The 57671-nt window shown below is 65.3% G+C and carries 44 protein-coding genes (2 of these 44 cut by a window edge); 26 read left to right on the forward strand and 18 right to left on the reverse strand.

Annotation, left to right across the window (positions count from 1 at the left end; genetic code table 11):
- The 5 genes in view from CFB43_RS33600 to hutC are tightly spaced (at most 56 nt apart) and all read left to right on the forward strand, a layout consistent with a single transcriptional unit that may run on beyond the window.
- Positions 1 to 80, forward strand: the end of a protein-coding gene (locus CFB43_RS33600) for an ABC transporter permease (protein ID WP_089498438.1). The gene continues 643 nt to the left of window position 1, outside the view; 80 of the gene's 723 nt are visible here — the last part of the coding sequence; the start codon falls outside the window, past its left edge; it ends in the stop codon at positions 78 to 80.
- Between the two features lie 10 nt (positions 81 to 90).
- On the forward strand, positions 91 to 837 hold the full coding sequence (locus tag CFB43_RS33605; RefSeq protein ID WP_089498439.1) for an ABC transporter permease: 747 nt from the start codon (positions 91 to 93) through the stop codon (positions 835 to 837).
- Between the two features lie 27 nt (positions 838 to 864).
- The gene (locus tag CFB43_RS33610) at positions 865 to 1656 is read left to right on the forward strand and encodes an ABC transporter ATP-binding protein (RefSeq protein WP_089498440.1); all 792 of its coding nucleotides are present in this window, start codon (positions 865 to 867) and stop codon (positions 1654 to 1656) included.
- 7 nt (positions 1657 to 1663) lie between these two features.
- Positions 1664 to 3157: an HAL/PAL/TAL family ammonia-lyase gene (locus CFB43_RS33615; protein ID WP_089498441.1), complete on the forward strand. Its 1494-nt coding sequence runs from the start codon at positions 1664 to 1666 to the stop codon at positions 3155 to 3157.
- 56 nt (positions 3158 to 3213) lie between these two features.
- The gene (hutC, locus tag CFB43_RS33620; RefSeq protein WP_089498442.1) at positions 3214 to 3969 is read left to right on the forward strand and encodes a histidine utilization repressor; all 756 of its coding nucleotides are present in this window, start codon (positions 3214 to 3216) and stop codon (positions 3967 to 3969) included.
- A gap of 103 nt (positions 3970 to 4072) precedes the next feature.
- Here hutC and CFB43_RS33625 read toward each other — a convergent pair whose 3' ends face one another.
- The 7 genes from CFB43_RS33625 to CFB43_RS33655 all read right to left on the reverse strand — a co-directional run bounded on the left by CFB43_RS33625 (position 4073) and on the right by CFB43_RS33655 (position 12543).
- Positions 4073 to 5440 (reverse strand): LLM class flavin-dependent oxidoreductase, encoded by a 1368-nt coding sequence (locus CFB43_RS33625; protein WP_373452572.1) that lies wholly within the window; start codon positions 5438 to 5440, stop codon positions 4073 to 4075.
- Positions 5437 to 7125 carry a dipeptide ABC transporter ATP-binding protein gene (locus CFB43_RS33630; RefSeq protein WP_089498444.1) on the reverse strand — a complete coding sequence of 563 codons (1689 nt, stop codon included), beginning with the start codon at positions 7123 to 7125 and terminating at the stop codon, positions 5437 to 5439. The genes CFB43_RS33625 and CFB43_RS33630 overlap by 4 nt, the downstream gene beginning before the upstream one ends.
- Positions 7122 to 7991, reverse strand: a complete 870-nt coding sequence (locus CFB43_RS33635) for an ABC transporter permease (RefSeq protein ID WP_089498445.1) — start codon at positions 7989 to 7991, stop codon at positions 7122 to 7124. The genes CFB43_RS33630 and CFB43_RS33635 overlap by 4 nt, the downstream gene beginning before the upstream one ends.
- Before the next feature lie 13 nt (positions 7992 to 8004).
- Positions 8005 to 9033: an ABC transporter permease gene (locus CFB43_RS33640; RefSeq protein WP_089498446.1), complete on the reverse strand. Its 1029-nt coding sequence runs from the start codon at positions 9031 to 9033 to the stop codon at positions 8005 to 8007.
- A gap of 53 nt (positions 9034 to 9086) precedes the next feature.
- Positions 9087 to 10727 carry an ABC transporter substrate-binding protein gene (locus CFB43_RS33645; protein ID WP_089498447.1) on the reverse strand — a complete coding sequence of 547 codons (1641 nt, stop codon included), beginning with the start codon at positions 10725 to 10727 and terminating at the stop codon, positions 9087 to 9089.
- Positions 10728 to 10819: 92 nt separating this feature from the next.
- Positions 10820 to 11395: a GNAT family N-acetyltransferase gene (locus CFB43_RS33650; protein ID WP_089498448.1), complete on the reverse strand. Its 576-nt coding sequence runs from the start codon at positions 11393 to 11395 to the stop codon at positions 10820 to 10822.
- Positions 11392 to 12543: an MsnO8 family LLM class oxidoreductase gene (locus tag CFB43_RS33655; protein ID WP_089498449.1), complete on the reverse strand. Its 1152-nt coding sequence runs from the start codon at positions 12541 to 12543 to the stop codon at positions 11392 to 11394. The genes CFB43_RS33650 and CFB43_RS33655 overlap by 4 nt, the downstream gene beginning before the upstream one ends.
- Positions 12544 to 12869: 326 nt before the next feature.
- Here CFB43_RS33655 and CFB43_RS33665 point away from each other — a divergent pair, with 326 nt between their 5' ends.
- From CFB43_RS33665 to CFB43_RS33710, 10 genes are all read left to right on the forward strand, one after another.
- Complete coding sequence (locus CFB43_RS33665; protein ID WP_089498450.1) at positions 12870 to 14177, forward strand: NtaA/DmoA family FMN-dependent monooxygenase; 1308 nt, start codon at positions 12870 to 12872, stop codon at positions 14175 to 14177.
- A gap of 93 nt (positions 14178 to 14270) precedes the next feature.
- Entirely contained in the window at positions 14271 to 14885 is a 615-nt protein-coding gene (locus CFB43_RS33670; RefSeq protein ID WP_256990175.1) for a pyridoxamine 5'-phosphate oxidase family protein, read from the forward strand.
- Positions 14886 to 15492: 607 nt separating this feature from the next.
- Complete coding sequence (locus CFB43_RS33675) at positions 15493 to 16986, forward strand: NAD-dependent succinate-semialdehyde dehydrogenase (protein WP_089499044.1); 1494 nt, start codon at positions 15493 to 15495, stop codon at positions 16984 to 16986.
- A gap of 29 nt (positions 16987 to 17015) precedes the next feature.
- Complete coding sequence (locus tag CFB43_RS33680; protein WP_089498452.1) at positions 17016 to 18182, forward strand: iron-containing alcohol dehydrogenase; 1167 nt, start codon at positions 17016 to 17018, stop codon at positions 18180 to 18182.
- A 52-nt stretch (positions 18183 to 18234) separates the two neighbouring features.
- A complete protein-coding gene (locus tag CFB43_RS33685; protein ID WP_089498453.1) occupies positions 18235 to 19698 on the forward strand; it encodes a flavin-containing monooxygenase in 1464 nt (487 codons plus the stop codon).
- Positions 19699 to 19710: 12 nt separating this feature from the next.
- Entirely contained in the window at positions 19711 to 20694 is a 984-nt protein-coding gene (locus CFB43_RS33690) for an alpha/beta hydrolase (RefSeq protein ID WP_089498454.1), read from the forward strand.
- Between the two features lie 337 nt (positions 20695 to 21031).
- Complete coding sequence (locus tag CFB43_RS33695) at positions 21032 to 22522, forward strand: flavin-containing monooxygenase (RefSeq protein WP_089498455.1); 1491 nt, start codon at positions 21032 to 21034, stop codon at positions 22520 to 22522.
- Between the two features lie 32 nt (positions 22523 to 22554).
- Positions 22555 to 23505, forward strand: coding sequence for an alpha/beta hydrolase (locus tag CFB43_RS33700; RefSeq protein ID WP_089498456.1), 951 nt, complete (start codon positions 22555 to 22557; stop codon positions 23503 to 23505).
- A gap of 222 nt (positions 23506 to 23727) precedes the next feature.
- Complete coding sequence (locus CFB43_RS33705; protein ID WP_089498457.1) at positions 23728 to 25356, forward strand: GMC family oxidoreductase; 1629 nt, start codon at positions 23728 to 23730, stop codon at positions 25354 to 25356.
- A 575-nt stretch (positions 25357 to 25931) separates the two neighbouring features.
- Positions 25932 to 26621: a response regulator transcription factor gene (locus CFB43_RS33710; RefSeq protein ID WP_089498458.1), complete on the forward strand. Its 690-nt coding sequence runs from the start codon at positions 25932 to 25934 to the stop codon at positions 26619 to 26621.
- Positions 26622 to 26815: 194 nt separating this feature from the next.
- On the opposite strand, the gene CFB43_RS33715 is transcribed toward CFB43_RS33710, so the two are convergent.
- The 5 genes from CFB43_RS33715 to CFB43_RS33735 all read right to left on the reverse strand — a co-directional run bounded on the left by CFB43_RS33715 (position 26816) and on the right by CFB43_RS33735 (position 34642).
- Positions 26816 to 27790, reverse strand: a complete 975-nt coding sequence (locus CFB43_RS33715) for a WD40/YVTN/BNR-like repeat-containing protein (protein ID WP_089498459.1) — start codon at positions 27788 to 27790, stop codon at positions 26816 to 26818.
- A gap of 16 nt (positions 27791 to 27806) precedes the next feature.
- Positions 27807 to 30206, reverse strand: a complete 2400-nt coding sequence (locus tag CFB43_RS33720) for an efflux RND transporter permease subunit (RefSeq protein WP_089498460.1) — start codon at positions 30204 to 30206, stop codon at positions 27807 to 27809.
- 7 nt (positions 30207 to 30213) lie between these two features.
- A complete protein-coding gene (locus CFB43_RS33725) occupies positions 30214 to 31920 on the reverse strand; it encodes a DUF1302 domain-containing protein (protein WP_089498461.1) in 1707 nt (568 codons plus the stop codon).
- A 16-nt stretch (positions 31921 to 31936) separates the two neighbouring features.
- Positions 31937 to 33256 (reverse strand): DUF1329 domain-containing protein, encoded by a 1320-nt coding sequence (locus tag CFB43_RS33730; RefSeq protein ID WP_089499045.1) that lies wholly within the window; start codon positions 33254 to 33256, stop codon positions 31937 to 31939.
- A 405-nt stretch (positions 33257 to 33661) separates the two neighbouring features.
- Positions 33662 to 34642, reverse strand: a complete 981-nt coding sequence (locus CFB43_RS33735) for an aminotransferase class IV (protein WP_089498462.1) — start codon at positions 34640 to 34642, stop codon at positions 33662 to 33664.
- Positions 34643 to 35209: 567 nt separating this feature from the next.
- Between CFB43_RS33735 and CFB43_RS33740 the strand changes: the two genes are divergently transcribed.
- A complete protein-coding gene (locus tag CFB43_RS33740) occupies positions 35210 to 36670 on the forward strand; it encodes an aldehyde dehydrogenase family protein (RefSeq protein ID WP_089498463.1) in 1461 nt (486 codons plus the stop codon).
- Between the two features lie 141 nt (positions 36671 to 36811).
- Here the strand turns inward: CFB43_RS33740 and CFB43_RS33745 are convergent, their stop codons facing one another.
- Both CFB43_RS33745 and CFB43_RS33750 read right to left on the reverse strand, forming a co-directional pair.
- The gene (locus CFB43_RS33745) at positions 36812 to 37411 is read right to left on the reverse strand and encodes a TetR/AcrR family transcriptional regulator (RefSeq protein ID WP_089498464.1); all 600 of its coding nucleotides are present in this window, start codon (positions 37409 to 37411) and stop codon (positions 36812 to 36814) included.
- Between the two features lie 581 nt (positions 37412 to 37992).
- A complete protein-coding gene (locus CFB43_RS33750; protein ID WP_089498465.1) occupies positions 37993 to 38622 on the reverse strand; it encodes a TetR/AcrR family transcriptional regulator in 630 nt (209 codons plus the stop codon).
- Positions 38623 to 39399: 777 nt separating this feature from the next.
- Between CFB43_RS33750 and CFB43_RS33755 the strand changes: the two genes are divergently transcribed.
- The 5 genes from CFB43_RS33755 (at position 39400) to CFB43_RS33775 (ending at position 43792) form a co-directional block, all read left to right on the forward strand.
- Positions 39400 to 40257 carry an NAD(P)-dependent oxidoreductase gene (locus tag CFB43_RS33755; RefSeq protein WP_256990176.1) on the forward strand — a complete coding sequence of 286 codons (858 nt, stop codon included), beginning with the start codon at positions 39400 to 39402 and terminating at the stop codon, positions 40255 to 40257.
- A 21-nt stretch (positions 40258 to 40278) separates the two neighbouring features.
- Positions 40279 to 41157 carry a phytanoyl-CoA dioxygenase family protein gene (locus CFB43_RS33760; protein ID WP_089429440.1) on the forward strand — a complete coding sequence of 293 codons (879 nt, stop codon included), beginning with the start codon at positions 40279 to 40281 and terminating at the stop codon, positions 41155 to 41157.
- Between the two features lie 244 nt (positions 41158 to 41401).
- Entirely contained in the window at positions 41402 to 42550 is a 1149-nt protein-coding gene (locus tag CFB43_RS33765) for an MFS transporter (RefSeq protein ID WP_256990177.1), read from the forward strand.
- A 204-nt stretch (positions 42551 to 42754) separates the two neighbouring features.
- Positions 42755 to 43444 carry a hypothetical protein gene (locus CFB43_RS33770; protein WP_089498468.1) on the forward strand — a complete coding sequence of 230 codons (690 nt, stop codon included), beginning with the start codon at positions 42755 to 42757 and terminating at the stop codon, positions 43442 to 43444.
- A 51-nt stretch (positions 43445 to 43495) separates the two neighbouring features.
- Positions 43496 to 43792: an EthD family reductase gene (locus CFB43_RS33775; protein WP_089498469.1), complete on the forward strand. Its 297-nt coding sequence runs from the start codon at positions 43496 to 43498 to the stop codon at positions 43790 to 43792.
- Positions 43793 to 44095: 303 nt separating this feature from the next.
- On the opposite strand, the gene CFB43_RS33780 is transcribed toward CFB43_RS33775, so the two are convergent.
- Positions 44096 to 45364, reverse strand: a complete 1269-nt coding sequence (locus tag CFB43_RS33780) for an aminotransferase class III-fold pyridoxal phosphate-dependent enzyme (RefSeq protein WP_089498470.1) — start codon at positions 45362 to 45364, stop codon at positions 44096 to 44098.
- A gap of 1095 nt (positions 45365 to 46459) precedes the next feature.
- A complete protein-coding gene (locus CFB43_RS33785) occupies positions 46460 to 47335 on the reverse strand; it encodes a phytanoyl-CoA dioxygenase family protein (RefSeq protein ID WP_089498471.1) in 876 nt (291 codons plus the stop codon).
- Between the two features lie 928 nt (positions 47336 to 48263).
- On the opposite strand from CFB43_RS33785, the gene CFB43_RS33790 reads away from it, so the two are divergent.
- The gene (locus CFB43_RS33790; protein ID WP_076841491.1) at positions 48264 to 48410 is read left to right on the forward strand and encodes a DUF3096 domain-containing protein; all 147 of its coding nucleotides are present in this window, start codon (positions 48264 to 48266) and stop codon (positions 48408 to 48410) included.
- Positions 48411 to 48426: 16 nt separating this feature from the next.
- Here the strand turns inward: CFB43_RS33790 and CFB43_RS33795 are convergent, their stop codons facing one another.
- Complete coding sequence (locus CFB43_RS33795; protein ID WP_089498472.1) at positions 48427 to 50232, reverse strand: alkaline phosphatase D family protein; 1806 nt, start codon at positions 50230 to 50232, stop codon at positions 48427 to 48429.
- 252 nt (positions 50233 to 50484) lie between these two features.
- Between CFB43_RS33795 and CFB43_RS33800 the strand changes: the two genes are divergently transcribed.
- Positions 50485 to 52905: an AsmA family protein gene (locus tag CFB43_RS33800; protein ID WP_089498473.1), complete on the forward strand. Its 2421-nt coding sequence runs from the start codon at positions 50485 to 50487 to the stop codon at positions 52903 to 52905.
- A gap of 102 nt (positions 52906 to 53007) precedes the next feature.
- On the opposite strand, the gene CFB43_RS33805 is transcribed toward CFB43_RS33800, so the two are convergent.
- Positions 53008 to 54408: an efflux transporter outer membrane subunit gene (locus tag CFB43_RS33805; protein ID WP_089498474.1), complete on the reverse strand. Its 1401-nt coding sequence runs from the start codon at positions 54406 to 54408 to the stop codon at positions 53008 to 53010.
- 81 nt (positions 54409 to 54489) lie between these two features.
- Between CFB43_RS33805 and CFB43_RS33810 the strand changes: the two genes are divergently transcribed.
- The 3 genes in view from CFB43_RS33810 to CFB43_RS33820 are tightly spaced (at most 29 nt apart) and all read left to right on the forward strand, a layout consistent with a single transcriptional unit that may run on beyond the window.
- On the forward strand, positions 54490 to 55077 hold the full coding sequence (locus CFB43_RS33810) for a TetR/AcrR family transcriptional regulator (protein WP_179254961.1): 588 nt from the start codon (positions 54490 to 54492) through the stop codon (positions 55075 to 55077).
- A 29-nt stretch (positions 55078 to 55106) separates the two neighbouring features.
- Entirely contained in the window at positions 55107 to 56225 is a 1119-nt protein-coding gene (locus tag CFB43_RS33815; protein WP_089498476.1) for an efflux RND transporter periplasmic adaptor subunit, read from the forward strand.
- Positions 56222 to 57671: the beginning of an efflux RND transporter permease subunit gene (locus CFB43_RS33820; protein WP_089498477.1), read on the forward strand. 1691 nt of this gene lie beyond the right edge of the window; only the first 1450 of its 3141 coding nucleotides appear in the window; its start codon is at positions 56222 to 56224; the stop codon falls past the right edge of the window. The genes CFB43_RS33815 and CFB43_RS33820 overlap by 4 nt, the downstream gene beginning before the upstream one ends.

Consider the following 57671-nt stretch of genomic DNA (forward strand, 5'->3'; position numbering starts at 1 on the left):
CGGGGCTGTCGAACCGCGTGTTCAACCGGGCGGAAGCGATCGTCGGCCGGTCGTTCCGCCGCAACTTCGCACGCAACTGACGGAGCGCCCATGTCACTCGATTTCGACTTCCTGTTCGACACGCTGCGCCAGCTGCTCGCGGCGGTACCGACCACGCTCGGCCTGTTCTTCGCGTCGCTCGTGCTCGGCGGCCTGCTGTCGCTCGTGATCGTCACGATGCGCGTGTCGCCGCGCTGGCTGCCGAACCGCTTCGCGCGTGCGTACATCCTCGTGTTTCGCGGCTCGCCGCTGCTGATCCAGATGTTTCTCGTGTACTACGGGCTCGGCCAGTTCGGCGTGATCCGCGAGAGCTTCATGTGGCCGCTGCTGCGCGAGCCGTACGTGTGCGCGGTGCTGTCGCTCGCGCTGTGTACGGCCGGCTACACGGCCGAGATCCTGCGCGGCGGGCTGATGGCCGTGCCGGTCGGGCAGATCGAGGCCGGCTATTCGATCGGCCTGTCGGGCTTCGCGCTGCTGCGCCGCGTGATCGGCCCGATCGCGCTGCGCCAGTGCCTGCCCGCGTATTCGACCGAAGCCGTGCTGCTGGTGAAGTCGACCGCGCTCGCCAGCCTCGTGACCGTGTGGGAGGTGACGGGCGTCGCGCAGCAGATCATCCAGCAAACCTACCGGACGACCGAGGTGTTCGTGTGTGCGGCCCTCATCTACCTGGGCCTGAACTTCATCGTCGTCCGCCTGCTCGGCGCGCTCGAATGGCGGCTGTCGGGCCACCTGCGCGCGCCGAAGTCGTCCGGCGCACCCGCGGCCGACGCACGCAATGCGCGACGTGTCGCATCCTGACCGCGTCCTTCCTTCCAGGAGAAATCGATGAACTCTGCTGCTCCCGTCGCCCTGTCGGTCAGGAACATCCACAAGTCGTTCGGCGATCACCACGTGCTGAAGGGCATTTCGCTCGACGCGCACGAAGGCGACGTCATCTCGATCCTCGGTGCGAGCGGTTCGGGCAAGAGCACCTTCCTGCGCTGCCTGAACCTGCTCGAAACGCCCGACGACGGCTCCGTCGCACTGGCCGGCGAGGAACTGAAGATGAAACGCGCGCGCGACGGCAAGCTGCATCCGGGCGACCGGCGCCAGGTCGACCGCATTCGCTCGCAGCTCGGGATGGTGTTCCAGAACTTCAACCTGTGGTCGCACATGACCGTGCTCGACAATCTCGTCGAAGGGCCGCTGCGCGTGCAGAAGCGCAGTCGCGCCGAGGCGGTCGAGGAGGCGGAGGCGCTGCTCGCGCGCGTCGGCCTCGCGGACAAGCGCGGCTACTATCCGGCCCATCTGTCGGGCGGCCAGCAGCAGCGGGTCGCGATCGCACGGGCGCTTGCGATGCATCCGAAGGTGATGCTGTTCGACGAACCGACTTCCGCGCTCGATCCGGAGCTGGTCGGCGAGGTGCTGCGCGTGATGCGCTCGCTCGCGGAGGAAGGGCGCACGATGCTGGTCGTCACGCACGAAATGGGCTTCGCGCGGCACGTGTCGAACCGCGTGATGTTCCTGCATCAGGGCGAGGTCGATGCGGACGGGACGCCCGGCGACCTGTTCGGCGGCCAGTGCTCCGAACGCTTCCGCCAGTTCGTGTCGAGCCATCATGACCGCGCCGCGAACTGAGGCCGCCATGACCGTATTCCGTTCGGCCCGGCCGCTCGACTGGCGGCAGATCGCGGCGGTCGCGGCCGGCGCGCCGCTCGCGTTGACCGACGACGCGCGCGGGCGAGTCGTCGCGGCGCGCGAACTCGTCGACGCCATCGTCGCGCGCGGCATTCGCGCGTACGGCGTCAACACGGGCGTCGGTGCGCTGTGCGACGTGATCGTGTCGCCCGAGCAGCAGGGCACGCTGTCGCGCAACATCCTGATGAGCCACGCGGTCGGCGTGGGCGCGCCGCTCGGTGCGGCGGAAACGCGCGCGATCATCGCGGCCGCGATCAACAACTACGCGCACGGGCATTCCGGCGTGCGGGCCGACATCGTCGACCAGCTGGTCGCGCTGCTCGAGCACGATTGCCTGCCGGAAGTGCCGGCGCACGGGTCGGTCGGCTACCTGACCCACATGGCGCACGTCGCGCTCGTCTGTATCGGGCACGGCCACGCGCGTCATCGCGGCGAACGCGTGCGTGGCGACGAAGCGTTGCGCCGCATCGGCCGCGAGCCGCTGGCGCTCGGCGCCAAGGAGGGGCTGAGCCTGGTCAACGGCACGCCGTGCGTGACGGGGCTCGCCGCGCTCGCGCTCGCCCGCGCGGAGCGGCTGCTCGACTGGGCCGACTGGATCGCGGCGACGAGCTTCGAGAATCTCGGCGGCCAGCTCGCCGCGTTCGATCCGGCCTCGCTGGCGCTGCGCATTTCGCCCGGCATCGGGCACGTCGGCGCGCGCCTGCGCGCGATGCTCGCCGACAGCGCGATGCTCGCCGCGGCGAACGGGCGGCATACGCAGGATCCGCTCAGCCTGCGCACGATTCCGCACGTGCACGGCGCGGCGCGCGACGTGCTGGCGGTCACGGCGGAAGTCGTCGACCGCGAGCTCGCGTCCGTGACCGACAATCCGATCGTCGCGGGCACGCGCGACGCGCCGGCCGTCCATTCGCAGGCGCATGCGGTCGGCGCGGGCATCGCGCTCGCGATGGACAGCCTCGCGGCCGCGATGGCGCAGGTCGCGGCGATTGCCGAGCGGCGGCTCGACCGGCTCGTCAATCCGCTCGTGAGCGGGCTGCCGGCGTTTCTCGCGGCACCGGGCGGCACGTGTTCCGGGTTCATGATCGCGCAGTACACCGCGGTCGCGCTGGTGGCGCAGAACCAGCGGCTTGCCGCGCCCGCGAGCCTCGACGGCGGCATCACGTCGGGCCTGCAGGAAGATCACCTGTGCCATGCGACACCGGCCGCGCTGAAGGCGCTCGACATCATCGAGAACACCACGCGTGTGCTCGCGATCGAGTTGCTGGCCGCCGCGCAGGCGTACGACTTGCAGGAAAACGAAGCATCGCGGGCGGCGCCGACCGACGCGCTGCGGCGATACGTGCGCGAACGCGTGCCGGCGTATCACGACGACCGGCCGCTCGCGGACGACATCGCGAGCGCGGCCGCCATCGTCGCGGGCGTACCGCCGTCGTTGGCGTGACGCAGCGGCGGGGCGGCGGTCGGCAGGTCATCCCATCTTCATTCGATCGAGGGCGCATGAACGAAGCGGAACGATACACGGCGGCCCGGCCGGGGGCGGTACCGGGCGACGACGTGCCGGCGCGCGCGCTGCCGGCCTACCAGCAGATCAAGCGCTACGTGGTGGAGCGGATCGCGAACGGGGACTGGAAGCCCGGCGGCGCGATTCCGACCGAGGCCGAACTGGTCAAGGAGTTCGGCGTGGCGCGGATGACGGTGTCGCGTGCGCTGCGCGAGCTGACCGCCGAGCGTGTGCTGACCCGCATCCAGGGCGCGGGCACCTTCGTCGAGCGCCGTCATTACGAATCGACGGTGCTCGAGATCCGCAACATCGCGGACGAGATCGCCGAGCGCGGCCATCGGCACAGTGCGCGCGTGATGACGCTCGAAAGCAGTGAGGATCCCGAGGCGATCGAAGCGCTCGGGCTGCGCACGGGTCCGGTGTTTCATTCGCGCATCGTGCATTGCGAGGAGGGCGAGCCGATCCAGTTCGAGGATCGCTACGTCAATCCGGCGCTGTTTCCCGCGTATCTCGAGCAGGATTTCACGGTCGAGACGCCGAACCACTACATGGTGCGGCTCGCGCCGATCCAGCGTGCCGAATTCCGCATCTACGCGCAGAAGCCCGATGCGCAGGTGCGCCGGCACCTCGTGATGGAAATCGGCGAACCGTGCCTGCTGCTGCGGCGGCGTACGTGGGTCGGCGGGCAGGTCGCGACGTCGGTGCAGCTGTGGCATCCGGCGTCACGGTTTCATCTGGCGGGGCGGGTGTAGCCAAGGGGCGGGCCGCTGCTGCCGTTCGACGTCTTCGCCCGAACGCGTTCGTCGGGGCGGGGCGCGCACCGGCTGCCCGATGCCCGCTCCGTGCGGCCGGCATTCAGGCCGCTTGCGCGTGCCGGTTGACCGGGTACGCGAGCCCGAGATGCTCGCGCAGCGTCGCGCCTTCGTAATCGCGCCGGTAGACGCCGCGTTCCTGCAGGATCGGCACGACCTTCGTCGCGAATTCCGTGAACGCCGTCGGCGTGCCGCCGCGCACGATGAAGCCGTCGGTAGCGCGCGCATCGACCCACGCCTGCAACCCGTCCGCCACCTGCTCGGGCGTGCCGGCGAACGCGGGGCGCGGCGTGGCCGCCTCGAGCGCGACCTCGCGCAGCGTCAGGCCGCGCTCGGCCGCGTCGCGCTTGATCGTGTCGGTGGTGCTGCGGAACTGGTTGCCGCCGAGTTCGCCGAGATCCGGGAACGGCGCGTCGAGCGCGTATTGCGTGAAGTCGTGGTGATCGAAGTAGCGGCCGAGATAGTCGAGCGCGTTGTCGATCGTCACGAGCCGCGCCGTGTCCTGATACTGCGCTTCCGCGTCGGCGGCCGATGCCGCGACGATCACGCTCGTGCCCTGGAACACCTTCAGGCTGTCGGGTGCCCGGCCGCGCGCCGCGAGCCGCTTCTGCACGTCCGCATAGAACGCCTGCGCGAGCGGGATCGTCTCCTGGCGCGTGTAGATCGCATCGGCATGCTCGACCGCGACCCCTTTGCCGTCGTCGGACGCGCCGGCCTGGAACAGGATCGGGCGCCCCTGTCGCGAGCGGCCGATGTTCAGCGGCCCGGCGACCGAGAAGAATTCGCCGGCGTGGTTCAGCGTGTGCAGCTTGTCCGGATCGAAGAATACGCCGCTCGCCTTGTCGCGCACGAACGCGTCGTCTTCCCACGAGTCCCACAGCCCCTTCGTCACGGTCAGGAATTCCGATGCGATCCGGTAGCGCAGCGCATGCTCCGGGTGCCTGTCGCGCGAGAAATTCTTCGCCGAGCCTTCGAGCGGCGACGTGACGACGTTCCAGCCGGCCCGGCCGTCGCTCAGGTGGTCGAGGCTCGAGAACTGCCGCGCGACGGTGAACGGATCGCTGTACGACGTCGACAGCGTGCCGACCAGCCCGATCCGCTCGGTGACGAGCGCGAGCGCCGACAGCAGCGTGAGCGGCTCGAAGCGGTTCAGGAAGTGCGGGATCGATTTCGCGTTGATGTGTAGGCCGTCGGCGACGAACAGCAGGTCGAACTTCGCGGCCTCGGCCTGTCGCGCGAGCTCGCGCACGAAGCTCACGTTGATGCTTGCGTCGGCGACCGCGTCCGGATGACGCCACGCGGACAGGTTGCCGGACGCGCCCTGGATGATGGCGCCGAGATGGATCGGGCGGGAGGTAGCGGAAGTCGGTTGGCTCATGACGGGCAGGAACGAGAGAGGGGTGGGTGTCATGCGAACGCGGCGCGCGCGGGCGACGGGCGCGCGTCGGGCAGCGTGGGCAGCGCGTCGAGCAGCGACGCGGTGTACGGATGCGACGGCGCGGCGAACACCGTGCCGACCGGGCCGCTTTCGACCACGCGGCCGCGCCGCATCACGAGAATCCGGTCGGCGACGTGATGCACGACGCCGAGATCGTGCGAAATGAACAGCATCGCGGTGCCGTGCTCGGCCTGCAGGTCGGCGAGCAGGTCGAGCACCTGCGCCTGGATCGACACGTCGAGCGCGCTGACGGGTTCGTCCGCGACGAGCAGCGCCGGATTCGGCGCGAACGCGCGCGCGATCGCGACGCGCTGCCGCTGGCCGCCGGACAATTCGCGCGGATAGCGGTCGATGCAGCCGGCGCCGAGCCGCACTTCGTCGAGCAGCTGCAGCACGCGGCGGCGGCGCGCATCGCCGCGCACGCCGATCGCGTCGAGGCTTTCGCCGATGATCTGGCCGACCGAATAGCGCGGGTCGAACGAACTGTACGGGTCCTGCGCGATCAGTTGCAGCCGTGCGCGGCGGGCCCGCCGTGCGGCTTCGGGCACGCCGCTCCACGGTTCGCCGTCGAGCGTGACGGTGCCGTGGTCCGGCTCGATCAGGCCGAGCACGATCCGCGCGATCGTCGATTTCCCGGAACCGGATTCGCCGACGATCCCGAGCGTCTCGCCGCGCGCCAGCACGAACGACACGCCGTCCACCGCGACAGGCGCGTCGTGGCTGCCGTAGCGCTTCGTCACCGCGTCGACGGCGAGCACTTTCACGCGGGCGTCGATCCGCTTGGGCGGCAGCGGGATGCGCGCGGCCGCGGCGTCGACATCGGCCTGCGGATCCGCCGCGAGCCGGAACCCGCGCGACGCGGGCGTCGGAATCGCGGCGAGCAACTGGCGCGTGTACGGATGCGCGGGCGCGGTCAGCACGTCGCGCGCCGGCCCCTGTTCGACGACCTGGCCGGCCCGCATCACGAGCACGCGATCGGCGAGTTCGGCGACGACCGCGAGATCGTGGCTGATCAGCAGCAGCGCATCGCCGGCCTCGCGGCGCGCGCGCAGCAGCGACAGGATCTGCCGCTGCACGGTCATGTCGAGCGCCGTGGTCGGCTCGTCGGCGATCAGCAGCGATGCACCGCCGGCGAGCGCGGTGCCGATCAGCACGCGCTGCCGCAAGCCGCCCGACAGCTGGTGCGGATACTGCGGCAAGCGCCGTTCGGGCTCGTCGATGCCGACCGAGCGCAGCAGGTCGGCGCTGCGCGCGTGAACGTCGCGCCGCCGCGTATCGTGCAGCGCCTCGGCGACGAGATCGCGCACGCGCCACAGCGGATCGAGCGACACGAGCGCGTCCTGCAGCACGTAGCCGATCCGGCGGCCGCGAACGGCGCGCCAGTCGCGTTCGCGATGGCGCCGCGCATCGGTGCCGGCGATCTCGAGGCGTTCGGCGTCCACCACGGCGTGCGGGCCGTTCAGCCCGACGAGGCTGCGTGCGGTGACCGACTTGCCGGAACCCGACTCGCCGACGAGCGCGACGCATTCGCCGGCATGGACGACGAGGTCGAGCGGCCCGACGACGGGGCGCGTGCCGCGCGGGCCGCGGAACCCGATCGTCAGGCGTTCGACGTGGACGAGCGGCGTGGCGTGCGGTGCCGGTGCGAGGGTCGTCATGTCGTCTCCCGGCGTTCGAAGCGAGCCTGCCAGTAGCCGCCGAGCGCATTCACGGCGACGACGGCCGCGGTGATCGCGAGGCCGGGCCAGACCGCGATCCACCACGCGTTGTACAGGTAGTTGCGGCCCTCGGCGAGCATCAGCCCCCACTCGGCGGCGGGCGGCTGCGGCCCCATGCCGAGGAAGCTCAGCCCCGACGCGCCGATGATCGCGGTGCCGAGCCCGACGGTCGCGAGCACCGGCACCTGCGCGATCGCGTGCGGCAGCACGTGGCGCCACACCAGCACCGCCGGCGCGAGGCCGAGCGTGCGCGCCTGCTCGACGTAGCCGGAGCCGGCGACGACGAAGGTCTGCGCACGCACCACGCGCGCGAAACGCGGCACCGACGCGACGCCGAGCGCGAACACGAGGTTCGTGGCGCCCGGGCCGGTAAACGAGATCAGCATCAGCGCGAGCAGTAGGTCGGGGAACGCGGACACGACGTCGAGAAAGCGCGAGATCAGTTCGTCGAGCCAGCCGCGCGCGAGGCCCGCGAACAGCCCGAGCGCGGTGCCGAACAGCGTCGCGACTGCGATCGACGCCGCGCTGATCGACAGCGAGTAGCGGGCGCCGTAGACGACCCGCGAAAAGATGTCGCGGCCGAGCTGGTCGGTGCCGAGCCAGTGTTCGGCACTGCTGCCGAGCTGCGCGGCCAGCGGATCGGCGGCCAGCGGGTCGTAGCGCGCGAGCCAGCCGGGGGCGATCACGGCGGCCGCATTCAGCAGCAGGTAGACGGCCGCGAGCGCGAGGCCCGGATGGCGGCGCAGCCAGCCGGCCGCGCCGATTGGCGCGCGCGGGCGCCACGGCAGGTCGAGGGGCGTGGACATCGGTGTCTCCGGTTCAATGCCGTGCGCGGCGGTCGCGCAGGCGGGGGTCGATCAGCAGGTAGAGCAGGTCGACGGCGGTGCTGAGCGCGACATAGATCGCCGCCGCCAGGATCGCGATCGCGAGGATCACCGGCATGTCCTTCGACAGCACCGCGTCGACGGTGATCTTGCCGAGGCCGGGCCGGCCGAACACCTGCTCGGTGATCACCGCGCCGCTCAGCAGCCCGCCGACGAGCCAGCCGGCGAGCGTGACGGCGGGCAGCGCCGCGTGGCGCAGCGCGTGCCGCACGCGCAGCGCGAGCCCGCCGATGCCCCACGAGCGCACCGTCAGCGCATACGGCTCGTCGAGCGCGCGCTCGATGCCCTGGCGCAGCACGCGGCCGATCACCGCGCCCTGCGCGAGCCCGAGCGACAGCGCCGGCAACACGAGCGACGCGAAGCCGCGATCGCCGGCGACCGGGAACAGCTTCAGCGTGAAGCTGAACACGAACAGCAGCATGATCCCGAGCCAGAACGACGGGGTCGACGCGAGCAGCAGCTCGACGCCGGACGCCGCCCGCCCGGCCCAGCGGCGGCCGGCCGTCAGCACCGCGAGGCCGACCGCGAACACGAGCGTCACGACGAGCGCCGCGCCCGTCAGTTTCAGCGTCGGCCACAGCTGGCCGATCACGAGCGGCGCGACGTCGGTGTTCAGGATGTAGGAGCGGCCGAAGTCGGCGTGCAGCACCCGCCACAGGTAGTGCAGGTACTGCAGCGGCAGCGGCTCGTCGAGCCCCCATTCCTGGCGGATCGCGGCTTCGATCTGCGGTGTGCTCAGCTGCTCGCCGATCAGGATGCTGACGATGTCGCCGGGCGCGACGTGCACGGCCGCGAACGACAGCGTGATCGCGGCCCACAGCACCAGTACGCCGGTGGCGAGCCGCGTCGCCACCGGCGAGCGCAGCACGCGGCGCCACGCGGCCGGCGACGAGGCGGGCGGCGCGGCGGGCGTGGGCGCCGCGGCGTCTTGAACGGAAACAGGGACGGCGCTCGGATGGTTCATGCTCGGCTTCTCCTGCCGGTGCCGCGCGCGGCGGACCGATGTGGCTGGCTCGCTTACTTTTTCACCCACACGTCGTACGGGTTCTCGGGCATCTGCGCGAACGGGCGGAAGCGCAGGCCCTGGACGGCCTTCGCGGCGGCGATCTGGTCCTCCGGTTCGTACAGCGGCACCGCGTACGCCTGCTCGTTGATCGCGAAGTGCTGCAGCTCGCCGTACAGCGTCTTGCGCTCCGCGACGTTCTGCGTGCGCGCGGCCGCCTGCAGCCAGCGCGTCAGTTCCGGCGCCGCCGCGCGGCTGTAGTTCAGCGCGCCGCCGCGATCGACGGGCAGGTAGTGGCCCTCGATGTCGATGCCGTCCGGCGGCGTGTTCGAGTTCGCGATCGAGCCGAACTTGCCGGTCTTGCGCGCCTCGACGTACGTGCCGTCGTCGACGTACTGGATCTTCAGGTCGACGCCGAGCCGCTGCCGCGCCTGCGCCTGCAGCGCCTGCAGCAGCACGTCGCGCTGGTCGCGCACGGTCGCCTGCGCCTGGATCACCGCGATCGTCAGCCGTTCGCCGTTCTTCGTGCGGTAGCCGCCGCTGTCGCGTGCGCGCCAGCCGGCCTCGTCGAGCAACTGGTTGGCAAGCTTCGGATTGTTGCCGTAGGTCTTTTCGATGCGCGCGTCGTAGAGCGGGTCGATCGGCGACGTGATGCCCCATGCGCGCGTGCGCTCGCCGCGATAGATCGACTGCACGATGCCGGTCGTATCGAGCCCTTCGAGCAGCGCGCGGCGCACCTTCACGTCCTGCGTGGGGCCGTAGCCGACGTTCAGGAACAGCGAGTACGGCGTGCCGGTGTTCAGCGCGTGCTGGTAGGTGAAGTCCGGGTTCTTGCGGATCAACGCCGCGTCGTTGCCGGATACGCCTTCGATCACGTCGACCTGGCCGGACAGCAGCGCGCCGGTGCGCACCGACGATTCCGGCAGGAACCGGTAGACGATCCGGTCGAGGTAAGCCGGGCCCTGATGGCCCGCCGTCGGCGGCGCCCAGCGATAGTCGGGATTCCTCGCGAATTCGATTTCCTGCCCCTTCACGTAGCGGCGCAGGATGAACGGGCCGGTGCCGGCGACGTCGGTGCCGCCCGACTTCAGGCCCGGCCGGTCGAACGCGTTCGGCGACAGCAGCGCGAACCGGCCGGCAAAGGTCAGGAATGGCGCATACGGCGCGTCGAGCGTGATCACGACCGTGCGCGCGTCCGGCGTCTTCACGTCCGCGACGTGCAGGATCTGCCCCGCGAGCTGGCTGCCGCCCGAATAGGCCGGATTGCGTGCGTTCAGGAAGTTGCGCGCGACGGCCTGCGCGTCGAGCGGCGCGCCGTCGCTGAACTTCACGCCGTCGCGCAGCGTGAACGTGTAGGTCTTGCCGTCGGGTGACACCTTGTAGCCGGTCGCGAGCCACGGCACGAAGCTGCCGTCCGGCTTGCGCGCGAGCAGGCTCTCATACACGTTGCGCAGCAGCAGCTCGACCTTGTCCTGGCCGTTCAATTGCGGATTCAGCGTGCGCGGCTCGGATTCGACGCCCCAGGTCAGCGTGCCGCCCGTGACGGGCGTGCCCTGGGCGAACGCCGCGGGCGGCAAGGCGAGGGCGAACAGCAGCGCGGCCGATGCCGTGCGGCGCGACGCGCGGAGCGTGGAATCCGGAAAAGCGAAGGTCATGCGGGGCAATCCTTTACAAGTGGCATGGCGGGTGGAACGGGGCACGACGAAGCGCGGTGCGGGACAGGTGTCGAAACGGCGCGCGTGGAACGTCATGCGCTGGCGCGAAGACGCTCGGCGCCCTGAGCGGCATCCGCCGCCGGCGGTTCCCGGTAGAGATCCGGGATCAGGATCTTTCTCAGCCAGACGAGCGGCGTGCCGAGCGTGTTCGTCGAGCGGTCGAACGCGACATAGCCTTGCCGCTCGTAGTACGGCTGCAGCCACGGATGATTGGTCGCGGTCGCGAGATAGGTCGCGGGTGCCTTGACCTGTCCGGTCAGGAATTGCGCTTCGACGTGGCCGAGCAGGGCGAGGCCGACCCCCTGCCGCTTGAACGCGGGCGCCACCGCGAACCAGTGCAGGAACGGATACGGCGTGCGGGGGCGCTCGCCGGATACCCACGGGAACCGCACGGTCAGCGTCGCGGCAGGCGCGCGGCGGCCGTCGGCGTCCGCGCGCTCGAGCACGAAGGTCGTTTCGCGCGCAACGGTCTGCGCGACGTGCTCGATCGGCGAGCGAATGATGTTGAAGTGCACGCCCTGCGGCACGAGCGGCGCATACGCGTCCTGCAGCAATGCATAAAGGGCCGGCACGTCGTCGGCGCCGGCAATGCGGATCGTATCGGTCATCGTGCGGCGCCTTCGAGATCGGGTCGACGGGTGACGGCGGCGGTGTGCGGTGCATGCGGCGTTTCTTCGGTCGCGCGTCGTGACGCCGCCAGGTCATTGCCGTCAGCCGACGCACCGGCCAGCAGCCGCAGCGACGCAATCCTCGGTGCTGCATCGGCAAGCGGCGTGTCGACGACGAATTCCGCGATCCCGTGGCGGCGATGCAGCACGTCGAGTTCGCGCAGCACGTCCTCGCGCGTGCCGTGCACGATCCGCGTCTCGCGGGCGTCGATCCGATGCGGCCCGTCGCCCGCCTGACGGATGTACGCGTGCGCCTGTTCGAGACTGCCGACGTTGACCGCCGGCGTGTCGCCCACTTGCACGCGAAAGCCCTGATGCCCGCTCGCGAGTCGCGCGGCCGCTTCGCGCGTGGCGGCGACGATCACGGATACGGCGAGCAGCGGCGTGCGGCCGCCCGATGCGTGGCGGTATGCGTCGAAGCTCCGTTCCAGATCGGCGGTGGCTGCGTTGAGGTGCGACGCATAGACGAACGCCCAGCCGAGCTGGGCGGCCAGCGCGGCGCTTTCGGCGCTCGCGCCGAGCAGGAACGGTTGGGCGGCGACGGGCGGAAACGGTGTCGCGTGCAGCGTGGCGGCTTCGTTCCCCGCGTCGCCCGGCGGCGTGTGGTTGCCGTCGAGATGGCGCTTCAGCTCGGCGGCGAGTTCGGCGAACGACGCGCGTCGCGCCGGCTCGTAGCCGGCCTGCAGCGCGCGCGTCGACAACGGCAGCCCGCCCGGCGCCTTGCCGATACCGAGATCGACACGATCGGGTGCAAGTGACGCGAGCAGGTTGAAGTTCTCGGCGATCTTGTACGGGCTGTAGTGCTGCAGCATCACGCCGCCCGATCCGACACGAATTCGGCGAGTGTGGGCGAGCACATGCGCGATCAGGATTTCCGGCGACGGGCACGCGAGCGCGGCCGTGTTGTGATGCTCCGCAAGCCAGTAGCGGTGATAACCCGCGTCGTCGGCGAAGCGGGCGAGCGACACGCTGCGCGCGAGTGCATCCACGGCGGTTTCGCCCGGTGCGACGGGGCTCTTGTCGAGCACGCTCAGGCGAAACGGGAGGGCGGGTAGCGCGGTAGCGGAATGAGGGGCGTCGGACGTCATGAGGGTGCGACCGGCGCGGTTCGAAGCGGCACGATCAACGGGTTAGGCATGCCGGATTATTTTTCGACGCCGTTTGCCCGGTCAAACAATCAAGAAGAATATCGAAAGCCGAAAATATTCGTTCCGGCCCACCGGGTGGCTTGCGTTATGGTCGATGGCTGCGCGCCTTGCGGCGCACGCTTGGACCCCGCCGGACGCCCCGGCGCGCGATCGTCGGCAGCATGGTGCCGGCGCGGGTCCGTCGATCGAACGCAATCGTGGGGAATACGAATGAACGAGCGAATCATGTCAACCGGCCGACCTGACGCGCATGCCGGAGCCGCATCATGAGCGAGACACGCAGACGGCTGAAGACGCTCGTCGGTGCCGCGAGCGTGCTGGCTGCGCCGGGCGATGCGGATCCCGCGCATGGCATGCGTCGCGCGGCGGCGCTCGCGCGCAAGGCGGAAGCCGAGAAGATCACCGGCCTCTTCACCGCCGACCTGTTGCAGGCCGATCCGGCCGGGCTCGCCGGCAGCACCGGCAGCCAGGAGCCGATCGTCGCGCTGGCCGCGCTGAGCCAGGCGACGTCGTCGATCGGGCTCGTCGCGACGGTGTCGACCACGTATCACCATCCGTACAATCTCGCGCGGCTGATCGGCACGCTCGATCACGTGAGCGGCGGCCGCGCTGCGTGGAACGCGGTGACGTCGTCGGTCGGCGAGGAGAATTTCGGCGACGCCGCATTGCCCGACCCGGAGCAGCGCTATGCGCGCGCCGCCGAATTCGTCGAAGTCGTCAACGCGCTGTTCGACGCGAACGCTCCCGACGCGGTGCGACGCACGCCGAGCGGCGGCGTGTCGGTCGATCCGCTCAAGCTCGGGCCGATCGATTATCGTGGCGCGCACTTCCAGGTGCAGGGGCCGTTGAACGTGCCGCCTTCGCCGCAGCTGCGTCCCGTGCTGTTCCAGGCGGGGCAGTCGGCGAGCGGCGTGACGCTCGGCGCGCGGTTTGCGGAAGTCGTCTACACGTCACAGCCGACGCTCGAGGATGCGCGCACGTTCGTCGGCGAACTGCACCGGCAGGCGGCGGCATTCGGCCGGGCAGGGCGGCTGCCGCTCGTGATGAACTCGTTCCACTCGGTGATCGGCGAATCCGACGCCGACGTCGCGCGACGGCTGCGCGACAAGCATGAACGCATTGATTACGAGCAAGGCCGGCTGAAGCTCGCCGACATGCTCGGCGGCGGCGTCGACTTGCGCGACCTGCCGCTCGACCAGCCGTTGCCGGGATCGCTGCTGCCGGCGATCGACAGCGTGCATCGCCGGCGCGGCCGCGTCGCGATTTTCGTCGGCTATGCGCGGCAGCGCCTGACGTTGCGCGAGCTGATCATCCGCGCCCAGGAAACCGGCCACTGGTTCGTCGCGGGCACACCCGAACAGCTCGCCGATGCGATCGAAGCGCGTTATCGCGCGGGGCTCGTCGACGTGCTGTCGCTGCACGGGCTCGGGCAGCCCGACCAGGAGGACCTGCTGCTCAACGGGCTGCTGCCCGAATTGCGCCGGCGCAACCTGCTCGATACCGATTACCTCGGCGACGATTTCCGCACGAACCTGGGGTTGCCGGCCTTGCAGCGCGAGACCGCGACGGCTTGAACGGCCAAACGGCGAGCAGGCGGCGCGTGTACGATGGCGGGACGGCGCTTCCGCTTCATCCTCGCGCCGCAACATCGACGCAAGGATGCTGATGTGAATCACGAGATCACGACGCTCGCGCAACTCGAGGCCATCTACGGGACGCCGCACGAACGTGCACTGTGGAAGGAAATCGACCACCTGAACGACGACTACCAGGCGTTCGTGCGCGCGTCGCCATTCGTCGCGCTGTCGTCGGTCGGGCCGCACGGCACCGATGTTTCACCGCGCGGCGATGTGGCGGGATTCGTGTCGATCGTCGATCCGAAGACGCTCGCGCTGCCGGATCGGCCGGGCAACAACCGGATCGATACGCTGCGCAATATCGTGGCCGATCCGCGCGTGTCGCTGCTGTTCCTGATTCCCGGCGTCGGCGAGACGTTGCGCGTGAACGGCCGCGCGACGATCAGCGCCGAGCCCGGCTTGCTCGCGCGCTTTGCCGTCGACGGGAAGGCGCCGCGCACGGTGGTGCTGATCCACATCGACGCGGCTTATTTCCATTGCTCGAAGGCGATCGTGCGTTCGCGGCTCTGGGATCCGGGTACTCGGATCGAACGTGATCAGCTGCCGAGCGCGGGTGCGATGCATCGGCGATTAAGCGGCGGTACGTTCGACGGCGAATCGTACGATCGCGACCTCCCGGCGCGCACGGTCGCCGGGCTGTACTGAGTGCGCGAGAGGCGATCCGCGCGCGCATCGGTGCGAATCGTCCGCCCGGATCGGGCGTCGCATTTCGCGATCGCGTTGAATGACTGAAGTCGGATGAGACCCGGCGACGGGGGCCGGGAACGGCTACTTCAGCCGCTGCACCATGCCCGTTGTTTGCCCGACACTCGCGGCGTCGCCTTCGCTCCTTACGCCGCCAAGAACATCCGTCGGGTTCGCCTTGCCATCTCCCGTCCCGCGCAATCCCCTTGTCTGGCCGTTACAGCCTGGCGTGGCCATCTCCCGGCGAACCGCCGATAGCCCGTGCAACTACTGAGTTGCTGCCGAAAATGGTTTATGGTCAAATGACCATGTCAAGTGACCCATATGTTTGTTTCATCCCCAATTGGCGGCCGCCGCTCGATCGCGGATGGTCCAGACGTGGGCAACATTTTGCGAAGGCGTCCGGGTGGCGTGGCAATTGGCGCGCATCGACCACCGGAAGTCAGGCGAAATCCCGGGAGATGAAGCAGGCGTCCGCGTATCGACGCCTGAGCAGCTTTCGCCCATCGGCTGAAAGCGCCCTGGCTGAAAAAAACAAGAATTTCTGGAGACGGTGCTAGTGAACGAAATGCACAGCAGGACGAACCAAGCGATTGACCCTTCGGCGCTGCGCGCCCAACTGCGAGACCGCGCGTTGCTGGAGACGCGTGCGTGGCTGGCGTCGGGATGGGCGGAGGGCACGGATGGCCGATCGTTTCCCGTCACGAATCCGGCCACGGGCGACATTCTGGCGCGCGTGGCCAGCCTCGACACCGCGGCGGTCGAGCAAGCCATTGCCTCTTCGGCGCTGGCCCAACAAGCCTGGCAGAAGCGGACCAGCCACGAGCGCGCAAAGCTACTGCGCGCCTGGTACGACCTGATCGTGGCGAATGCCGACGATCTCGCGCTGATCATGACGTCGGAGCAGGGCAAGCCGCTGGCGGAGGCCCGCGGCGAAATCATATATGCGGCTTCTTTCGTGGAGTGGTTCGCCGAAGAAGCGAAGCGGGTCTACGGCGACGTCATGCCTCACCCGCAAGGCGACAAGCGCATCGTCGTCATTCGTCAGCCGATCGGCGTGTGTGCCGCGATCACGCCGTGGAATTTTCCTGCCGCGATGATCACGCGCAAGGTCGCGCCGGCACTGGCCGCAGGCTGCTCCATCATCGTGCGCCCCGCCGACCTGACGCCGCTCACGGCGCTAGCGCTTGCCGTGCTGGCCGAGCGCGCGGGCATTCCCGCCGGTGTCCTTCAAGTGGTGTGCGGCCCGTCGCGCGAGATCGGCGCGGTGCTCACGGCCAGCCCGGTCGTGCGCAAGCTTTCGTTCACCGGCTCGACCGAAGTCGGCCGCGTGCTCATGAGCCAGTCGTCCGCGACGATCAAGCGACTCTCTCTCGAACTCGGCGGCAACGCACCCTTCATCGTGTTCGACGACGCGGATCTCGACGCGGCGGTTGAAGGTGCGATGGCGTCGAAGTACCGGAACAGCGGCCAGACCTGTGTATGCGCGAATCGTTTTCTCGTCCAGGCCGGCATTCATGACCGCTTCGTCGACGCGCTCACGCGGCGAGTCCAGGCGCTCAAGGTCGGAAACGGCATCGAACCGGGGGTGCAGCAGGGGCCGCTGATCCAGCAGTCCGCCTGCGACCACCTGAATCAGCTGATCGACGATGCGCTCGGCAAGGGCGCGCGCATCGTCACGGGCGGCAAAGGCCATCCGCTTGGCGGCACGTTTTTCGAGCCGACCGTCATTGCCGATGCAACGCCGGCCATGCGCGTCGCGCGCGAGGAACTCTTCGGGCCCGTCGGCCCGGTGTTCCGCTTCGAGGATGAAGCGGAAGCGATCGCGATGGCCAACGACACCGAGTACGGGCTCGCCGCCTATCTCTATACACGCGACCACGGCCGCATCTGGCGTGTGGGCGAGGCACTCGAGTACGGCATGGTCGGCCTGAATACCGGCGTGATTTCCAACGAGGTCGCGCCGTTCGGCGGGGTCAAGCAATCGGGCCTGGGCCGTGAGGGTTCCCGTTACGGCATCGAGGAATACCTGGAAATCAAGTACCTGTGCACCCAGGTCTAACGGCCACCGTCCGCATCAAGGAAACGTCAATGGAAATGCTCCCGCAGTCGATGCTCTTCGAAACTGTTCCGTCCATTCTCCAGGAATGGGGTTGTGCGCGCCGCCTGGGTCAGGTGATGGCGGCATGGACGGAGCGCCGCCATGTCCTGATCGTGACCGACGCTGGGCTGCACGAGGCCGGTGTGCTGGAACCGGCGAAAGCGTCGCTGGCGGCCGCGGGATTCCGCGTGGCGGTGTTTGATGAGGTCGTGGCCGACCCGCCGGAAAACGTGGTGTTGCGCTGCGTCGAGTTTGCACGCAGTGCCGAGGCGGACGTCGTGATTGGCCTGGGCGGCGGCTCGTCGATGGACATCGCAAAACTGGCCGCCGTGCTCACCGTGTCGCGGCAATCGATCGCGGAAATGTACGGAATCGGCAACGTTCAGGGTGCGCGCCTACCGCTGGTGCAGATCCCGACGACGGCGGGTACCGGGTCGGAAGTCACCAACATTTCCATCGTTTCGGTTAACGAAACAACCAAGATGGGCATCGTCGCACGTCAGCTGTATGCCGACAAGGTGATCCTGGATGCCGAATTGACGGTCGGCCTGCCACGCAGCCATACCGCTGCGACGGGCATCGACGCGATGGTTCACGCCATCGAGGCCTATACCAGCAAGCACAAGAAGAATGCCCTCTCCGACGCGCTCGCACGCGAGGCGCTGCGATTGCTGGTGAGCCACCTGATCCCGGCTTGCGAAAACGGCGCGGACCGCCGCGCCCGCGAGGCCATGCTGCTGGGCGCCACGCTGGCGGGGCAAGCGTTCGCCAATGCCCCGGTGGCCGCGGTCCATGCGCTGGCGTATCCGTTGGGGGGGCATTTCCATATCCCGCACGGCTTGTCCAACGCGTTGATGCTGGCACCCGTGCTGCGTTTCAACGCCGACGCGGCGGCTTCGCACTATGCGGAACTGGCGGACGTCGTCGGCGCGGGTGGAACGGGCGACGCCACGGCGCGCACGGCGGCGTTCATCGCCTTCCTGGAAGACCTGATGGATCGATCCGGCGCGCCGCGACGTCTGCGCGACGTGGGTGTCACGCAATCGAGCCTGCCGACCCTCGCGGCCGATGCGATGAAGCAGCAGCGCTTGCTGTTGAACAATCCGGTCGTCGTCACCGAGTCGGACGCATTGCGCCTGTACGAACGGGCCTACTGAACCGACGCCGGCCAATCCGCAGTCGCCGTAACGTTAATAGAGAGAATGCACCGTGAACAATGTAGAAAGGATTGAGCACCACGAGATCGTTATCCTGGGTGCGGGCTTCGGAGGCCTCGGCATGGCCGCTCGCATGAAAATCGCGGGCATCGACGACTTCGTCGTGCTGGAGAAGCGTCCCGATCTCGGTGGCGTATGGCTGGACAATTCGTATCCCGGCGCGGCATGCGATACCGAATCGCACCTGTACTGCTACAGCTTCCATCCGCATTTGCGCGTGAGCGCGATGTATGCCGGCCGCAACGAGCTGCTGCACTATCTGAAATCGCTTGCCGCGCGGTTCGACCTGACGGAACACCTGCGATTCAACCTCGAGATTCGCAGTGCCGAATGGGATGCCGGTGCAAGCCTCTGGCGGTTCGCGCTGAATGACGGCTCCCGGATGACCGCACGATTCTTCGTGCCGGCATGGGGGCAATTGAACCGTCCGATGATTCCCGCGGTTCGCGGCCTGGCGGATTTCAACGGCGAGTATTTCCACTCCGCCGAGTGGCGGCACGACGTGGACCTGAGCGGCAAGCGGGTGGCAAGCATCGGCAACGCCGCCAGCGCCGTGCAGTATGTGCCGCTCATCGCGCCGAAGGTCGATCACCTGACGGTATTCCAGCGAAGCGCGAACTGGATCATGCCGCGCAACCAGATCGTCTTCTCGGCGGAGCAGCTCGATACCTACGAGCGCGAGCCCCATCTGTTCGAAGAAAGCCGGAAATCGCTGCACGCTTTCCGCGAGTCCGGGTTCGAGCGGACGCGGATGGGGTCCAGCGCGCAGCAGGAAGGCAAGAGTCTCGCGCTGGCGCACCTGCATCGCCAGGTGCCGGACCCGGTCCTGCGCGAGAAACTGACGCCGGACTATGAATACGCGTGCAAACGGATCCTGCGATCGGACGACTACTACCCGGCACTCATGCGCGACAACGTCGCGCTGGAGACGGCGGGGGTGGAATCGTTCGTCGACGAGGGCATCGTGACCCGGGACGGCCGCCTGCTTCCGTTCGACGTGGTCGTGTTCGGAACCGGCTTCGAGAGTCAGGCTTTCCAGGGCAGCCTGCAGGTTCGCGGCACGGACCGCACGTTGGCCCAGGCGTGGGAGGACGGCCCGGAAGCGTATCTCGGCATGACCGTGCCGGGCTTTCCGAACATGTTCATGCTGTATGGGCCGAATACGAACCTGAACCACAACTCCATCGTGTCGATGCTCGAGATCCAGCAGAACTACATCATCGACGCGATCGGCGGCATGGCTTCGGCCGGCGTGAAGGCGGTCGACGTCGATCGGGCCGTGTTCGACGAGTACAACAGCAAGCTGCAATCGGCGATGGTCGGCTCGGCGTTTTCGGCGGGCTGCTCGAGCTGGTACAAGAACGCGCAAGGCAAGGTGATCAACAACTGGCCGGGCACGGTGGACGAATACCGCGCCGTGACGCAATGGGATCAAAGCGTGTTCGCTGCGATCTGAGCGGGGATGCCCATGACATCGATGCACTGGTTGCCGCTGACCGAGGTGGCTGACGATGCGCGGGACGCCGTTCGGGCGTTCCGCGAAGGGGGCGGGCGACACTACGGCAGCTTTTCCGTCGACCAGTCGCGCGTGAACTTCGTGCGCGCCTGCGAATTGAACGGCCTCGCCGCCGACGCAGCGGTTGCCCACGACGATATCGACGTTCCGGTCGCGGACGGCAGCATTCGGCTACGGCTCTATCGTCCGCCCGGCGAGGAGCGCGTCGAGGGCAAACCGCTGGTCGTCTTCATTCACGGCGGCGGGTGGGTGATCGGCAGCGTCGACACGCATGACGGCATCTGCCGTCATCTCGCACGGCATGGCGGTTGTGTAGTCGCTTCCGTGGAGTACCGGCGATCGCCGGAGCACCGGTGGCCGATCCCGCTCGAAGACTGCGAGCGCGCATTGGACTATCTGGCGGCCAACGCTTCCGCGCTCGCCATCGATGCGTCCCGGGTGATCCTGGCGGGCGACAGCGCCGGCGGCAACATGGCGACCCTCATCGCCAATGCGGCACCGGCGGCGGGACCCGCGGTCATCGGGCAGATCCTGTTCTATCCGGTGACGGACCTGACGGCGTCGCTGCCGTCCTACCAGCGCATTCAAGGCGGATTTCCGCTGGTCGCCGAGTCGATGCGCTGGTTCCGGGAACACTACGTGCCGGCCGGCACGCCGTTCGATCTTCCACGCCTGTCCCCGCTGCTGCATGCGGAAGGCCGGCGGCAGCCGCCGATGTTCATTGCCACGGTGGGGCTGGATCCGCTGTGTGACGAAGGCATTGCCTACGCATCGTGCGCGGCCCGTGCGGGGAGCACGGTCGAGCATCTCCATCTACCCGGGCATCATCACGGCATCATCACCGCGGCCCGCACGATCCCGGCAGCGAGATACCTGCTGGATCGCGCCGTTTCCTTTGTCAGGCGGCTTGCCGAACCAGACGGCTTCAAGGCTTGACGCGTCGATCGTCGCGCGGGTCGGCGCATTCGCCCCTTGCGACCGGTCGGGTAATGGAAACTCCTGATTCAAATTGTCCCTCGACTGCATAGACTGGGAACCGTGGAACTTGGTCAATTGATCATGTTCGGGGTGACCGGTCAAACCGGGATGCACACCTCAATGACCCGCGTGCATGCGTGGCCGGGTGTAGCGGGGGGGCACGTACTGGTTTGAAACGTTGTCGCCGGCATGCACGTGCGAGCGTCTTTTTCTTCCGTAGTCACATGACCAAGTCAACTGATCTAGTCGTGCGGCGTTACGGATATTTTCAATAACGGGTCATCGGAGGGATCTCATGACTAAGAATCAAGCAGATTCGGGTTTGCCTGAGCACGTAGAGGTACTAATCATCGGGGCGGGGATCTCGGGGCTCGATGCCGCTTGTCATCTTCGCATGAACTTGCCGGACCGCTCGTTCGCCATCCTGGAAGCCATGGATGGATTCGGCGGTACGTGGTGGACCCATCGCTACCCGGGCGCGCGTTCCGACAGCGACCTGTACACGTACGCATTCGGATTCCGCCCGTGGCAGGGCCGCTCGATCGCCACGGCGGAGGAGATCCACAGCTATCTGGGCGATGTCATCAAGGAATACGACCTCGGTTCGAAGATCCACTACGGGCATCGTGTTCAAACGGTGAGCTGGTCGAGCGAGCAGAAGCGCTGGACGGTCGAGGTGTCGCGCAAGGATACCGGCGAACACTTCTCGATCACCACGGACTTCCTGTGGCTGGGGGCGGGGTACTACGACCATCGGCAGGGCTTTACGCCGAAGTGGAACGGGTTCGACCGCTACAAGGGAACGGTCGTGCATCCGCAGCACTGGCCGGAAGACCTCGACTACGCCGGCAAGCGGGTGGTCGTGATCGGCTCGGGCGCGACCGCCGCGACGCTGATTCCAGCGATGGCCGGCACCGCGGCGCATGTGACGATGCTGCAACGGTCGCCGACGTTCTTCACGGCGGTTCCGTGGACCCACCAGCTGGACGCGACGCTGCGTGAACTGAGCCTGCCCGAGGAGTGGCGCTCCGAGATTCTGCGGCGTGCACACCTGAAGCAGACGTTCGACCTGATCAACCTGTCCGCAGCGAACCCGGACGCCGTTCGCGACTGGTTGATCAACGAGACCCGGCAACAGCTGCCGGAAGGGTTCGACGTCGACAAGCACTTCAATCCCAGCTATCGCCCGTGGCAGCAGCGCGTGGCGGCGGTGCCGGAGGGCGACCTCTTCACGGCGATCCGGGAGGGCAAGGCGTCCGTCGTGACGGACACCATCGAATCGTTCGACGAAAGCGGCATCGTGCTGGCGTCGGGCGAGCACCTGCAGGCGGACATCGTCGTGACGGCGACGGGCTTCGACATGAGCGCTTTCGGCCAGATCGCGTTCCACCTCGACGGCGAACCGGTCGACATGTCGAAGCGGGTCTCGTATCGGGGAATGATGATCGAGGGTATCCCGAACATGGCGTTCATCTACGGCTATTACCGGTCGAGCTGGACGTTGCGCGCCGATCTCGTGTGCGAATTCACCTGCCGCGTCCTGGCGCATATGGACAAGGTGGGCGCGAAGACGGTGGAGCCGTGCCTGCGCGCCGAAGACGCGGACATGCAGCGGCTGCCGTGGACCGACCCGAACAACTTCAATGCCGGGTACGTGATGCGCTCGCAACACCAGATGCACTTGCGTGGCGATCGCATGCCGTGGCAGCACCACTTCGAGTACGAGGAGGAGCGCCAGACCATTCCGGAATTGAGCCCGGATGCCGAAGTCCTCGTGTATCGCTGATCTCCGCGCAACGTTCGAATAAAGGTGAAGTTATGGCACTCGATTTGTACCTCGCTGGTTTTCTCGAATCCCTTGCCGGGTCCGGCGCGAAACCGCTGTCGCAGTCCAGCCCGGAAGAGGCGCGCGGATTGATGCAGCATCTGGCGCGCGCCGTTCGCGCACCGGAGGCCGTGGTCGACGTTCACGGCGTGGAAGACCTGACCGTTCCCGGCGCGACCGGATCGCTGCGGGCGCGGCTGTACCGTCCGACCCAGGAGCGCAATCTGCCGACGGTCGTCTATCTCCATGGCGGCGGATTCGTGATCGGCGATCTGGATACCCACGACAATATTTGCCGGGAGCTGGCGCGCGGCGCCAACGCGGTCGTCGTCTCGGTGGATTACCGGCTGGCGCCGGAGTATCCGTATCCGGCCGCGGCGGACGATGCGATCGCCGCCACCCGATGGGTGATCGCGAACGCGGGTGAGCTGGGCGGCAGCGACGTCGTCGCGGTGGCCGGAGACAGCGCCGGCGGCAATCTGGCCGCGGTCGTGACCCAGCAACTGCACGCCGACGGCATTGCGCTGTCCGCCCAGTTCCTGATCTACCCCGCGGTCGCGCAGGATCGCGCCGGCTTTCCTTCCTTCAAGGAAAACGGCGCAGGCTACTTTCTCGACCTCGAGACGATCGCCTGGTTCGAGCGACATTACGTGCCCGACGGGACCAACCGGGAGGATCCGCGACTGGCGCCGATCCGTGCGAAAAATCTTGCCGGGTTGCCGCCCGCGGTCATCCTGACCGCCGAATTCGATCCGCTGCGCGACGAGGGCGAGGCCTATGGCCGCTTGCTCCACGCGAGCGGCGTGAAGGTCGACACGATCCGGTGCGACGGCATGATTCACGGGTTCTTCGACATGGGGGCGATCTCCCCGGGCGCCCAGGCGTGGATCGAGAAGGGCATCGCGAGCTTTCGAACGTTACTCGGCGCCGCGCAGCACCATTGATACGTTGGCGGAAGCGACCTGATTTCGCTTTTCGCCATTTCGTGGCCGCACGCGGTTCGATGGATGACCTCCAACGGTGCCGATGCGGCCGCGCAGTGCTGATGCATGACGGCATGAAGCCGATCGCGCGGCGGCTCGCTGAGGCCGCGACGCGAATGGCGGAATCGATGCATCAGGTAGTTGCTTGTGAAGCGTGCAGGCATCTATCGAGGACACAGACCCGTGAAGAACTCATTCGATTATCTTGTTGTAGGCGGCGGCTCGGCCGGCAGCGTGCTGGCTTCGCGTTTGACCGAAGATCCCGACGTGACGCTGTGCCTCTTCGAAGCCGGCGGCACCGGCGATGGATGGCCCGTCACCGTGCCGGCCGCCCTGGTGCTGATGATCCCGTCCAAGCTGAACAACTGGGCGTTCGAGACGGTGCCCCAGAAGGGGCTGCAGGGGCGACGCGGCTACCAGCCGCGTGGCAAGGCGTTGGGCGGATCGTCCGCGATCAATGCGATGGTGTACACGCGCGGCCATCATGCCGACTACGACGATTGGGCCGCGCTCGGCAACGAAGGCTGGGGCTGGAACGACGTCTTCCCGTATTTCAAGCGAAGCGAGCACAACGAGCGGCTCGGCAATGAATGGCACGGGCGCGGCGGCCCGCTGTGGGTCAGCGACCTGAGGACGGACAATCCATTCCAGGCGCGTTGGCTGGACGCCGCACGAGAGTGCGGCCTGCCCGTCACGGACGATTTCAACGGTGCGGAGCAGGAAGGCGTCGGCATCTACCAGGTGACCCAGAAGAATGGCGAGCGCTGGAGTGCGGCACGCGCCTATCTTTTTCCGCACCTGAAGACGCGCGGCAACCTGACGGTGGAGACGGGCGCGCAGGTCCGGCGCATCGTGTTCGACGGCAAGCGGGCCGTGGGCGTCGAGGTCACGCGTGGCGGGAATGTCGAGACGGTCTGGGCGAAGAAAGAGGTGATCCTTTCCGCCGGCGCGCTTCAATCGCCGCAGTTGCTGATGTTGTCCGGCGTCGGTCCGAAGGACGAACTCGAGCGTCTCGGGATCCAGGTCGTCGCCGATCTCCCGGGCGTGGGTGAGAACCTGCAGGATCATCCGGACTTCGTCGTCAGCTACAAGACGAACAGCCTGGATGCGCTCGGCGTATCGGTGCGCGGCGCGATCAAGACGCTGGGCGACATCCGGCAATACCGGAACTCGCGAACCGGTACCCTGACCACCAACTTCGCCGAAGGCGGCGCATTCCTGAAGACGCGTCCCGATCTCGATCGCCCGGACGTTCAGATGCATTTCGTCGTCGGGCCCGTCAGCGATCACGGACGGAAGGTGCGGCTCGGACATGGTCTTTCCTGTCACGTGTGCCTGCTGCGGCCGAAAAGCCGTGGGTCGGTCAAGCTGCGAAGCGCCGATCCGCTCGATGCGCCGTTGATCGACCCGGCATTCCTCGAGCACGACGACGATCTCGAGGTCCTGGTCGACGGGTACAAGCTGACCCGGCGGTTGATGGCCGCGCCGGCGATGGCCCGGTTCGTGACGGAGGACGTGTTCGCGTCCCGGTCGCGATCGGACGACGACATTCGTGCGTTGCTGCGCGAGCGGACCGACACCGTGTACCACCCGGTCGGAACCTGTCGCATGGGGAACGACGCGCTCGCGGTCGTCGATTCCCAGTTGCGCGTACGGGGAACGGAAGGATTGCGCGTGGTGGATGCATCGATCATGCCGACGCTGGTGGGCGCAAACACGAACGCGCCGACGATCATGATCGGTGAGAAAGCCTCTGATCTGATCAGGAGGATCTCCCGATTCCCGTCCGCGATACCGGAAAACGCGGTGTGAGTGACCTTCTCGCCGACGTTCGTCGGCACGAAGGCCTCATCCGCACGTGAACGTCGCGAGCATGATGTGTGCAGCGACGTCCATGACCCGAAGGCAACGGCTCGCCGGCCGGTTGCGGCAAGACTGGACGTTGCCGGGGCATCGCGCGCTTTCTGGCGTCGAGCGCTCGCGCGGTGAGTCCTGGTGATGCGGCCAACCGCCGATCATGAACGCATCCTTGCTCGTTGAAGCGCAAGGCGAGCACGAGGCAAGCGATGCCGCCACCCGACGCGCGGATGCCGGGTGGCGACCTGTATGCGCCAACCACCGGAGAAAGACCGCTGCTTGCTTCATGGCGATGAGTCGCCGCAACCGACGAACCAGTCGGCCGATCGATCTCGCTCGGCGTCCGGCCTCGTCCGGGCGCGGGAAATATTTTTCCCCAGCCTCTATCCCGATGGCGTCGGCGTGTGTCATGCCGAACGCCGTCTTCAATTCGACGAGCGATGCCTGTGAACGGGGACCCCCGTGCGGTGCCTGAACGCGGTCCGGAAGGTGTCCGCTTGCACGAAAGGCAACGACTCGGAAATTCAATCATGCACTCGCTCATACTCATCGCGGATGACGCACCGGAAATGTCGTCGACGCTCGATACCTGCCTGACTCGCCATGGCTTTCGAACATTCCAGACCCACCCCGCCCAGACCGTGCTGGCTACGCAACTGAACCTGAAGCCGGATCTGGTCATTCTCGACGTCCGTGAACTGCGTGCGGATACCCTGGACATGCTCGCCAGGCTTCGACGGCAAAGCGATGCCCCCATCGTCGTCATTTCGGCGTGTGACCGGGAGGGGGAGCAGCTGCGCGCACTGCACGCCGGCGTCGACGACTACATCGTCAGGCCGTTCGACCCGGACGTGGTCGTCGCGCGATTGCTCACGATTCTTCGGCGCTCCGGCACGCTCGCGCCTGAACGTCGTCTCCGGGTGGGTACGCTCGAAGTCGATACGGAAAGCTATATGGCGTGCGTGAGAACGTCCTCCGGCGAAACGCCGGTCTCCGTGACACTCGTCGAATTCCGCCTGCTGGCTCACATGGCCAGGCTGCCGAATCGTGCATTTACGCGCGTCGAACTGCTCGATGCGTGCATGGCGGACGTCAGCGCATCCACTCGCACCGTCGACAGCCACATGAGCCGGTTACGGAGAAAGCTGATGGCCGCCGGCGCGTCGGGCATCGTGGAAAGCGTGCACGGCATCGGCTATCGACTGCGAAAATCCGGCTGACGGGGGAGGGTGTCGCGCGTGGCGTGACACGGCGGCTCGTCCGTCAGCCGCTTCTTCTTCGAGTGATCCGTGCCCCCGGGTGGGAGAACTCGATCGCCGTTTGGCTCGACCCTCCATCCGAGGTCAGGCAGGCTTCGACACGGCGGGCCGCGATTCACGATCGCGGCCCGCCGCGCGCTTCAGACATCCGGCCGTTACTGCGCGATGACCCCGTCGCGAGAGAAGATCAGCCACTTGTCGCCGGTCGACGGGAGCGCCGCGGTGTACGTCGTCCCGGTCTGGGTACGCAGGCGCTGGAACGTCTTGCCATCATCGGTACTTTGAGCCTGCAGCCCGTCGACCCCTATCGCCAATACCGTGGCGCCTCGGGACGCAAGCGCGGTAATGGAATTCCGGGTGTCGAGCGTCGCGCGCGACCAGGTATGGCCGTTGTCCTCGCTTCGCATCAGCGTGCCGCGCAGCCCGCCGACCAGCAGCACGCCGTCGGGCAGCGCCACGCCGCACCAGAACGACCCCTTGTAACCGGTCTCCACGCTTTCCCACGTGTTGCCCTTGTCCCGGGAAATCAGGAGTTGCCCCTTCTCGGCCGTGGCGAAGATCTCGCCCTTGCCGTTCGAAAACAGGCCGAACAGATTCAGGTCCGACTTCTTGCCGTTCGGGAGCACGGCTTCCTTTTTGGTCCAGGTCTTGCCGCCGTCATCGGTGACGAGGATGAGCGACCAGAGTCCGACGGCCACGCCGTGGTTGGCATCGGTGAAATGCACGCCGAACAGCGGGCGATCCTCGCTCGTCACGAGACGTTGCACCTCCCACGTCTCGCCGCCGTCGGTCGTCTTCAGGATCGCGCCCCAGTGGCCGACTGCCCACCCTGTCCTGGCGTCGATGAAACTGACGGACGTCAGCGTCGAGCTCAGGGGCACGGACTTGGCCTGACGGTACGTCGCACCGCGGTTGTCGGACAGCAGGACGATGCCGTTCGCGCCGACACTCACGACCCGCTGGCCGGCCCAGGCCGCATCCAGCACGGGGGACTGGGTCGCGATGCTGGACTGGACGGCCGGCACGGGCCGGAGTTCCGATGCGGATGCCGCGCCTGGCATGCTGCCCAGCAGCGCGCCAAGGACGACGGCGCCGGCCGACAGGGAGAGAACCTTGCGATACAGGGTCATGGAATCCTCTTCTTCTTCAATGGGCGAGCAGGCCGGGGGCACGGGCGGGCTTGCGCCGCGGGAAGATGCGCTCGAGCCAGACGGCGAACGCGGGCAGAACCGTCATGGCCATGACCATGTTGACGATGAACATGAACGCCAGGAGCTTGCCCATGTCCGCCTGGAACTTGAGCTCGGAGAACGACCAGGTGGCGACGCCGATCGCGAGCGTGATCGCCGTGAAGATGGTGGCCGTCCCGATCTCGAGGATCGACTGTTCGAGCGCCTTGACGATGCCGACGCCGTTGGCGAGATGCAGCTGCAGCCGGTTGTAGATATAGAACGCATAGTCGACGCCGATACCCACCGCCAGCACCATCACGGGCAACGTGGCGACGGTCAGGCCGATCTGCAGCTCCTTCATGAACCAATACCCGACGAAGGTGCCGATCGTCAGCGGCAGGCAGCAGGCGAGCACCGCGCGCAGGTCACGGTACGTGACGAGGACGAGCAGGACGATGGTCGTATAGACATAAAGCATCATCGGCAATTCGCTGCGCTCGATTTCGTCGTTGACCGCGGCCAGCACGCCGGCGTTGCCGGACGCGAGCCGGATCTTCACGCCCGGCAGCTTGTCCGTATCACGGAAATGCTTCGCGGCGTTGATCACCTGGGTGATCGTGGCCGCCTTGTGATCGGCCAGATAGATGTTCGCCGCCGTCATGCTGCAGTCCTTGCGCATCACGCCGGGCGTACGGGCCACCTCGCCGGCCAGCGATGAATAGTTGTCCGGATCGATGGGGATTGCGGACATCTTCGGATTGCCTTCGTTGTATCCCTCGTTGTATTGCCGCAGCAACGACGAGAATGAAACGACCGACAAGACGCCGGGGACGGCACGCATCGACCAGACGAAGCGATCCTGGTAGGCGCCGACCTCCACGTTGTTGCAGGACTGGGGCGGCGCTTCGAAGACGATCGAAATCCAGTCCAGGCCGACGTCGTAGCTCGATGCAATCGAAACCGAATCCAGATTGAACCGGGCGTCGGCACGCAGCTCGGGCGCGCCGGCCTGCAGCGTGCCGACCACGCGGTCCCGGCTTTCCCAGGCCGCCACGGCGAACACCACGACGGCGGCCAGCAGGACGATCGCCGCATTGCGCGGAATGGCGACTTTGGCGAGCACGCGGAGCACGCGGCCACGACGAACGGCGTGCAGTTCCGCATTCTTCGCATAGTTGCCGTCGACCTTGAGCAACGACGCCGCCAGCGGCAGCATCACCAGGTTCGTGACGATCTTGTACGCCACGCCGAGCGAAGCGGTGATCGCGAGCTCGCGCACCATCGGGATCGGAATCAGGATCAGCGTGACGAAGGACACGAACGCGGTCACCAGGGCGAGCGTGCCGGGAATCAGCAGCCCGCTGAAGCTGGACCGGGCGGCTTGCTCCACCGACTTCCCGTGGGAGATCTCGCGCACGATGAAATTGATCTGCTGGACGCCGTGTGAAACGCCGATCGCGAACACCAGGAATGGAACCAGCACGCCCAGCGGGTCGAGCCCGTAGCCGAGCAGATGCAGCGTGCCGAACTGCCAGACGAGCGAGACGAGCGAGCAGGTCAGCGGCAGGATCGTCAGGCGAATGGAGCGACAGTACCAGTAGACGGCCAACGCGGTCAGGAGCAGGGCGATTGCGCAGAACTTCAGGACGGACGACGCACCGTTTGCAATATCGCCGATCTGTTTCGCGAAACCGATGATCTGGATTTCATAGTTCGCATCCTCGAACTTGGCGCGCAATTGCGATTCGAGCGCCTTGTCGAATGCCACATAGTCCACCCGCTCGCCTTTGGCATCCAGCTCGTTGAGATCGGCGGTGACCATGGCGCTGCTCTGGTCGCGCGACACGAGGCTGCCGACGAAACCGCCCTGGGCGGTCGAGCGCGAAATGGCGCCGACCGTGTTGCCGTCGAGCTGATCGGGCGTCACGGTGCCGGGAATGAGCGGGTCGGCCCGGAATCCGTCTTCGGTGATCTCGTTGACGAATGAATTCGGTGTCCAGAGCGATTGAACACTGCTGCGAGATACGTTCGGCAGGAAGGTGACCGCCTGGGTGACTTCATACAGGCGCTTCAACGCAGCCGGCGTCCAGATGCTGCCCTTGCGGGCCTTGACGACGACGATCAGGCGGTTGGCGCCGAGCAGGTCACCGCGATACTCGTTGAACGTCTGCGTGTATTCGTGGCCCAGCGGCAGCTGCTTCTCGAACCCGGCATCCATGCGCAGCTTGACGGCGAAGCAGGCCATGACGACCGTGAACAACACCAGGAGCCCCAGCACGAGACGCCTGTGACCGAACAGCGTATTTTCCAGCGAATGAAGAATTCTTGGCAGCTTGCCGGGTCGGGCTGCGTCGGAAACAGGCGGTTGATTCATATTGACCTCAGAAATTGCGAGATGCGACGATTGCCACGAAGTCCCTGTCACGTAGCGGGTTGGCCAGCGGGTTGGTCGGGCCCATGAAACGGGTGTAGTTCAATCCGACCTGCCAGTTCGCCGGGTTCTGTATGAAGTTCACATACAGGTTCATGGCCGTCACGCCGCGCATGAACTGGGCATTCACGTTCGGCGTATTGCCGAAGAGGCCGTACCGGACGAATATCCCCGGATTGACCTGCCACCCGGGAATGACGGTGCCGTCGTACACCCAGTTGAAATCGACGTCGATCCCGCCGGAGTATTTCGTTCCCTGGGCACTACCCGGCGTGTTGAGTGCGCCGGTCGCGAACAAGTCGTTGAATTCGTTCCCCCACAGAAGCGCGCCAGGCGAAATCGGCGATCCGCCGTAGCTCTTGTGAAGCCCCGGATAAGCGATGATCACCGTCTCGGTCGTCAGCGTGGCGGTCTGGGCGCCGAGCAGCTTCAGGAAGGCGCCCGAATTGCCCGGTTGCAGCGAGTAGAGGGTCGTCAGGTGCCACTGGAAGCGCTTCTCGTCGACCCAACAGTTCCCCCCTTGCGCGACGCATCCACTGGCCGGATTGAGCGGAACGGCATCTCGCGGGCGGTACGAGAGCTCGGTGCCGATCGCCCAGTCGCCCACCGGGAAGTTGGCGCTGACACCGATCATGTGGCGGTCTTCCGGAAACCGGAAGACCGTCCCGCCCGTCGAGCTCAGCGAGACTTGCGGGAACTTGTCGTGGTACGCGATCGTGTAGAAGCCGAGATTCAGGTCCGTTCCCGCCGGCTGGTAGCGAATGGAAAAACCATACTGCCCGCCGTTCTTCGGATGGATGGTCGAGGCGCCGTACGTGTTGTTGCCGGGCCCGACGATCTGGTTCGACCAATAGCTGCCAACCGGCGGCAGGTAATTCTGGTTCCAGTTGCTCTGGAAGTACCCTTCGACGTTCACGCCGTGACCCACGCCGGATGCGACACTCACGATCGGCGCGGGCAGGATGATCTCCTTGACCTGCGCGCCGGGCTGGGACGCGCGATTCACGTCGATCGCATTCGTCGCATTGACCCCGCCGGTTTCCCAGATGCTTTCGCCCCAGCTGACGACCTGGTTACCTACGCGGATGCGCGCGATCTGGTCGCCGACGTTGAACTGCTTGCTGACCCACAGGTCGAGCAGGCGCGGCTTGAAGCGGATGTTCTTCTCGGCATCGGACGGGAGCCCGCCGCTCAGGTTGGGCGAAGGGTTGTAGAACAGGTCCTGTCCGCTGGTCGCGCCTGTCGTGCGGGTGCCGGAGTAGTCGTATTGCCAGGTGCCCCGTGCCATGAACGTGAGCCCTTGCGACGGCATCTTCAGGACCAGCTCGTGGTTGCCCTTGAGATAGCTCGTGAACGGATCGCCCTTGCCGTAGTTGATGTCGCCCTGATCGGAGAGGCCGCTCAATTGACCGAGCCGGCCGCCACCCGTCTGCGCACCGGTGGCCACGTTGTAGGTCGGCGACACGAGATTGCTGCTCGGCGACGCGGTGCGAATGCCGACGCCTGCCGATATCGTCGAATCGAAACTGCCTTCGACGTTGCCGATCGTGAACGTGAAGGCATGCGCGCTGCCGCACCCGACGGCGACAAGCGCCGCGATTGCCGCGCGCACGAACACCACGCTGGAGCGGGGCTGTAATGAGGAGGTGGTAGCCATTTTGTCTCGGCCCCTGTCAACGCTCGCTCAACGCACGGAGATTATCGGCGTTGTAGAAGCTCGGCTTGTAGTGTTGGTCCGCCGACGAGTCGACCGACCACTTCGCGTCCCGTCCGGCCGCGAGCATTGAACCATCCACGAGATACCGGCCGTCGACGAGGTTGTATTGCGCGAATGCGAGCGTGTCGCAGCTCCCCGTTTCGTACACCGGAATGATGTAGCCCTCGCGAACCTTCGAGACGTTGCCCTGCGCGTCGTAGTCCACCGCGCCGAGGTAGCTCCAGCTGTCTTCGTCGACGTAGAAAAGGCGCTTGGGCGCGGTATGGCGCATCCCCTGCTTGACCGTGGCTTCCACGACCCACACGCGATGGAGTTCGTAGCGACGCTTCGCCGGGTTCACGAAGTCCGGGCCGTACGCATCGTCAAATTTGTCCGAGAAGTCGTACATGCCCAGGTCGTTATAGGTAACGATCATTTCCTTCTTGCCGAGCAGCTTCCAGGAGAAGCGGTCCGTCTGTCCGGAGAAGACCAGCGCTTCATCGATGTTGTACTGGTTGTCGAAGCCGATCTGCGGCGCATCGTACGCATACGACGGCATGCGACGGGTCCGGCGCTGCCCCGGGAAGTAGTAGAAGACTTCGGTCGGCTTGTCGGCATAGTTCGTGAAGATCGCGGCCTGGCCGGCAATGGCCGCCGGGGACTTGTACGCGTAGTAGGCGTTGCCTTCGATCTGATTGACCTTCGCGAACGTCGTGCCGGCCTTGTCGCCCCACGGCTGGTAAATCCATGCGTCGGACACGTTCTTGATCCAGTCGGACGCGCCCTTGCGCGGCGAGACGACGGTGATGATGTCGCGCATCTCGACGCCGGCGCCGCGGTAGTGCAGCTTCGCGTTCCACATCACTTCCGCGCCGGTCTTGGGCGCAGGGAACGGGTAGCCGGGCAGGTGGGCATCGGCGAGTTCCGATCCGTCAGCCGACATCTTGGCGAAGCCCGCGTTGTTCTTCGTGTTCTCCGCGACGAAATCGGGGACGCCGCACGTGCGCCGGGACGGATAGACCGGCATCGTGAAGCCCTTCAGGTTCTTCAGCAGTGCAATCTGGCCCGGGTTGAGCTTGTCCGCGTACTTGTCGACATTGCTGGCGTCGATCGTGTACAGCGGCTTGTCGGACTTGTATTTGAAGAAATCCGCGCGGCGCTTGCCGTAACTCCAGCCTGCCCCGACGTTGCCCACGGGGGTCCAGGCGGGAATGCCGCTCGCGGTGCCGGCGATTTCGGCGCCCGACGGCGTATGTGAGGCATCCGTCCCTTCCGCAAGCGCACCGGTCAAAGACATCGCGACGGCGGAAGCGATGACGGACAATTTCGCTGCCGATCGGATGAGCGAAGCGGATTTCTTGAAAGCATGAGTCTTGACCACGGCTATCTCCTTGACCTTGACCAGGTAACGTGCGCCCGCCAAAGGGTTGTGCATAGGTGAAAACGGATGAAAGGTCCGATAGTCCTGCCCGTTTATTAGCTATGCGAAATGAATTGGGGTGTGCTTGTACTTTGTTTTGCTGAATCACCGAACTCCAGGTCATCGCTATGACGTAGAAGTTCGTATTGTCCGGCGCCTGGGCGTCGCGCCGGACGGTTTGTCAATGCATGCAGCTATTGGGCGCCCGCCAGGGCCGGATACGGCTTGTTCGGCCGGACCGGCTTCGTACGCGCCACTGTCGAACGGCTTCTGGTTTCCGGCTTATGCCGGGACCGACGAGAAGTACTCAGCCCGTTGCGCGTGCCATCCTGCCCAGCGCTTCTCCCAGTAGAGGTTGTGAATCTTCTCGGAGATCGGGCCGGGGCCGTTGTGGTTGCCAAGCGGTTGATCGTCGACGGCGCTGACGGGCATGATCCCGCCTGCCGACGACGACGTGAATGCTTCGTCGGCCTCGCGCAGCTGGGTCGCGGTGTACGTGCCGATGTTCACCTTGATGCCGAGCTCGGCGGCGATATCGAACACGCTCTGGCGCGTGATGCCCAGCAGGCAGCCTTCGGCGGGGGTGTAGAGCTCCCCGTTCTTGGCGAAAAACACGTTCGCACCGGCTGCCTCGGTGAGGTTGTCGTGTTCGTCGACGAGCACCGCCCAGTCCTTCTCCTGCGTCATGGCTTCGAAGAGCGCGAGCTTCATGTCCATCCAGTGGAAGTTCTTCGCCGTGGGGTCGACCGCCTTCGCGGAAATGCGGTTGTACCGCTTGCTGATCAGCAGGTTCGAGCCGCGCGTGCGGACCTCGTCGTCGGCCTGGAAGAAGAACGGCACGGCGAAGGCGAACATCGCGTTCTTCATCGCGCTGCGGTCGCGGCGGTCGACGCTCAGCGGGCCACGGGTGACGCACCACCAGACGTACGCGTCCTTCAGGCCGGCATTGCGCACGAGCGTGTGGAGAATTTCCCGGACCTGGTCGCGATTGAACGGATTCTCGAGGAAGAACTTCGCCGACGACTCTTCCATGCGCGCGAGGTGATCGTCGAGCCGGAAGAAGTTGCCCCGCGAGACGGTGACGACATCGTAGGCCGCGTCGGCGTGCAGGAACCCTGCGTCGACGAGCGGGACGGTCGCTTCGGTGATGGGAACGTACTTGCCGTCACAGAAGGCGCTGCCATCTTCATAGCGGGGTTCATGCGGAGCGCGAGCATGCAGCGGATTCTCGTGCATGATCTGCTGGACTTGAATGATTGCCATGGTAATTACCTTTCGCTCCCGAGGGAGAGTTGTCGTTCGATGTTGACGTCAAAAGCGACCGGATCGCGGTGCGCTTCCTTGCGGATTGCTTGCTTCCAGGCTATCCGCCGTGAAGTCTGCCATATGACTTGATCAAGTGACCGTGTAGTGGAAAGTATTGCTCGAAAAATTCCTTGTCGATGAAGGTTAACCCTCTGTGATGCCTGCCTCGATACGCGAGCGGCGAGCAGACTCGTGCTTGCCGGCCGGTGATCGTCGAACGTCCGTGCCGGTAGCCAAACCGATTCACCTGAGATAAGAGACTTCGGCGTGTTGCGCGCTTCGCCGGAAGCCGCCTCGTGGTTTCGTCTCCATCATCATCCGGTCACACGCGCTGCAGATCTTTTGCAGCAGCATGACGGTTCGTTCCATGAAGCGTCTTACTTTGGCTTGCCGGTGGCAATACTGATTATTACCGAGTCATGTGACTTGGCCAAATGATCAAAAAAGACGTTAGTATGGATCTTCCCGGGCGATCCAGAAGGCTGAAGACTCGCCCTCGATACCAAAATGACATGGAGCGAGCAGATGCCGATTTTCGAAGCAGACCATCTCCGCAAGGCGTTCATAGGCGGCCGTTGGGTGGGGCCGGTGAACGGTGGCGTGGAGCACGACATCATCAACCCGGCGACGGGCGAAGTCTCCGGTGTGTTGCTGTTCTCGGACGAAGCCGATGTGAACCTGGCCGCGCAGGCGGCGCGCGACGCGTTCGCGGCATTCTCGAACACACCGCTCGTCGAGCGGCTCGCGATGCTCGAGCGCGTGATCGCTGCCTACACCGAGCGGTTGCAGGATATGGCGGACGCCATCACGCTCGAGATGGGCGCGCCGATGGACGCCATTTCTCGCCCCCTTCAGGCGGCACTGGGGCTCTGGCACCTTCATACGACGCTGGAAGTGGCGAAGCAGTATCCGTTCGAACGCACCCAGGGCACGTCGCGGATCGTGAAGGAGCCGGTGGGGGTGTGCGGGTTGATCACGCCGTGGAACTGGCCCATGAACCAGGTCATGTGCAAGGTGGCGCCGGCGCTGGTGGCGGGTTGCACGATCGTGTTGAAGCCCAGTCAGAATGCGCCATACTCGGCGATTGTTCTCGCCGAGATCCTCGAGAAGGCCGGCGTTCCTCCCGGCGTATTCAATCTCGTGCAGGGCTCCGGGCAGCGCCTGGGCCGGGCCATTGCGTCCAGCCCGCTCTTCGACATGGTGTCGCTGACCGGTTCGACGAGCGCCGGCGTGGAGGTCGCACAGGCCGCGGCGACGACGATCAAGCGAGTGACGCTGGAGCTGGGCGGAAAGTCAGCGAACATCATTCTGGATAGCGAAAACTTTCAGCAGGGTGTCACGCATGGCGTGCTCCAGATGATGGCCAACTCCGGCCAGACGTGCACCGCGCCCTCGCGCATGCTGGTGCCGGCGCATCGGCTCGAGGAGGCAGAGCAGATTGCGGTCGCGGCGTGCGCGCAGGTCGTCGTCGGTGATCCGCGCGATCCCGGTACGACCATGGGGCCGATGGCAAACCAGCGCCAGCATCGCAAGGTGCAGGAGATGATTCAGACGGGCATCGACGAGGGCGCGGTGCTCCTGTCGGGCGGGCTCGGCAATCCCTCCGGGCTCGAACGAGGCTACTACGTCAAGCCGACGGTCTTCAGCCGCGTGAACAATCGCATGACGATTGCAACCGAGGAGATTTTCGGCCCCGTCCTGGTGATCATCCCGTATCAGGACGAATCGGACGCGGTCGCCATTGCCAACGACTCGCCGTACGGATTGTCCGGCTACGTCTACGGCGACACGATCGAACAGGCGGAGCGCGTCGCGAGACAGTTGCGGACCGGGATGGTGCATTTGAACGGCGCGCCCGTCGACATCGCGGCGCCGTTCGGTGGGTACAAGCAGTCCGGCAACGGACGAGAGTGGGGCTACGCCGGTATCGAGGAGTTCCTGGAGACGAAGTCGATGTTCGGCGCGGCGCCGGGCGCCGTCAGCTAGCGGGAAGCGACGATGGGCGTCCGGCGGTCTGCGGACGTCCGTCTACGGAAAGGCGGCAGGATCGAGGCCGGTCTCGAGGCATCGTGCGGATGGGCAGTGTCGGGTTGCCGGCGATGGTGCAATGACACGCCGCGTCGGCGCTCAGGCCTGCACCGTCGAGCTCGAGAGAGAGGTGGCAAACGCCTCCAACGCTGAACTTACACTATCCAGGTTCGCCTTGAGCTCGCGGATATTCGTGTCGCCTTGCCAACTGTTCAGCAATCCATCGATCAGGATGATGCTCATTCTGGCGACGGATTCAATCGCGTCAGGGTTGACTTGTGGCGCGCACTTGCCGAGGTAAGCGATCGTTCGCTCGATGGTCTCGACATAAGTTTTCAACGCGAAATCGGGGCGATGACGCTCTGCCCACTGGATCAGTTCAGACTGTGCCCGGGCGTACGACGGATGCTGCACGAGCCAATCGACATTCTTGCGCAGCTGCCATCCGGCGAGTTCGCCGAAAGAATGAAATTCCCTGTCGGCGAGAGCATTCGCCGCGAGCAGGTCGAACAGGGATTCGTACACCGCGTCGAACAGATCGTCTTTGGTATGGAATACATAATGCAGCGATGCCAGCGGGCAACTCGCGGCTTCGGCGATTCGCCGCGTGGTGGCTCCAGCGACGCCGTGCGCGGCGATCACTTCAACGGCAGCGTCAACGAAATCTTGTCGCCGCAACGCAGCGCGAACTCTTGTCATTGGTAAACTCCGGTACCCGAAAATCCTCTTCCGTTCACGTCATACACAGGTGTAGTGTTTATCCGTGATACATGGTCAAGTGACCATAACGCTCGTGAATTATGTCGGCTTCTTGAAAGTTTGTCCATGAATGGGCCGGGCCGCGGATGCCATGAATATTCAGTTCGCTTTTTTGCGCTGATTCTGGAAGTTTTGATCGCATGACTTGATCATTTGATCGGTCAACGTTAAGCAGACAAAGAGACGCTGTCGATGGAGGTAAACCCGTGAGCGCAAGAACTGCGACGTAAGTCCGAGGGCTGCCTGCCAGGAGCGTCGGGTTTCGATGCGAATGGAAACGGGGTGCTTGGCTGCAGCCGGTGTGGATTCTCGGTGAAGCCCGTTACGTCGCGTCGAACGTGCGGGGTCGAACGCGAACAAGGGCTCCTGAAAGCACCTTCGAGCAGAGCGTGCGCGCAGGGCGGCGCATGGGTGAAATTGCAACGTCATGCGCCGCGAGCCGTGCGGTCATTTGAAGCGGCGACGCTGCCGCTGTGAGGGCACCGGGGGGGAGCCGGTGCCTCCGCGTAGGTGGCAGCGGTTCAGTGCTTCCGTACCGACTTGCGAGGGGTCTTGGCGGCAGGGCGCGCGTCCGACAGTGTCGCCGCGTAGGCGGCCAGCATCTTGCAGGCGTGGTCGACATCGGTTGCCAGACGCTTCGAATCTTCCTGGGCAAACCACGAGAAGAGCAGGCCGTCGACCAGGACGATGGTCAGCCGCGCAATGGCGTCCAGCACCTTGGCATCTGCACGGGGCTCGGCGGTGGTCAGATTGCTGCGGGCACCTTCCTGGGAGATGCGAAGCGCGTTAACGGCCATGTCGGGCTGATGCCTGAGCGCCCACGTATACAACTCCGACTGGGTCTTCGCGTATGTCGGGTTGGCTTCGAACCAGGTCATCACGGAGCGCAGGTTGAACTCCGCCAGGTCCGACAGGGTGCCGTGCTCCGGAGGCTCGGGGCTATCCGAGCGGATCAAGTCGATCAGGGACTCGTAGACGGCGAACAGCAGCTCGTCCTTTGAGTGAAACACGTAGTGCAGGGACGCCAGTGGGCATCCTGCAGCCTCGGCGATGCGACGGGTCGTGGCACCCTTCACACCGTGCTCTGCAATCACCGCGACAGTCGCCGCGACGAGGTCCTGGCGGCGGACTTCAGCCCGTACTCGCTGCATAGGCCAGCGCTCCGTTTTATGTCTTCGTCCAAAGGCGCTACCCGTGCAGGGTAGTCGAATCCTCGGATATTAGCATGACGATGGGCGGCATTTCGCTAGCAACACAAGGCATTGTCCCCCACGGATATTGCGCCGCCGTGGCGTCGTGAGACGTGCCGTTCGCAGGTACGTGCCGGGCATGGTGATGGCGTCGATGCGCCGCGGCGCAGGACGAACCTCGCGGCAGCAATGCGACTCGGCGGCAGGCTCCCTGAACCAGAAGACGGACTCGCCATCGTGGATCGGCCCGGCGCATCAAGCGGTGCTCCGCTCGTCGAGCGGTGCTTGCGTTCCTGCTTCGATGAGGCCGTCGCAGAGCAGCGCAGGTACGGTGACTCTCACACGTGCACGGTAAAGCAGCCGTGCGGATCGTGGAATGGGCGCCACTGCGTTGGCTCGTGCGGCGCCTTCATGACGAGGCTAATGGAAACTCCGTATTCCCAATGTCCTGTCGAAGCATAAGACTCGTGCCTGTAGATTCGTGGTCATTTGATCAAGTCAACCGTCTGCACCGCGATCGTGACGCTGAGCCTCATCTGGTGCGGCGAATTCCCCGCGCCGGGGCATGCGCATCACCACCGTGCGCGTTAGCCGCCCTTCACGAAGGGCGAACACCCGGATCCGATTGGCATACGGCTTGCTTGATAGTCATATGACCAAGTCTAATGATTCGTGCGGTTGACTTGAACGAAGGATGTTTCTCGGTAGTGTGGTCAACGACAACGATAGGGAATACGAATGAGCCATGTGATTGCCGTCTTGGGCCTGGGGGTGATGGGGTCCGCCATTGCCGCCACCCTGATTGACGATGGTGCGGAAGTCGTCGTCTGGAACAGGAAGGCTGAAAAGGCGCAGCGTCTGCGCGAACTGGGCGCCCGGGTTGCCGAGCGTGCCACGACCGCCTTTGATGAGGCGGACGTCATCGTCGTCGTGACGGCAACACCGGTTGACCTCGCGGCGGACTTCGAGGCGCTGGGCGAGCGCCTGAAAGGGAAAACGGTGGTCAATCTGGCCACGGGTCGCCCGTCCGAGGTCCAGAAGCTGGATCAAATCGTGCGTGGCGCCGGCGCAAACTTCATCAGTGGAACGATCCAGTGCTTCCCGCCGGATATCGGCCGCGAGAACGCCGTCATCCTTTTTGGGGGCGACGAGAAGATCTGGCGCGAAGTGGAGCCTCTGCTCCGGAAGATTGCTCCGCAATCCACCTACGTCGGTGCACGACCCGACGTGCCGAACGTGCTCGATGCCGGGTTGACGGGCACGTTCGTTTTTGGTGCCGGCGCAGCCTTCCTGGAAGGTCTCAGATTCGTGGTGAACTCGGGCATTTCGATCGACGAGATTCGCGACCTGATCCCAAACTATCTCGCCGGTCAGACTCGCTTCATCGAAGGCCTGTTCGAGTCCGTGGCGGCTTCCGACTATCAACCGCGCGGAGCGGACCTCGACATCTACGCACGAGCGACCGAACTGTTTCAGCAGGCGCAGGAAGATATCGGGCAGCCGCCGCGAATCCTGAAGGCGCTACGCGAGCGAATCCTGTCATCCATTGCAGAAGGCAGTGGTGACCGAGGATACGCCGCGCTTTTTAATCATTGACAATTTGTTGGAGGAATCATCATGTCGTTGCAGCGCCTTTCAAGTGGTAGCACTCCTGAGGATCTTGCCAATGCAGTCAGGCAGGATGGTGGAGCGATCGTCAAGAACTTTCTCGATTCCGATTTGCTTGCGCGAATCCAGCGTACGCTCTTCGACACGCTCGAGTCGGCTCCGAACGGAGTAGACGATTACTTCGCCGGTACCCAGACGCGTCGCGTCTCGCGCCTCTTCGCGCGTACCGACTGGATGGCCGAGGTTGCGTTGCATCCGCTCTATCTGGGTGCGGCGCGCAGCATCCTGCAGACGCCGATCAAGATCTGGAGCGGCGAAAACCAGGTCGATGTCGCGCCCGATATCCAGGTGGGGGTGACGCAAGCCATCCAGATTCTGCCGGGGCAGGGCCTTCAGCCGTTGCATCGTGACGATTCCGTATGGCTCTGGCGGCACCCGAACTATGGGCGCGAGGCCCGGTTCCAGGTGATGGTGGCCGTATCGGACTTTACGGCGGAAAACGGCGCCACGCTCGTCATCCCGGGCAGCCACAAGTGGGACGACGAGCGCATGCCCACGCAGGAGGAAGCCATTCCCGCGACCATGTCGGCCGGCGATGCGCTGTTCTTCATCGGCTCCACGTATCACGGCGGCGGCAAGAACACCAGCGATGCGCCGCGCACCGGCCTGACGATGTCGTATGACCTGGCGATCCTCCGGCAGGAAGAAAACCAGTACCTCACGCTGCCGATCGAACGCGTGAAGCGCTATCCGGAAGAGCTGCAGCGCCTGCTCGGCTGGACGTACGGCACGACTTTCGCCGGCTTCGTCGAGCGTAACGGTCAAATGTCGGATCCGAACGACCTGTTGAAGATGAAGGATTTCCTCGAGGTCGGGCATTTCGATTAACGCACGGGTTGGGTGATGGAATCCTGGCCCGGTTTTCACGCGGAAATCGGGCGATTCCATCATCTGGAGGCATCGTGGCCGCTCGACGGGATGCCTGGATCGGTGCAGCGCGAGCGATTCTGATATTGCGATTTTTCGGTTGGATGCAGCAGTCTTCGAAACAGTGCCAGTATGAATGCGAGCAAGAGGGCGATTCGATGCCTCGTCGCGATCTCGTATTCGTGCAAACGACAAGGAGTCGATCGTGAGTGTCGAAATCAAGGGAATCCGAAAAATCGCGCTGCTTTATACAGGGGCCGTGGTCTGGACTCCAACCTATCTGCTCCCATTCAGCATCGAAGAATCGATGGCCCGGTTCGGGCTGTCCGAAAGCACCGCTGGCTGGCTCGCGTCCGCGGTGCTGCTCTGTCTTTCGCTTTCCATCATCTTTTTCGGTCGTCACACGGCGACGTTGAACAAGAGAACGGGTGCGCTCGCTGCGGCAGCGCTTGCCGTTCTGTCGACGTGTGCGATGTTTTCACATAATTTCTATGTATTCGTCGCCGCGAAGCTGGTTCTCGGCGCCGCGTTGGGCGTCAGCTGCGTGTGCGCGTATGGGGTGATTGCACACGTCAAGCACCCGGAGAAGGTCGCGGCGCAAGTCGCCGTTGCGATGGCCATCATATTTTCCTGTGCGATGTACGTCGTACCGATCCTGAATGTGAAGATGGGTCATATCGGGGTGGATGCCGTCCAGCTCGCCGTGGTCGTGGCGGCGCTGTTTTTCGGCGCGTTCATGCATCCTGCCGTCAACGCAAGCGAGGAAGCGGTCGGGAAGGACGCCATCAAATCCAGTGACGTCCGAGGGATCCTGATCAGCGCATTCTTCATCTACGTCTCGCAGACGGCCCTCATGGGATTTGCCGCTGAGGTCGCTGCGACCCGGGGCGTCGAAGCGGAGCAACTCGGCATGCTGTTCATGCTCAATGCGGCCCTCCAGTTGCCGGTGGGGGTGGCGGTCAACTGGCTGGGCGATCGCTTTGGTCTGTTCAAGCCGATCGCACTTGGACTCGCGCTGTTGATCGCATGCAGCCTGGGCATGTATTGCGTGGGCGGCAAGTGGGCGTTTCTCGTGTCGACGGCGCTCGTCAGTGCCGGCGCCACGCTGGTGGCGCCTTATATGGTGGGGGCACTTTCGCAAATGGATGCCAGCGGAAGAAGCACTGCGACCTGTGCGTCGGCAATCAATCTTGGCCTGACGGTGGGCCCGGCGATTGCCGGCACGGTGTTCAGCGTGGCCGGTTTGCGCGCGGTCGGCTGGCTCTCCGTCGGGTTGCTGGTGGTGCCGATCTTTCTGACCAGCGTGGCGATCCGGCAGTTCAAGGCAAAACATGCCGAAGCCGCGGTCGCCTGACGTGCGCGGCGAAGCGATCAACCGAGCGCGGCCGCACTGACCGCACCGGTACCTGGGCGGCGTCACCGTGCCTGACATGCCGGTGCGACGCAGACATCTCTCGAAAGCGCCGTCTCGCGTCGACAGGCAGCGCAAAAAACTGCCGTGAACGTGGACGACGAACGTGGCGGCAGACAAACATCTCGACGATCACGGAATTTTTTCATGGAACTCAAATTCTATCTTTATTGCCTGGCTGATCTCGCGTTGATCGTGACTTCGTTCATTTGTGGCGTGAAGTACTTCCGGAAGCGCAACGGCCTTCTTGGATTCGAGTCGCTGGTCGTGACGTTCTCGGCGACGAATTTAATGATCAATGCCTTGACCGACAAGGCGATTTTTTTCAGTATCTCGCTTTTCTGCGACGCGTTTTCAAGAGGCTTCGGCGTGCCGATCATCATCGTTGCGGGGATGATGTCGGTTACGCATCGATATAAGCCATCGATTGTCGGCGACGTGTTGTATGCGGTGGGTGCGCTGGTGGGGACGGTTATTTTGTGGACCGCGGATTTCATGGTTGGACCCAAGCCGTATTTCTATCTGGTGATGTGGTCGTTGTTCTCGCTTTACCTCATTTACGTTGTCAAGAAACTGGCGAATGCCGGAGAGTATCGTAATGCTGCGAGTGTGATCCTGACACTCGTATCCACGCAGATCATTGCGAGCATCTACGACTTCTTCCATATCCCCGGCGACAGCGATCATATGATTTTCTACATATTTGCATTGCTTTCGTGGTCCTATATGTCAGTTTCGTTGTATTACGCCTATTGTGCGCTGGAACGGGTGCAGGAAAAGGAAGGGAATCTGATTCGAGGTTATACCCTTGGCCGCCTGGAGCGAAAGCCGCAGTAATTGTCGCGTTCCTTCGGGAATGTATTTGAATCTTCATTCGAGAGATCGGATATGGCTACCTTGATCGTGAGTTATCCCGCTGTAGAGGGTATGGAATTTGATCGCGAGTACTATCTTGCCACCCACACCGCGCTCGTACGGGCGGCGTGGGGCGAATGTGGCCTCCAGTCGGTGGAGGTTCTGTTTCCGGCTCCTGGCCTACAACCTTTTGCCTGCGTCACGCTGCTGCGTTTCAGCGATCAGGCTGGAATCGACGCCGCGCTGGCTTCGGCCAGAACAGCCGAGGTGGTCGGCGATGTGCGGAACTTCACCAACGTCCAACCGGCGATCTTCCGCGCCGGCGACTGACCGAGTCGTCGACGACCGAACCTGATTGACGAGGGCAAGAAGGTCTGGGACAAAGTGTCCGCGTGAACCCATGCACTCGGGCCTTGACGACGAAGAAAAGACCTTCGAAGCAGAATGCCGGCCGGCCACGGACGGGATGAGCGACTGGAACTTGACGAAGACGCGGTTCGGGAGTGGATCGAGCCTGGCCTGAAGCCGGACGTATCGATTGCTCGCACGGCCACTCAGGGCTTTGACGCCGGGAGCATTCACCGGGCAAACCAGCCTTCGGCCGTGGGCCGAAGGCGCATGGAACGTCCGGTATTAACGCTGCACCGTGTCCAGGATATCCAGGCGGCTCACTGCCGCCGCCTTCTGCTTGATCGCGCCAAACGCCGTTTCGGTCGCCTCGAGCGTACGCGCGATGTCTTCGTCGGTATGGCTCGCCGTAAAGAACATGTTGTGCCACGGGTGGAGATAGGCGCCATTCTTGATGACTTCCGAAGCCCACGCCCGGCCGCGCGACACGAGCTCGTCGTCACCCGCGAACAGCATCTGGGGCATGACGCTCGGCCCGGTCTGCTTGAGTTCGAAGCCATGTCGCTCGGCTTGCTCGGCGAGGCCGGCGCGCAGCTTGTCCGCCAACCGCCTGGTGTGTTCGAGGTAGTCGGTTTCACGTACCAGGCGCAGCGTTTCGATGGCCGCGGCCATCGGCACGGCCGAGAGCCAGTAGGAGCCCGTGACGAAGATCTTCGTCGCCGCCTCGCGTGCCTTGTCCGAACCGAGCACCGCCGCGATCGCATAGCCGCCGCCGATGGCCTTGCCCCAGCAGCTGAGGTCCGGGTGCACGCCCCAGTCCGACCATGAGCAATCACGCGACAGGCGCAGCCCCGTGCGGACCTCGTCGACGACCAGAAGCGCTTCCTGCTCGTCCGCGAGGCGACGGCACTCCTTCGCGTACTCGATCGACGGGAAAAACTGATCGTAGAGCACTTCGTGCCGGAACGGCGTGGCGTAGATGGCCGCTACGTCGCCTTCGACGCTCTTGACGGCGGCATTGAGGCTCTCGATGTCGTTGTACTCGAAGTAGACGACGTGAGCGCGGTCTTCCTTGGTAATCCCCGTCGTATAGGGCACGTTCCACGGGGACGCACCATGGTACGTGCCGCGCGCCACGAGAATCTTGCGCTTCTCGCGATACGCGCGCGAGATCACCATGGCCATCGACGTGGCGTCCGAGCCGTTCTTGCAGAACATCGCCCAGTCGGCGTGGCTGACCTGTTGAGTGAGCGCCTCGGCAAGCTGAACCATCACCTCGCTGGGGCCCGTCGCCGTGTCGATCTTCTGCAACTGGAGGGCCGCGGCTTGCTCGATCCGCTCGTTGCCGTAGCCGAACAGGTTCGTGCCGTAGCCACACACGTAGTCGATGTACTTGTTGCCGTCGACGTCCCAGAGATGGGACCCTTTCGCTTTTGCGAAGTACAGCGGGAAATCTTCCGTCAGGTACTTGACGCTCTGGTGACCGTACATCCCGCCCGGGATGACCTTTTCGGCTCTTGCGAACCACTCGTTCTTCCTTGCCAGCCTGTCCATGTGCGACTCCTTGTGGAAAATTCGTTTTCGGAACGTCAGACCCGATATAGATTCATTTGACTTAGTCATTTGACCAAATGCGTGAACCCCGGAATTTTGGGGAATGCTGCCGCCGAAATCTCGCGTCCGGGCGTTGGATCGACGCGCCGTCCAGCCTCGCGCCGCGAATGCAGCGCCGCAGCGTCACCCACTTCGGCTTCTGTCGTCGCCTTCGTTAAATGGGTCATTTGACCAAGTCTAGTGTCTACAAATGTCATCCAGACGGAAATTGGCGTTTTCCACTAGTCCGGCACAGCAGTGGCTCAACGTCTCGCTCGGCATGCCGCGGCGATGGGCGAGGCGAGTTGAGCAGCGGCAGTTCGCCGGCGTGCGCGGTGCTACGTCGCTATCTGATCCGCATGAGGAAAACCCCCGCTCGACCTTCAAGCAGGGATGCGGGGCGATCACGGTGAGGATGGGGGCTGGGGGGAGCGGCGGTGTACTTCCGCCAGAAGGTGTCGCGGCGGGCGATCGTGGTGCGTACGGGCGTGTTCAGTCGCACGATGCACGCATGGCAGGGGCAGACTGATCTACGCAGTCGGAAGTATCCGCAGCGCGCGGGCCCGCGCGTCAGCGATGCATGGACCCACTAAGCGTCGGGCCGGATCGAGACAGAAAGCCGACGATCGAAGCGCGAACAATGCGCTACGCGGATCGTGCTGGATACGATCCGCGCGCCAGGCCACGCCGGCAGGTTCGATCTTTCCAGATGGAGGCTATTGGCTCGAGTCGTAGTGCTCGATATGGTAGAGAACCATGAATCCCGGGCTCAATACAAGAAGGAGCCCGGCAACGAGAGAGATTGCGACAAATAAACGCTTCACCATGATCACGCTCCTGAGTTGGATGAGGTGCAATAGAAAGTCGATTCTTGAGGGCCATCCCCGGAAAAGCGCGCAATCCCCGCATTGTTCGCAAGATCGCAACGCGATTCGTCAGGTCGATCTTCATGGGGTGTTTCGCTGGCGGTGATGCTGTCGTGGCCCGCGCATGTGCATCACGGAATCCGTGGAGGGGGATCCCCCTCCCGGACGGATGCAGGCGTCTGTTCGTGGCTCAGAGACCGAGATGCGTCGCGATATCGTCGTAGTCGACTTGCCACAGGCCCGGCGTGCCGGCGGGATATTGCGAGCGGAAGCCGATGATTCGCTGAACGCGTTTCGACAGGCGCCTCACGGTGTCCATCTCGACGATGAACGGATACGCTTCCTCCGGCGTCAGGTAGGACGGTTGCATCGGAATCGTGAGCCCGCGCCGGCGCTCGTTCTTCGTCACGTTCGCGCCGCCGCCGTGGATCACCTTGCCGCTGAACAGCAACGCGTCGCCGGCATCCATCTCGGCGGCAATGGTCATGTCGGGCGTGCCCTTGCTGTTGAAGTAGTCCTCGTCCCAGTTCTGGCTTCCCGGAATAATTCGGGTGGCACCGTTTTCCTCGGTGAAGCGCGTCAGCGCAATCATGAGGTTGGTGAACACCGTCGGCCCGTTGACGCCGAGCGCGCACAGGGGCGGAAAATTGCCGACATCGCGATGCAGCATCTGTGCCGTGTTTCCCGGGCCGATGTCGATGACCTGCGCGGTCGAAAGCCACCAGTCGCCGGACTCTTCACGGTAGAGCACCTCGCCGAGTTCATGAAAGAGGTCGTCATCCAGAACATCCCCGAACGTCTTGCTGTGCGTGACCATGTTCGTCAGGCGCTTCGTATAGGTGCCGTGGAATTCCTTGATCAGTTCGTTGTCGTGCGACGACCCTTCGCGAAGCCGCTCGAGCGGCGCATCGACCTCGCGATTGATGTTCGCGACCTGCTCCTGAGTCAGATAATTCTTGATCCGGACTCCACCATATTGATTCATGAGCGACACGATCTCTTGCGCGCTGGTCTGCTTGGAGACGGTGGGGAGCGCGTCCTGAATGGTCTGAATATTTGCGTTCATGTTTGCCTCAAAGTTGCGTGGACGGGTAAATCAGACGCGGTGGCACGTTCTGATTCGGTGGTGATCCAGACATCAAGTCGAGTTTTTGACTGAGTCATTTGACTGCGTATGCCTTCGCTTTCTGCGATACGTTCCTGTCACGCCGGTTGACGGAACGCGCACGTTGTTCCCGACGTTGTCGCGACCACCGGGTGGCCCAGTACGTGTTCCCGGAAGCGACAGACAGGAGGGCATTCGCCGGGTTTTTCGGTGAACTGGCGTATTCGCGACGAATCAGGTCAAATGACCAAGTCGTATGATCGAGGAAGTTAACATGGCGTTTTTCGACGGTCGATCATGGTTAACCCGTCGCGTTTGAATGGTGTAGGGATGAAAGGAGAGCGGTCGTTCCGGCGTGGATGCGAAAGTTGTGGTCATGCCTGGCGTGGTGTGGCGAGACATGATTCGGAATCGAATGGCCACGCCGGCGACGACGTTCCTCGACACGTTCAGTCTTACGCTCGGGTTCGCGCATACGGGCGGGCTCAGTGTGGCGCGAACCAGGTGATCGGGCACGCAAGCTGCTCGCTCGTCATCAGCGCCTGCGTACGGGACCGGTTCCCGTGCCGTTGCGTGCGCCACGATCGACATCCTTCCCCGGCGCAGCTGCACGGCGACCGGCGCGCGATCCGCGGACGATTTTTCAAGCCCTTGTCAATTCTGTTCCGGCATCGCGACGCGTGACGGCTTCTGCACGACGAAGCGCCGTGAGATGCGCGAGCGCCATGGCGCGAAGGCATGCCGGTATTTTTCATAGCGGCTCGCGCGCTGAGCCAGGCACGGAAATCGCTCGGGTCCGCAATGGAACGCTGCACGACACATGCCCGTCGTGTTTCGGCGAGGCGCTTCACTCAGCGATTTCGCGATTTATTGTCATGAGGGCAACGCCATGCACACATTCACGAACTGGAGCCCATTGGTCTCGCTGATCGCCGGGATTCTCATTCTGGTGGTACCGCGCCTGCTGAACTACATCGTCGCAATCTATCTGATCGTCATTGGACTGCTCGGGCTTTTCGGCGGACATTTCCACTGACGCGCCGCATCGGCGTCTAGATACGTTCGACGTGTACCTCGACTGAATCCCGGGGCACGGTCAATCGCGTGCGGCCAAGCAGTGCATCCGCGGGCGCGGTGCCGTCCGGGTTCAACGGCTTCACCTTGTTGAACGTGACGGAAAAGTATTCCGGTGTGACGGTGGCCGATGCATACCCCTGTGCGTCGTGGTCGGCGTGGCACAGATCGGGGTTGTTCGCCATCAGGAAGCGGTCGAGCCTGGCCGGAGTCGCCACGATCGACGCGAGCGGCGTCCCGTTCCACGCGGCTTTCAGGTACATATAGAAGGACATGCTGCTGATGCCGGCGCAGACGAAATCGACGATGACCGGCACCCCCGTCGCGGGATCGGGATCGTCCCGCACGACGCCGCCCTGAAAGGCATGCAGGTCGCCGGTGATCGCGACGACGTTACGGATCCCGTGCTCCCTCAAGTAAGCGAGCAGTTCGTGCTTGTGCGCCGGATAGCCGTCCCATGCGTCGCAATCCACCACGAGGCGGGCCGCCGGCGCCGCGGGTGCGCCCGGCATCGCGAACCACAGACGGTTCAACATCACTTCGTTGCCCCATACTTTCCAGGTGGCCGGCGAGTCCTTCATCAAGGTTTTCCACCATCGTGTCTGTTCCGGGCCGAGCATCGACGGCGGGCGGCCGAGCTGCTGGGTGTCGCGCGCCTCGTCACGTTGCAGCACGTCCTGCTTGACGAAGTAGCGCGAGCCGGCTGCGTCGTCCCCATGCACCGGGTCGTGCCCGTGCGCACGTGCGATAGCGGCTTCGCTCACGACGTGGTCGTCGCGATACAGCCGCTCGTCCGTCATCACCAGATGCATCAGCGTGCCGAAACGAAAATCGCGGTAGATGCGAATGTTCGTGTACGACGGATTGTCCGGCTCGAAGCGCACATCGTCCCAATCCACCGGCATGTATTCCGCCCACGCGCGACTGGCGCTGCGGCGCCGCCCGGTTTCCTGCCGCTCTTCGTTGGTGTAGACCTGATGATCCTGCCAGCAGTCGTCGGAAAATTCGTGGTCGTCCCAGATCGCGATCATCGGCAGACGCTGGTGCAGCGTCTGCAGGCGCGGATCGGTTCGATAGGTGCGATAGAGCGTCCGGTAGTCGTCGAGCGTGTCGGCATACGCGCGGCCGTCCGCGAGCAGCTTGCCGCCGCTCAGGTGCAGCGGAGGATGCGCCGGTTCGGCGCGCCCGGGAGGAGCGGTTCCGACCGTTTCATAGATGTAGTCGCCCACGTGCACGACGAAATCGAGGTCGCGCTCGTCGGCCAGCAGCGTCATCGCTTGCCAGTGGTTGACGCTCCAGTCCTGGCAGGTGAGCCACGCGAAGCGAACCCGTCCGTTGGCCTCGTTTGCCGCCGGCGCGGTGCGCGCGACACCCGTCACGCTGACGTCGTCGCCGGCGACGAACCTGTAGTGGTAGGTGGTCTTCGGCGAGAAGGCCGTCACCTTCGCGCGCACGGTGAAGTCGTAGAGGGCCAGCGCCCGCAACGGGACGCTGGCGACGAGCGTCGAGAAATCCGCCCGCGTCGACACTTCGAGTCGCAGCGGGATCGCGCGCGCAATGCCTTTTGCATCGTGCTGTACGCCGCTGGATACCGGAACGCATCGCGTCCAGAACACGATGGAGCGATCGCGCGGATCACCGCTGGCAACACCTTGCGGGAATCGAAGGAGGGGCTTGCGCTCGGGGCTGCCCGGCGGGGCCGCCGGTGAAACGTCGTGCGCGGCGGCGACGGCGGCCGCAATGGTAAAAAAAGCCGACGACTTGAGGAAATGGCGACGATCCATTGATCCTCCCGATCGACATCCCGTGGAGGCGGGAAGCGCTGCGGCAGGCGCCCGCTTCTCGCGTGCGACAGCTTGCCACCGCTCCCGCGGCGCGCGGCAGGGGAGCAGTCGATCCGGAACGTTACTGCGAAGCGCGACGACCGGAAAGTCGTGAGAACCCCATTTCGAATTCCCGCACGCCATCCGGCGGAAGGCTCATATATGCAGGAACGCGCCTTGCTGCATACCGGGCAGCAAACTCGGGAGTGAGCAATGCACATCGGCCACAGCGTCGGCAAGGCGGCCGCGTGGCTTGCCGTGAGCGTCACCCTGGCGCTTGCCGCGCTGGTGATCGTCATCGTGACGTTCGACTGGAATCGAGCCCGGCCCTGGATCGATGACAAGGTGTCGGACGCGATCGGACGGCAGTTCGCCATCAACGGCGACCTGCAGGTCGGGTGGCGTCGGCCCGCGAGCGAGCAGGGCTGGCGCGCATGGGTGCCATGGCCACGATTCATCGCACGCAATGTCACGATCTCCAACCCCGATTGGGCGCGCACGAAGTATTTCGTCACGCTGGACGCGATCAGTTTCGAGGTCGAGGCGCTGCCGCTGATGGCACGCCGCATCGTGATTCCGGCAATCGATCTGGTCAATCCGTCCGTCGACCTCGAGCGACTGAAGGACGGGCGAGCCAACTGGACGTTCAAGTTCAAGCAGCCCGCCCAATCGGGCCGATGGACGCTCGACCTGCATGAGATCGCGTTTGCACAAGGCAATCTCGGCTACTACGACCAGCAGAAGCAATTCGATCTGAGCGCGGTGATCGACACGCTTGGCCAGCCAATCCCGTTCGGCGCGGTGATGAAGCAGCAGGAGGCGCTGGCGCACCACGAATCGGCAAAGGCCGTCGGGCCGGCGGGTCAAAGGAAGCTCGCGGCACAGGCGCACGCGGGTGCGGCGCAACCGGTGGTGCCTGCATCGGGTGCCGAAGCGGCGTCACGTGCATCGGCCGCGGCTTCGCAAGCGTTGGCCGCGGCTTCGCATGCTGCCGCGACGACATCCGGCACCGCCATCGCCCCGGCTGCATCAGGCAAGGCAGCGGTATCGAACGCCCCTGCGACTGCCGCACCGGGGGCGGCGGCCTCGGCGCCCGCGGCCTCCACCGGCGTCGGCACTTACACGATCGGCTGGACCGTCAAGGGGATCTACAAGAAGGGCAAGGTCGCCGGCACGGGCAAGATCGGCAACTTGCTGGACGTACGGGGTGCGCAACGTCCGTTTCCGGTTCAGGCCGATTTGCGCTTCGGCGATACGCACCTGGCGCTCGTCGGCACGCTGACGGACCCGTCTCACCTGGCCGCGGTCGATCTCCGGCTGTGGCTTGCGGGCACCAGCATGGCCAAGCTGTATGACGTCACGGGCATCACGCTGTCCGAAACCTCGCCCTATGCGACCGACGGCAGGCTGGTCGGCCAGTTCCGGGCGTCCGGGAACGTCTTCAAGTACGAGAACTTCACGGGACGCGTCGGCGGCAGCGATCTCGGCGGCACGCTGGTGTACGTGTCGCGCGAACCGAGGCCGTTGTTGTCCGGCACGCTGGAGTCGAGGCTGCTGCAGTTCTCCGACCTCGCGCCGCTCATCGGCGCCGACACGAATGCCAGCAAGGCACGGCGGGGCGCCGCGGTCGCCCAGCCAACGAACAAGGCGTTGCCGGTCGAGACATTTCGCACGGACCGCTGGAAGAAGATCGACGCCGACGTTCGATTCACCGGTCGGCGCATCGTCAAGACCGCGAGCCTGCCGATCACCGACCTGTCGACCCACATCGTGATGCAGGACGGCGTGCTGACGCTCAACCCGCTGAACTTCGGTGTCGCGGGCGGGACGCTGGCGTCGAACATCCACCTGGACGGCAGCGGCGTACCGCTCAAGGGGCGGTTCTCGCTGCAGGCGCGGCATCTGAAACTCAAGCAGCTGTTCCCGACCTTCCCGGTGATGCAAACGGCGCTCGGCGAGGTCAACGGCGATGCCGCGTTGTCGGCCACCGGCAATTCGCCGGCGGCGCTCGCCGCGACTGCCAACGGCGAGGTGAAGACGTTGGTGACCGACGGCACGGTGAGCCTCTTGCTGATGGAAGCCGCGGGGCTGAACGTCGCCAACGTGGTGTACGAGAAACTGTTCGGCACACGCGACGTCAAGATCAACTGCGGCGTGGCCGACTTCGTGGCCACCAACGGCGTGCTCGACTCGCGCGTATTCGCGCTCGACACCGAGGATGCGGTGATCGGCATGGACGGCAACGTGAACCTGCGGGACGAGACCATGAACCTGACGATCCATCCGCATACCAAGGGATTCCGGGTGATTTCGCTCCGCTCGCCGCTGTACGTCACCGGCTCCTTCAAGCAACCGCACGTCGGGGTGAAGGCGGGCGCACTGATCGCGCGGGGCGGGGCCGCGGTCGGGCTGGGCTTGCTGAACCCGCTCGCCAGTCTGCTCGCGCTGCTGCAGCCGGGCCGCAGCCGCCCGTTGCCGTGCGGGCAGATGCTGGCCGACATGGAGCGGCGCCCGACGGCGCCGCCGCCGGGCGTCCGGCAGAAGACGAAGGCGGCGCCGGCGTACATGAATGCGCCGTCGGCGGCTTCTTCGGCCTCCGCGCCAGTGGATGGCGAACCCCGGCATGCGAAGTGAGTGAGGTGTGCGGTAGCAACGCGGACGCTTCGCGCCGACGTGGGTGCAGCCAGCGCGCGTCGTCGATACGCAAGCGTTGCGGCCGCTCATCGGCCAGGCCGCCTAGACGGCCCCGGCAAAGGTGCGGCGCAGGCCGACCGCGGCTTCCCATTGCGCGCCGATTGCCGTTTCCAGCGCGTCGCGGGACCGCAGGTGCGCGTGGCGCGCGGCGAGCACATCGCTCATGTCGGCCTGGCCGGCGTCATACAGTCTGGCCGCATTGCGTGCGGCCACCTTGCCGGCCGCCTCGGCGCGTTGCCACTCCTGCATCGAGCGATCCGATGCGGACCATCGGGCCAGGCTCGTCTCGACGTCGACGAGCGCCGCCAGCATGGCCTTTTCGTATTCGGCCATCGCTTCCTGCGCGCGCGCATCGTGTACCGCGACGTTGGCGCGAATCCGGCCGCCGTCGAGGATGGGCAGCGTCACCGACACGCCATAGCCGACGGCCACGCGAGGCGCGGCGCCATCGCCGACCGCGGCCAGCCTTTCCTTCGTCCCGGCCCACTCGATCTGGAGCCGCGGATAGACCTCTTTCCGGGCGGCGCCGGCACGGGCGAGCGCGGCGTCGAGTGCACGCGCCTGACGTTGCACGTCGGGCCTGCGCTCGAGCAGCGTGGCGGGCAACACAGTCGCGGGCGGCGCGGGCAGTGCGGCCGGCACGGCTTGCGCGCCGAGCGCGGGCGCCTGGGGGCTGCCGACGAGCAGCGCGAGCTGGTGCAAACGCACCCGGTGTTCGCCATCGAGCTGGGCAAGCGACGCCTGTTCCTGCGCCAGCTCGGCACGCCAGCGTTCGACATCCAGCGCCGTCACCTGGCCCGCGGCGAATTTGCGCGCCGCCACGACCGCCTGCCTTTGCGCAACCTCGAGCGCCTCGCGCTTGAGCGCTGAGCGCCGCTCCAGCGTGCGCAATTCGAAGTAGGCGGTACTGACGTCCGCGGCCAGCGCGATGCGGGCCGCGCGGAGCGCCTCGCGAGCGACATCGCTGTCGGACCTTGCGGCGTCCACCAGCAACGCACCGCGTCCGAACAGATCGACTTCCCACGCGGCACGCAAGCCGACGCCGCTGCGCTCCGCACGCGGATCGACGCTGTTTTCGCGCCCGCGTTCGCCACGCGCCATCGCATCCAGCCGCGGACGGCGCTCCGCCTCGGCGCTGTCGCCGAGCGCGCGCGCCTGCGCGAGGCGCGCCGCGGCGACCTTCAGGTCGCGGTTGGCGTCGAGCGCGCTGTCCACCAGTCGATCGAGCACCGGATCGCCAAAATCCCGCCACCACATGTCGCCGACGGCGCCCTGGTTCCCGGGCAACGTCTCGGCCCATTGCGAGGGCGCCGCAACGGCGGGCGTCGTGGCAACGTGGCTGGGCGGGGCGATCGCACAGCCGCCGAGGGCGAGTGTCGCGGCAAGAGCAAGACAGGTCAGCGCTCTGTGCGCGGAAATGGGGCGGGAAACAACGGTCGTCATGGATTTACCTTGAGTCTTGACATGGAGTTCGTGAAACTATACTGTACGTATAGTTTAGTTTCAATCCCAAGGAGATGCACCATGTCGACTTCCGAGCGACGAGCCGGCCGCAGCAGTTCACGCGACCGTCTTCTCGATGCCGCGGCCGAGCTCGTGGCCAGCCAGGGTATCCAGAACCTGACCATTGAAGCCGTGGCCGCTGCCGCGAAGGTCACGAAAGCGGGCCTTGTCTACCATTTCAAAACGCGCGACGACTTGCTGGCTGCGCTGATCGAGCGGGTGGTCGGCGAACTGGACATGCTGGACCTGCGGGCGCAGGAGGCGCGTGACGCGCGTGAGGCGGACGATTCCGCGAAGCCGTTGAAGTCGTCGCTGGCGGAACTGTCGAAGCTGACCTTCGACATGCCGGAAGACCGCCGCCTGCTGCTGGCCAACCTGCTGGCCGCCACGTCGTTGTATCCGCATCTGGCCGGTCCCGTGCGGGATTTCTACACGCGCAGCTATGCACGGGTCGCGCAAAGCGGCCCCGATGCGGGGCAGGTGCTCGCGCTGGTCGTCGCCCTCGACGGCATCGCCCTGCTCGAATTGCTCAATCTGCACCGGTTCACGCCCGAGCAGCGCCAAGTGTTGCGCGACACGCTGGAAAGCGCGATTCGCAAGCTTCCCTGAGCTCCCTCATTCATTTCGAAGGTTTTACGATGCATTCCCGTTCCATGCCTCAAGCGGGCAGGCTGGTACTCTGCGCGCTCGTCTCGGCAACGCTGCTGTCGGCATGTCAGCCATCCGCCGCGCCGGTTGCCGACGTACCGCGGCCCGTCAAGGTCGAAGTGGCCGGCGGTGCCGGCCAGGCACATGCCGACACGTTCGTCGCGACGCTGCGCGCGCGTCAGCGCACCGACCTCGGCTTCGAGTCGTCGGGCCGTGTCGTCGCGATGCTGGTCGACGTGGGTGATCGCGTCCGGGCCGGGCAGGTGCTCGCGCGACTGGACGAGTCGCCGGCACGCTGGCGGCTCGACAAGGCGACGGCCGATCGTGCCGCCGCCGCCGCGACCCTGGCCGAGCGTCGCACCCACCTGCGTCAGCAGGAGGAACTCGCCCGCGACGGAATCATTTCCGCGCCCGCGTTGCAGGCCGCACAGGCATCGCATCAGCAGGCCGCGAGCCAGCTGGGTGTCGCGGAGGCCGCGGTGGCGAGCGCTCGGCGCGATCTCGCGTTCACGCGCATCACGGCCCCCTTCGACGGCGAAATCGTCGCGCGTCAGGTCCAGCCGTTCGTGGATGTCGCCGCAGGCCAGCGCGTGCTGCAGATGGAAGCCGGCCGCGCGCTGGAAGCCGTCGTGATGCTGCCGGACACGATCGCCGCGACGCTTGCACCCGGCGCCGAAGCCCACGCGGTCAGCGGCACGGATCGCGTGACGCTGACCATGGAACGGCTGTCCGGCCGGAGCGACAACGGCTCGCTGGTGCAAGCCATCTTCCGGGTCCAGGGCACCCCTTCCGGGCTGCGCAGCGGCGGCGTGCTGTCCGTGGCGCTGCCGCGCGGTGAAGCGCATGACATCACGCTGCCGGCGGCCGCCGTCATGGCCGGCACGGAAGCCGGCCGCGGCAGCGTCTTCGTCATCGACGGCGCCAGCCAGACGCTGAAGCGTCGCGCGATCCGCACGGGCGGGCAGCTGCTGCCGGGCGGGCGCGTCGCCGTGATGCAAGGCCTGCGCGCCGGCGAGCAGGTCGTGGTCGCGGGGACTTCCGTCCTGAACGAGGGCCAGTCCGTCGTCACGTATCGGGCGCAGACCCTTCTGCAGGGAGCGCGCTCGTGAAGCTGACCCAGGCCGCACTCAATTCCAGCCGGCTCACCTTCTTCGTCGCGCTGCTGATTCTCGTGACCGGCGCGTTCACGTTCCTCACGTTCCCGTCCCAGGAGGAGCCCTCCACGACCGTTCGCGACGCGCTGGTGTTCGTCGCGAACCCCGGCGTGCCGGCCGAGCGGATGGAGCAGCTCGTCGCCCGGCCGGTGGAGGAGCGCCTGCGCCAATTGAACGAACTGAAGCACGTCACGAGCACCGTGCGTGACGGCAGCGTGATCCTCCAGGTTTCGTTGCGTGAAGACGTGCATGCACTGATGCCGGTGTTGCAGCGCATGCGCGCCAAGGTCGAAGAAGCGGTGCCGCTGTTCCCGGCCGGCACGCTGCCTCCGCAGATCGACGACGACTTCGGCCGCGTGGCGATCGCGTCCATCGCGGTGACCGCGCCGGGTTTTTCGATGAGCGAGATGCGCGAATCGCTGAAGCTGCTGCGCGAAGGGCTGTACCGCGTGCCGGGCGTGCAGGGCGTCAGCTTTCATGGGCTGCAGGAGGAGCGCGTCTATATCGAATTCGACCGCGCCAGAATGGCGGGGCTGCATTTGTCCACCGCGTCGGTCATGCAACAGCTGCAGAAGCAGAACGTCGTGCAGTCCGGCGGCCGGCTCGTGGTGTCGGGCCTGAACAGCGCGGTCGTCAGCTCCGGCGAAATCCGCTCGCTGCAGGCGCTGCAGGATTTCACGCTCACCGTGCCGCCGGCCGGCGCGCGCGCGGAAGCCGCGCCGGGCACCGTGCGCCTGGGCGACATCGCGCAGGTGCAGGTCCGGCCCGTCGACCCGCCCGAGTCCGCGGCGATCTTCCGCGGCGAAGACGCGGTCGTCCTCGGCATCTCGATGCGCAAAGGCCAGAACGTCAAGGCGGTCGGCCAGGCGCTACGTGCGCGTCTGGACGAATTGAAGCAGCAGTTGCCCGCCGGTTTTTCGCTCGACTACGTGACCTTCCAGGCGGACGTGGTCGAGCGGGAAATGGGCCGCATGAACCAGGTGATGATCGAGACGATCGTGATCGTGATGATCGTCGTCGTGCTGTTCCTCGGCTGGCGCGCCGGCGTGGTGGTGGGCGGCATCGTGCCGCTGACCATCCTGGCCACGCTGCTCGTGATGCGCTCGCTGGGCGTCGAACTGCACATCGTGTCGATGGCCGCGATCATCATCGCGCTGGGCTTGCTGGTCGACAACGGCATCGTGATCGCGGAGGACGTCGAACGCCGCCTCGCCGCGGGCGAGGAGCGCCGTCACGCGTGCATCGAAGCAGGCCGTACGCTGGCGATCCCGCTGCTGACGTCGTCGCTGGTCATCATCTTCGCGTTCTCACCGTTCTTCTTCGGCGACACCGCCACCAACGAATACCTGCGCCCGCTCGTGGTCGTGCTCACGCTGTCGCTGCTCGGGTCGTGGCTGCTCT

It is taken from the genome of Burkholderia sp. AU15512 (assembly GCF_002223325.1).
Classification (GTDB): Bacteria; Pseudomonadota; Gammaproteobacteria; order Burkholderiales; family Burkholderiaceae; genus Burkholderia.

Bases quoted from the DNA above. Each gene is read 5' to 3' on its own strand.
- CFB43_RS33610 (WP_089498440.1), top strand. From the start codon at position 865: ATGAACTCTGCTGCTCCCGTCGCCCTGTCGGTCAGGAACATCCACAAG.
- CFB43_RS33760 (WP_089429440.1), top strand. From the start codon at position 40,279: ATGTCGTTGCAGCGCCTTTCAAGTGGTAGCACTCCTGAGGATCTTGCC.
- CFB43_RS33720 (WP_089498460.1), bottom strand. From the start codon at position 30,206: ATGAATCAACCGCCTGTTTCCGACGCAGCCCGACCCGGCAAGCTGCCA.
- CFB43_RS33655 (WP_089498449.1), bottom strand. From the start codon at position 12,543: ATGACGTCCGACGCCCCTCATTCCGCTACCGCGCTACCCGCCCTCCCG.
- CFB43_RS33810 (WP_179254961.1), top strand. From the start codon at position 54,490: ATGTCGACTTCCGAGCGACGAGCCGGCCGCAGCAGTTCACGCGACCGT.
- CFB43_RS33780 (WP_089498470.1), bottom strand. From the start codon at position 45,364: ATGGACAGGCTGGCAAGGAAGAACGAGTGGTTCGCAAGAGCCGAAAAG.
- CFB43_RS33785 (WP_089498471.1), bottom strand. From the start codon at position 47,335: ATGAACGCAAATATTCAGACCATTCAGGACGCGCTCCCCACCGTCTCC.
- CFB43_RS33665 (WP_089498450.1), top strand. From the start codon at position 12,870: ATGAGCGAGACACGCAGACGGCTGAAGACGCTCGTCGGTGCCGCGAGC.
- CFB43_RS33695 (WP_089498455.1), top strand. From the start codon at position 21,032: ATGACTAAGAATCAAGCAGATTCGGGTTTGCCTGAGCACGTAGAGGTA.
- hutC (WP_089498442.1), top strand. From the start codon at position 3,214: ATGAACGAAGCGGAACGATACACGGCGGCCCGGCCGGGGGCGGTACCG.
- CFB43_RS33725 (WP_089498461.1), bottom strand. From the start codon at position 31,920: ATGGCTACCACCTCCTCATTACAGCCCCGCTCCAGCGTGGTGTTCGTG.
- CFB43_RS33755 (WP_256990176.1), top strand. From the start codon at position 39,400: ATGAGCCATGTGATTGCCGTCTTGGGCCTGGGGGTGATGGGGTCCGCC.
- CFB43_RS33605 (WP_089498439.1), top strand. From the start codon at position 91: ATGTCACTCGATTTCGACTTCCTGTTCGACACGCTGCGCCAGCTGCTC.
- CFB43_RS33740 (WP_089498463.1), top strand. From the start codon at position 35,210: ATGCCGATTTTCGAAGCAGACCATCTCCGCAAGGCGTTCATAGGCGGC.
- CFB43_RS33710 (WP_089498458.1), top strand. From the start codon at position 25,932: ATGCACTCGCTCATACTCATCGCGGATGACGCACCGGAAATGTCGTCG.
- CFB43_RS33815 (WP_089498476.1), top strand. From the start codon at position 55,107: ATGCATTCCCGTTCCATGCCTCAAGCGGGCAGGCTGGTACTCTGCGCG.
- CFB43_RS33800 (WP_089498473.1), top strand. From the start codon at position 50,485: ATGCACATCGGCCACAGCGTCGGCAAGGCGGCCGCGTGGCTTGCCGTG.
- CFB43_RS33675 (WP_089499044.1), top strand. From the start codon at position 15,493: ATGCACAGCAGGACGAACCAAGCGATTGACCCTTCGGCGCTGCGCGCC.
- CFB43_RS33790 (WP_076841491.1), top strand. From the start codon at position 48,264: ATGCACACATTCACGAACTGGAGCCCATTGGTCTCGCTGATCGCCGGG.
- CFB43_RS33615 (WP_089498441.1), top strand. From the start codon at position 1,664: ATGACCGTATTCCGTTCGGCCCGGCCGCTCGACTGGCGGCAGATCGCG.
- CFB43_RS33745 (WP_089498464.1), bottom strand. From the start codon at position 37,411: ATGACAAGAGTTCGCGCTGCGTTGCGGCGACAAGATTTCGTTGACGCT.
- CFB43_RS33635 (WP_089498445.1), bottom strand. From the start codon at position 7,991: ATGTCCACGCCCCTCGACCTGCCGTGGCGCCCGCGCGCGCCAATCGGC.
- CFB43_RS33690 (WP_089498454.1), top strand. From the start codon at position 19,711: ATGACATCGATGCACTGGTTGCCGCTGACCGAGGTGGCTGACGATGCG.
- CFB43_RS33625 (WP_373452572.1), bottom strand. From the start codon at position 5,440: ATGACACCCACCCCTCTCTCGTTCCTGCCCGTCATGAGCCAACCGACT.
- CFB43_RS33680 (WP_089498452.1), top strand. From the start codon at position 17,016: ATGGAAATGCTCCCGCAGTCGATGCTCTTCGAAACTGTTCCGTCCATT.
- CFB43_RS33715 (WP_089498459.1), bottom strand. From the start codon at position 27,790: ATGACCCTGTATCGCAAGGTTCTCTCCCTGTCGGCCGGCGCCGTCGTC.
- CFB43_RS33770 (WP_089498468.1), top strand. From the start codon at position 42,755: ATGGAACTCAAATTCTATCTTTATTGCCTGGCTGATCTCGCGTTGATC.
- CFB43_RS33750 (WP_089498465.1), bottom strand. From the start codon at position 38,622: ATGCAGCGAGTACGGGCTGAAGTCCGCCGCCAGGACCTCGTCGCGGCG.
- CFB43_RS33650 (WP_089498448.1), bottom strand. From the start codon at position 11,395: ATGACCGATACGATCCGCATTGCCGGCGCCGACGACGTGCCGGCCCTT.
- CFB43_RS33795 (WP_089498472.1), bottom strand. From the start codon at position 50,232: ATGGATCGTCGCCATTTCCTCAAGTCGTCGGCTTTTTTTACCATTGCG.
- CFB43_RS33805 (WP_089498474.1), bottom strand. From the start codon at position 54,408: ATGACGACCGTTGTTTCCCGCCCCATTTCCGCGCACAGAGCGCTGACC.
- CFB43_RS33730 (WP_089499045.1), bottom strand. From the start codon at position 33,256: ATGTCTTTGACCGGTGCGCTTGCGGAAGGGACGGATGCCTCACATACG.
- CFB43_RS33645 (WP_089498447.1), bottom strand. From the start codon at position 10,727: ATGACCTTCGCTTTTCCGGATTCCACGCTCCGCGCGTCGCGCCGCACG.
- CFB43_RS33775 (WP_089498469.1), top strand. From the start codon at position 43,496: ATGGCTACCTTGATCGTGAGTTATCCCGCTGTAGAGGGTATGGAATTT.
- CFB43_RS33630 (WP_089498444.1), bottom strand. From the start codon at position 7,125: ATGACGACCCTCGCACCGGCACCGCACGCCACGCCGCTCGTCCACGTC.
- CFB43_RS33700 (WP_089498456.1), top strand. From the start codon at position 22,555: ATGGCACTCGATTTGTACCTCGCTGGTTTTCTCGAATCCCTTGCCGGG.
- CFB43_RS33640 (WP_089498446.1), bottom strand. From the start codon at position 9,033: ATGAACCATCCGAGCGCCGTCCCTGTTTCCGTTCAAGACGCCGCGGCG.
- CFB43_RS33735 (WP_089498462.1), bottom strand. From the start codon at position 34,642: ATGGCAATCATTCAAGTCCAGCAGATCATGCACGAGAATCCGCTGCAT.